Below are 57,671 nucleotides of genomic sequence, written 5' to 3'. Positions count from 1 at the left end.
ATTGTGAAATTAGAAAAATCGCTCGCATGCCGGCTCGGAATTACGTTCATACCGGTCCCTTATCCTGCTGATCCTTATGACGGCTGGGTCCCGCGTGGCACCAAACCGTGACGATCGGGTCATCCTCACTTGAAAGCAGATGATGATCTTCACCAGGCTCGATAATCACAACATCACCGACCCTTACCCGATGAAATACCCCATCCACCTCCATAGTTCCCGATCCCTGCAAAATAAGAAACGCTTCACAATCCCCATGGATGTGGTAGTCCCTGCCATCCGGTCCGTCATTCGTGTGGCTGCGTTCCCCCTGCTTAGCAAAGGCAAGGCCGCCTGAGGACAAATTCGCCCCCGGCAGTACGTCCTGCAAGATATGACCGCTTTGGATATCCTGCAGATCGCATAATCGCAACATTTTCATCCGCCATTCCTCCCTTATTTGTTAATTAAAGCTTGATCGGCCACATTTGTTGATAACAAAATCGGAGCTAGATCTTCTGATACTTCCCTGGCGTCATGCCTTCGAATTTCTTGAAAATTCGCAAGAACGTGCTCACATCCGCATACCCGACGCGCCTGGCAATTTCGTTAACCGTCAAGTTTTGCTCGGATAGAAGCTTTTTTGCCGCTTTCAGTCGCGTTTGATTGATTAGATCGAGCAGCGTTTCACCTGTATGCTCTTTGAATATTTTGGATATGTAGGATGGCGTTAGCGAGAAGGATTCCCCGATCATCGAAATACTCAAATTGACATCCCGGTAATGCGACTGAATATAGTTGCGTATATCATTAATCAGATAGGTGTGATGATTTTTCTTGTCGGTTTGAATCCATTCGCAGACCTCCTCGAGTACCCGGTTCATATGCGTCATCATGTCCTGAACCGTATCACAGTTCAACAACCGTTCCACATCTTCGGCGTGCGCTTCGAAATTTCGTTTGCTGATCGTGCTCACCTCATCGAGCGTTTTCAGCATCGTGCTTGCCAGATTAAACAACAAGCATTTGGCTAGTGGAACCGACACCGGGTGGACCTTGAAATTCGCCTCATAAATTTCTCCTAACAATGCCTGCGATTTGAGCAGGTTCCCCGTTTTCACATAATAAACGAGCTGTTGTTCAATGCTCAAAGGATAATAATAGTTTCTGCCGGGTCGAGCAGTCTCCATGCTGATCTCCTTATACCGAATCAACTGTCCGCTGCCAAGCACGATGCGATGCTCAAGAGCTTCCAAGGCCTCTTGATACGATTGTGAAATCCCGTATACGTCCCTGTGAACGCCGCTCACAGCAATCGTCATCTCCGCATGAATGTGTTCCTTGATGAACGCTTGCGTCTGGACGGCCATTCGAATTAATGCCTCGTCTTCCTCTTCCTTGGATAAACATGAATTCAAATTCATGATGCAGGCTGTCAGCTCGTTCACTTCGGTGGTGTAAACCGTCGCGTCTTCGCCGGCGAGTTCCCCGATCACATTGCTTAGAATAAAGTGGAGCAACTGCGTGCTCGGCCCGAATGAATCCTCGGCTTCTTCGGATTGCAGTTTACCGTAAGCGTCAATGCTGAAGAGCAGCACCGCGAACCGGTCCGAATGAAAGTGGACGTTGTGGGCAACGAACGATTCCCGAAGCGGAAGCTTCCTCTCCAACTGCCCCTTCAATAATCGCGTCAAAAAATGCGCTCTGATCGTATGATTATGCAGCTTTAGCAGTTTGCTGATTTCATCTTTCTCAACAAATGTACGGTGAAGGGCATTTTGCAAAAATGAATATTCGTTAGACTTCCCATCAAAACGAAATCCGAACTTTTGCGTCATGTTCTGCAGCAGCACTTGAATCGGCATGTAATTTTTTCTCAAGAAAATGATCGTGACGATGAGGCCAATCAACAATCCCATAGCCATGCTCAGCCTTGTAATGGTTTTCAAATATTCCATCTTTTCATTGAAGATATCTGCTGGGAGAACGGACACATATTTCCACCCCGTTAGCTCGGATGCAATGTAAGAGACAGCCGCTTTATCCTGATTCATTTCTGCATAAACCAGCCCCTTCTTCCCGTGCAGACGCTCTGAAGGCAAGTAATCCAGAAGCTTTTGTTTATCTTTGGACGCTGCAATGAAGCGATTATCTTTGTCCAGAATCAGTACCGATGAATCCGTGTATTGCGGAATGCTTTCCAGCAGCTTATTCTCGTTAATCAGGAAGATCAGTATGGGATACGGCTGTGTCGGATTATTCAAGACAAGCGAGCGGGCCAGCATCACCGCAGGCAACGGCGTTCCCTCTTTCCAATACTGCATAGGCGAATATTGATATATATATTTACCGTCAAAAAGCTTTCTCCAATCCTCAAAGGAAGTCTCCTGCTGCTGTCTCATAAGAGCATGCAGACCTCGGGAATCGGTGTGGTTAAACGTGGAGACAACGGTATCGCTACTTGCGTACATCACGTATATTTGCTCAATGTAATCATTAGCTTTTTGATAGGTTCTTAAATTCTCGGCGATGTTAAACAGTTGATAATAATGATCGTCAGATAATGGCTGTTCGACATTGGTGAAAGAGGCTACATTCTTGTTTAGAGCAACCTCCAAGCTTAATTGATCCAAGCCCTTTAATTTACTGTCAATAGACATTTCTATTTGCGTGAGAAGCAGCTCGTTCGCCCTATTGATTTCTTTCTCCACCAAACTACGGGTTGCAGAATACAGAATCATACTGCTGACAATAGGAACCAACAAGACGGACAAATAAGAGAATAACCATGTAGCAATTACACTTCTATTGTATCTCCACAACTTCTGCAGCATGAATGACCTCCTGGCAATAGGGATCATAGTTAAATATTCAAAATACCCTGTACATGATTGGCTATAATTTTATTTCCTTCCGCGTTCGGGTGAAGCTGATCTGGTAATTTATCGATAAAGGCTTCTCCGAGAATATCCAAGCCGTCTACATAAGTAAGATTGGAATCCCCGTATGAAGTTAGCACATTCACCGCTTCCTGAATTTCTTTCCTCATTGTAACCAAGGTCATCCCTACTCCATTCTCGATGGTTTCCCTGTAAGGACAATAAATAGGAGAAAATAGGAATAGAGGCGTGCTGCGATGCTTTTCCCGAATGATCGATACCATGCCAATAATGGCGGAACGAAATGTTCGGATATTTAAACTATTACTCCCCATCACATTAATGCCGAGGCACATCGAAATGACGTCCGCAGGAAGATCACGGATGACGCGAGCAACCATCGGTTCCAAATGACATTGTCCGCCGAATCCCATACACATGAAGTCCCAACCTTTGTTGCGCGCTACGATTGCCGGCCAAGTAAGTGCCGGACTTTCAGCCGTGCTGCATTGGGTAATGGAGCTGCCGTACGCAACCCACCGCGGTTGATGGTTTGGCAAGGGTGTGACCCAAGACCCTATATCAACCTTTAGTGCTTTTACAATGACGACAGCATGGGGCGGAAAATAAATGTCAATCCTCTTCATGCCGCTAGGCAAGCTCGTAAATAAACAAATTTCTTCTCCTGCAATAAGCGTCTTGGTACCGACTAATTCATCTTCAATCACAATATCAAATTGTACATCTTTATCCGTAATCGCCACATGCAGCTCCACCGAAGTGGAATTGCTTAAGAAAGCAATTCTAACACCCGCTGTTTCCCCTGCCTTCTCCACTAATTTGGATGCAAATAAGCGGAGCTGATCCTGCGGCAATCGCCATGGCCGGAGCCCGGTCTCATTCGATTCTATTGAAACGGCCCCTCGAAACCACTCTTTATTTAATTCAATCGTTTGCATGCTTCATCTCTCCTTTCATCTCATCATCCATTAAATAAAAGAGCCGCGATATACGCGACTCTTTATGAGCTTAGGTCTTCCCCCTCCACCCTTGATGGGCTAACTCATCTGCGAGGTAACAGGAATGACCGGCCTATCCTGCAAAATATCACCGCTAGCTTGCATCCACGAGGTTAAGCCTGAGGCAAGCCGTTCGATGTCCCCAGCACTGGCCGGATCCGCCGACAAATCGTGCGTTTCCCAAGGATCGCTCCGCAGGTCGAAGAGCTGGATCCGCTCTGTTCCTGTGTTCGTTACCGGCGAGTGATAATACCGGATCAGCTTCCACCTGCCATCCGTTACCATCCGCTGGACGTCTCGATAGACCGAACACACGATACCGCGCATGCCATCGCTTTCTCCTGCAAGGACAGGACAGAGATTGATGCCTTCCGTTTCCTCCGGAAGTTCAACGCCGCATAACCCAGCAACGGTAGGGAAAATATCGATATTGCTGGCCAGTGCAGGCACTTGCTGGCCCGCCGGAACGCCCGGCCCCCGGAATATAAGCGGTATGCGTACGCTGTGCTCGTAAAGGTTCTGTTTACCCATCAGTCCGTGCTGCCCGACCGCCAAGCCATGATCCGCCGTATACACGATGAGCGTATCGTCATAAATGCCCTTTGCCTTCAACGCCTCGACGACTCTGCCGATTTGTGCGTCCAAATGGCTTATCATCGCATAGTAATCGGCCATATGCTCACGGATTTCGTCCTCGCCCCTCGGCCATCGTGCAAGCTTCTCATCCCGGCCCATCATATCGCCGGTATCGAACGGATGCTCCTTCATAAAGTTCGGAGGCAGCGGAATACTGGCTTTGTCGTACATGCTTGCATACGGCTCCGGCGCGGTTCGAGGATCATGCGGCGCTGTATACGCCACATACAGGAAGAACGGCCGCTCCTCCCGGTAATCCTTAATAAATTGGACGGCGGCGTTCGTAAACAATTCCGTCGAGAATGTCCGTTCGATATATTCCTGCTCTTTCGGATAAGCCCCCGTCTGGTCATAATCATACACTGGAACCTTCGTATGCTCGCTCATGCCGTGAAAAGTCAGCTTATCCCCTCCTTCAAAACTTCGGGCGAAGCTTGCCTTGTCATTATGCCATTTGCCGATTGCATGCGTGCAATACCCGGCACTCTGCATCGTTTGCGGCATGAGCCGTACATCCGGACGAATGACGCTTGAATGCTCCCGGACCGTCATATCCTTGCCGATCGTCGCTCGAAAGATGGGAATACCCGTATGGACGCACGCTCTGCTCGGTGCACAAACCGCCCCGGTCAAGCCACCGAAGATATGAACGTTACGACACGATGTTCCGCTGGCAGCCAAGGCATCCAACGCCGGCGTCTGCACGGTTTCATCGCCGAATGCTCGAATGGCGTCGCCACGATGATCGTCCGCTATTAGAAAGACGACATTAGGTCTTCCGTCAGAATGCTTCTTAGAATTCTTTTCTTCCATCTTGTACCTCACTCTCACGAGACGGGAATGCTTCCCGATGCAGCTACTTTTTCGATTTAAACTGGGTATAGGCTTCTTGATAAATTTCCAGATAGCGTTTCAGGTTCATTTTGTCCAAAGTGCTCAAGTAGTTGTTCCATTCCTTGTCAATGTCCAGTGAGCCTGTAACCGTTTTCGCAAAAAATTCTGCTCGATAGTCCGTAAGCGTCTTCTCCAGCGTAGATAGCTCCTCAGCTTGTTCATTGGTGAAGAACAATGGCGGCACAATTTTACTCGCATTGATTGCGTAAGGCTCGTATTTTTTCGTTTCTTTATACAAAACAAGCTCCAGCGAATTTTTGGGATCCGCAACCACGCTTAACCGCAAGTCATTTGTTCGCAGCGACGGCCCCGCCTGCGCCCAGTGAACATTTTGCAGCTTGCCAAATGTGGCGATCGGTTTCCATTTGGCCGGCTTCCCGTTAATGCCAAGCTCCCCTTCTGCAGGACGCACCCACTCCTGATCAGGTCGGCCTTGCGTGCTGCGAAGCGTCGCTTCCTCCGATAGCAGCAAGTCAGCCAGACGGAATGCGGCAGCGGGATTTTTCGCCTTATTGGTAATGACATATTGACCTGCAGATACTGCGTAAGGATTATATGCCGTGGAACGTATACCTGACGGTCCTTTGAGCGGAGGAACGGCTACGTAATCTTTGAATCTCGCGTTATCGACTTCGACGAATACCGTTTGGTTTTGTGAAGCAACAGCACCGACAATCGGGATTTCCGGGTTCATCCCCATTTGTTTCAGCTGGTTTCTGTCTTGTGTGAACGTTTGCGGAGAGATTAAACCTTCGGCAAACAGTTTATGCATATAGGTCAAAGCATCCTTCCACTCCGGCTGATTGTAGGCAACTTGAACCTTACCATCCTTCACGAAGCGCAGATTGAAGTCCTTCTCGACATAAGCGCTGGTTAGAAAAAGGTCCAAGGTAGACGAGGGGCCATTCGTTGCGCCGACTAGCGGAATCTCATCGGCCTTCCCGTTTCCGTTCGGATCTTTTTCTTTGAAGGCTTTCAGCACTTGATAAAACTCGTCAGTGGTCTCCGGCATTTTTAATCCGAGCTTATCGAGCCAGGGTTGATAGATCCACATTTTTTGACCCAGTGAGCAGTGGTAGCAATCGTTCACCTGAGGGACCGAATAAATTTGGCCGTCAGGCATAGTGATCAAATCTTTGACATAGGAAACTTGCTCGAACATCTTCTTCATTTCCACGCCATATTTGTCAATATACGAGTTGAGCGGAATAAATACGCCATCCTTACCGTAAATCGACTGCTGAATCGGCGATACGCTCATATTAAGCAGCACGTCCGGATAATCTCCGCTTGCGAGTGAAACGTTAAGCTTCTCTGCAAATGTTTTTTCCGGAGCGACTTCCCAATCGATATGAATGTTCGTTTTCTCCTCCAGCCACTTGGTGAACTCGTTCGTTGCGAAATTTTCGACAATGCTGGAGCCTTTGACCATAACCCTGAGCGTTGTCTTTTCTTTCGTTATCGGAAATTCACCCGCTGCTGTGACTTGATCGTCCTTGCTTGCTTCCGTCTTTTGGGCTGCTTCCTGTTGGCCGCTGTCCGCACATGCGCTTAGAAGAGCTACGGACGTCGTAATCGCGATTAAAGCGGTTAGAGCTTTTTTCATGTCAAAACCTCCCTTTAGCCTTTTAATGAGCCAATCATCATGCCTTTGACAAAATGTCTTTGTATGAATGGATAGATGATAAGCACGGGCAGCGTAGACACGACGATAAGAGAGAATTTCAAAAGCTCTCTAAGTCCATCCCTTGCCGCTTGGTCGGCAACGTCCGTTATCATCGACGCGTCGACCTCGTTCTGCACCAATATATCCCTTAAAACCAATTGAAGCGGATACAGCTCCTGATGTTTTAAATAAAGCAGCGCGTTAAAATATTGATTCCAATGTCCGACTGCGTAGAATAACGAGATTACAGCAATGATTGGACCTGACAAAGGAAGCACGATTTTCCGCACGAACGTAAAATCACTGCATCCATCCATTTGTGCGGCTTCAAGCAATTCATCCGGAATGGTTGTTTGAAAATACGTTCGGGCAATGATCATATTCATAACAGAAAGCGCTCCTGGAATAATTAAAGACCATCTGGTGTCGATCATCCCCAGCTCTTTCACAACCAGGTAAGATGGGATCAATCCGCCTGAAAACATCATGGTGAACACGAACAAAGCCATAACGCTATTCCGTGGCATAAAATCTTTTCTTGATAGCGGATATGCCGCTATGAGTGTAAAAAGCACATTGATTATCGTTCCCACTACGGTATAAAAGACCGAATTCAAAAAGCTCGACATAATTAAACGATGTTTAAATACCGCCTCATAACCCGCCAGCGTCGGCTCTACCGGATACAACCAGACTCTGCCGGAAACAACCGCCGTGGATGAACTGAAGGAAGCGCTAACAATATAAACCAGAGGATATAAGATTGTAATTGTAAAAATGAATAGGATGATGTAATTCAAAACGGTAAAAAGCCTGTCATCCGCACTTTCTTTCATGCTTCCCGTCATAGACGTACCCCCTTATTACCACAGACTGGTTTGCCCCAACTTACGGGCTATCCGATTGACGAGAACCAGCAGGATCAGATTAATGATGGATTTAAACAATCCAATGGCTGACGAATAGGAATAATTGATAGCTGTTGAGGCCAAGCCGACTTTGTACACGAAGGTATCGATCACCTCAGAAGCGCTCATATTCAGCGGATTCTGCATCAGCAATACCTTCTCGAAGCCAATGTCCAGCACATGGCCGGTGTTCATGATCAGCAAGATCACGGCAACCGGCATGATGCCCGGCAAGTCGACATGCCACATCCGCCGTATTTTATTGGCTCCGTCCATCACAGCTGCCTCGTGCAGCGAAGGATCGACTGCTGCAAGCGCCGCCAGGTAGATGATGCAGGAGAAACCAACGTTCTGCCAAATGCCGGACCAGACAAAAACGTGTGAAAACCATTCAGGGATGCCCATGAAATTGATGGCGGGCAATCCGAAATATTTCATAATCGTTTGCACCAGGCCAACCCGTGGGTCCATCATTTGCAAGATAATGCCAACCATCACGACTACCGAAATAAAATGCGGTGCGTAAGTGATCAGCTGTACGGATTTCTTAAAAAAACGAGAGTTGACGTAATTCAAGGAAAGCGCAAGTATGATTGGGAACGGAAACCCCGCGAACAAACTATACAGGCTGAGCAGAATCGTATTTTTCATAATTCGAACAAACTCATACGAATGGAAAAACCGATCGAAATGCTTCAAACCTACCCAGTCGCTGCCCCATACCCCTTTCGTCGGAACATAATTCTTGAACGCAATTAAAGCTCCATACATCGGCACGTACTTGAAGATGAGCAAATAAATAATCGGCAGCAGTATCAGCAGATAGAGCTGCCAATGGCTGGATGCGTTCTTCCTCAGCCGGGAGAAGTAATTTTCCTTTTTACCGGCCCATGCTGACAGACGGTTGCTCTTGCTAGCCGTGACTTCCATAAATCCCTCCCTCTTTCGATAACCATGACTCATATGTTAGGTTTGATGTCTTTCCTTAGATTGAGGATACAAAAAAACGAATCGCCTAGCATTGTGCTGTTTTACACCGGTATGACTTTTTTTGCGCTGGAGGACGGCATGCGAATCGTTACTTTCGTGCCCGCTCCCAGCTCGCTTTGCACGGAAAGCCCGTATTGCGGTCCGAATACCATCTGAATCCGGTTATGCACATTAAGCAGGCCGATGCTCCCCCCGAAGGTTGGTTGTGGATCCATCAGCCTCTCTTCCTGACTGCTCATGAGTCGTTCATTTAATTGCAGAAGAGCTTCCGCTTCAATCCCGCAGCCATTGTCTTCAACGGTGACATAGAAATTCGCTTCATCCTTCCAAGCGTCGATAATAATCGTATGAGAAACCTCAATGCCATAGGGAAACGCATGCTTGAAAACATTCTCGACCAAAGGCTGCAGCGTCAAGCGAACCATGCTGTCCAACAAATATGCCGTACTGATGCGAACGTCAATTTCAAATTCGCGCTGGTTGCGATATTTCATGATCGACATAAAATACAGGATATGTTTAAGCTCGTTCGCAACCGTAATTTCCTCCAAATCGGTGCGAATGGAATAGCGCAACATATAGGACAAAGAACGGACAATGTCTTTGATTTCGCTTGATTTCTGAATAACGGCGTAACAAATAATAATCTCCAACGTGTTGTACAAGAAGTGCGGATTAATCTGCAATTGCAGCGATTGGAATTCCGCGAGCTGCCGTTTCATTAAATTGTCCTGACTGCGCAGCTCGGTCTCGTAGATCCGCTCGACAAGCTCTTCCAGCCGCGTCACCATCGTATTGTAGCTTGTAATAAGTTGATCCATCTCATCACGGCTTCCGGTTAGAGGTACGCGGGTCCACTGACCTTTGGCCGTATGACGCATGCCGTTTTCCAGGAGTCGGACTGGCCGAACGATCGATTGACCGAACCGATATGCTAGAAATAAGGCCAATATCAAGGTAACGATTCCGATGATTAGCGTTGTCTGCCGCAGGTCCGAAATCGGCTTGCTCTGCTCGGCAACCGACATGCTTGCGACCAGCGTCCATCCGGAATAATCGGATTTCCGGCTAAAGAATACGCGACCCGGTTCTCCAGGCAATTCAAAGATTTGGTCTTTATTGGCTTCTACCGTATTGAAATGCATGCCATCGAGCTGTTTACCGATTCGGCTCGGATCCGGATGGTATAAGATTTTCCCGCGATCGTTGACGATGAAGAAATAGCCGGATTGTCCCAGCTTTATCCCCTTCCAGAGTGTGTTTAACTCCCCTATCTTTAGTTCGAAGCCCATAATGCCTTTGAATGATTTAGCTGAGGTGCGGTCTGCCAATTTGCGAATCAAGGTGAGATGTCCGTCCAGAAATCTGGAATCCTGGATCGTCAGCTTCCCGTTGATGGCATCGTCTTCTTTCATCTGCTCCACATATTCTTCAAAGCCTTTGTAATTAAAAGGAACAATGTGAACATTGAAATCCGTTGCCTGGAACCCGTTATACCCTATAATGTACGTCATGGATATTTCCGGATTGTTGATGAGAACGGGTTGAAAGACACTTTTCATGGCTATTTCGGAGGCATAAAAGCTAGCCGTTGCTTGGCGTGGAAGATCCAACGCTTCTTTCACTACAGGAGAGATCATAATGGAAAGCGTCGCCCTCTCGTAGCTCTTCAGAAATAAATCGGTTTCGTGCAGCACATTATCAACGATTTGAGTCAACAGCCCTTCATACTGATTCTCCAATTCATTGGATGACCGCCAATAGCCGGTGACCCCCACTGTCACCAACGTTAGCGTGATAATGATGACGAAGTACATATAAACCTTGCGAACCAGGCTGTTCTTCATTATTTGATTCCAAGCAGCCCGCGATATTCCGTAGGGGAATATCCCGTCACCTTCTTAAATACTCTGGAAAAGTGGGGGTAGCTTTCATAACCGACCTCGGCTACAATGTCGATAATTTTGTAGTGCGGCACGGCTAGCAGCTGTTTGGCCCGATCGATTCGTTTGCGCATCCGGTATTGCACGAAGGTCTCATTCGTATTTTTCTTAAAATAATGGCTGAAATAGGTCGGCGTTACGCCTAACTTCCCTGCCACCATATCCAGTGAAAGCTCCTCCTCGCAAAGATGCTCCTCAATGTACTGGATAGCCGCTTCCAATACATCGATTCTTTCATGATTGCGGTACTTGCTCAGCTGCTGGATCCATCTTCCGATTTCGGCCTGAAACCATTCGTACGTATTCATGATGAACGTGTTCACTTCTAAAAGCGGCTTTGCTTCAAGCTTGTAGGTCCCTCTGGCATTCAGCTTCTTGAGAAGCAGCGTGACGGCGTCGGATACCCGCTGGTGCTGCTGGATGTCCGTTTCAACGGCGAACAACGCCCTCTTCCCCTCCTCCAACAGTTCATCGGCTCGAGCCTTGTCCATCATCCAAACCGCTTCCTCCAATTGATCGATCCACTGTTCAAAATGGGAGAAGGACATCAGCGCCGGTTCACGCATGGCGAGTATTTTATCCAGCACCGGAAAAAGCTCGATTTCTGTAATGGGCTTCAGCAAATATTCCTGCACGCCGTACGACATACATTTTTGCGCATATGCAAAATCCCCGTATCCCGAAAGCACAGCGACTTTGGTGAATAGCTTTAGCTGCTGGATATTCCGGCATAGCTCCAAACCGTCCATACGAGGCATCCGAATATCCGTCAACACAACGTCAGGGGGATTCGCCCTGATGTTCGACAACGCTGACGCGCCGTCCGTAAATGTTTCGATTTCACTAAACCGTTGATACTCCCCGATTAGCGTTTTGAGACCAATCCCGATGATAGGTTCATCGTCAACAATAAAGATTCTGGCCATTCGCATGCCCCCCGCAATAAAATCATCCAATACCGACGATTCTCCATACCTGTATTATGAGACGATTCCCTTTAGCCTGAATACCCATTAAAACTTGAACATCATCATCAAAATCGAAACTTCCCTATCGTTCATCATCCAAACGGGTGTGTAAATACGGGTCTCTTACGCATGATCCCTAAATATTTTGCATATAACGTACGACAGTGGACGGTCGCACGACGAACGCGACAGACTGTTATTTCATTGCAGATGGATTATTTTAGAGGGGCGATTTTATGACCAAACCTTGGTTCTATCGGCTTCTATTCTCTTACTTGCCTGTATTTTTCATGATCACTTCCGTACTCATTGTGCTTATCATTCTTTCGATCAGCCAATTGTCCAAAAAAGAAGCTGTCAATGCAAATAAAACATATGCTTTACATATCATGCAGTCGGTTGACTACACCTTGAAGACGATCGATGAATATGTGATCAAGGAGCTGCAGACAAATCCGCGGATCGACCAGTTTTTCGACAACAAACTAGAGGGAAATCCCTATTACTCCGCTTATGAAATCACGGAATTAATTCGGGGAATGATGAATTACAACAACTTTATTGATTCGGTATATTTTTACCGGGATTCCGATCGAATGGTCATCAGTCCGAACACGATGATAACGGCAGACCGTTTCGGCGATAAAGCATTTATAGAAGAGATGATACAAAGCCCTTCCAAATACCAGCTGACCAATCAGCGGGTTTTCAAGGAATTTGCTGAGATGGATGGGCGTAAAGTCGTTATTTCTTTAGTACGGAAGTTTCCTCTGTTATCCGGGCAAAAAGGGATCATTGTTGTCAATATCAGCATGGATTCTATTGTAGGAATGGTCGGCGGCATGTCCAATTCTAAGATCAGCTTCATCCACGTATACGATTCCGAAGGCAACCGGCTGATGGCTTCCGGCAATGCAGATGGAGCCGATAAAGGCTCTGAGCTGACCCGTATCCGCTCCACTTATACGAACTGGGAATACCGCAGCGGTCTCAACGATGAGTATTTATATACCTTCACCTCTGTCTTCTCTTATGTATGGATCGGATTGGGACTGGTAATGGTCGTTCTTGGCGGGATCTGGATGACCTATGTGACCTATCGGAATTATCAGCCGATTAAGCTGATTATGTCCCGTATCCATGCCTATTCCGAATTGAAGCCGTTGGGTTTCGAGGGCAAGAGAAAAGACGAATTCCAGTATATCGACCGAGCCATCAGCAATCTCATGGAGTTATCCCTCCGCTATGAGAAGCAGCATGAAGAAGATATCGTATTCAGACAGCGGCACTTCTTCAAAGAATGGCTGGAAGGCAGCCGCGCGATAGATTATGAAGAATGGAAAGTCGAGATGAAACGGCTGCAATTGCCTACGGACTTCGGTCAGCTGGCTGCGGCCGTCATCGAGATGGATAAGTATATGGAAGTATGCCGCATGTTCTCTCAGAGGGATCAAGAATTGCTGAAATTTGTATTAAGCCGGGTCGTGTATGAAACGGCTGAATCGCTTAGCCTGACGGTATGGGCGGAATGGACGGCTACGCACAGGCTTAGTGTTGTGATATTTGCCGATGAGAATGTGAAAAACAGTGAGAAGCTCGCAGCCAATCTGTGCGAAAATATACGTTCGTGGGTCGAGCAGCATTTGCATTTCCGCATTACACTGGGTGTCGGGCATGTGGTCGGACAAGTACAGGAGCTGGTTCATTCCTATGAGGCTGCCACCCATGTTCTACGCTTTAAATCGACCTTAGGGACGAATCGGGTTCTCTATCATTGGGAGTCCGAAGCATCCGAGGAGAAGGAAATGTATAAGCACCTGCCTCTGATCAAATCACTGGCTCAGTCGTTTCGCTTGGGTGACAAGGGTTGGAAGCCGGCCTTGGAGCAAATTTTCACTGAATTAAAGGTCGGTTTGTTCTCATACGACGAGATTCGGAATCTGATGAATTATTTCGTTTATTACTTACACCGGGAGATGACGGAGCTCTCAGCCGAGCTGCAGGAAGTCATGCAAGCGGCACTGCCCCAGCTGAATGACGCCATTGAACGGTTCGATACGATCGAAGAATTGTATGCAGAGTGGTTCCACCAATTAGAAGAGGTGTCGCGGCGGATGGCACGGATTCGCGAAGACCGAAGCACACATGCCGTCATGAACCAAATTCGCACTTACGTGGAGACTCATTATGCAGATCCCGAGTTATCGCTTTCCTCGCTAAGCGAGCAATTTCAGCTTCATCCCTCGCATGTCAGCCGGGCATTCAAAGAAGAATTTGGCGAGAAGTTCGTTGATTATCTCGTTAAGATCCGGATGGAACAGGCGCAGAAGCTGCTCCACAGCAGTCGATATTCCGTCCAGGACATCGGGGTTAAGGTTGGCTACACGCATGCGATATCGTTTATTCGCGCCTTCAAGAAATATACGGGCGTCACACCTGGGGACTACCGGAAATAATCGGAATGATCCCATTTTTGCAAGGAATGTTTATCGTTAATTCTTGTTTATCCACCTCTGCGGCCGATCCGCACAAGCCTTTGTACAGCAAGGATTGCATAAGCGTATATTCGCTAATTCATGTATATTGAGCGCAACTGCACCTCTGGGGTACATTGATTCCATCGACGGCAAGGGAGCAAAAGATGGTTCAATTTCAACGCTTAAGGAGGTGACACGATGCCGCATACACCGTTAGACAACGTTCAAACAGCCCCCATGATGACTACCCGAAGATTTGACCGCAATACGGCCAAGTCGCTGCCCCGTCGTCGGTTCAAGCAAAACATGCCGCTGCTGGTTATGTTTGTACCCGTCATTGCTTACTTTATTCTTTTTCGATACTTCCCCATATTAGGAAATGTGATTGCCTTCAAGAACTATAACTTGATGGAAGGCATATGGGGAAGCCCCTGGGTTGGCCTCCAGCATTTCAAGGCACTATTTACCCAACCCCAGACGGTAACCATCATCCGTAACACCATCACATTGAGCTTATTAAGCATTGTCGCTGGTTTCCCTTTTCCCATCATCATCGCCATTTTACTGAATGAAGTTCGCGCCATGCGGTTCAAAAAGATCGTGCAGACGCTGATCTACATCCCTCACTTCTTTTCATGGGTCATCGTCGGAGGCATTGTCGTTACGATATTCGCCCAGCAATCCGGTATTGTGAACAAATTGCTCGAGCTATGGACGGGTCACACCACGGCCTTCTTGTATCAAGAACATAGCTGGATAGCTATCTTCCTTGGTTCTGGGATTTGGAAGGAAGCGGGCTGGGGAGCGATCATCTATCTGGCTGCTCTTACCTCGATCGATACGCATCTGTACGAAGCTGCCAGCATCGACGGTGCATCCAAATGGAAGCAGATCTGGCATGTCACGCTGCCCGGCATTCGCAGCACGATTATTCTCATGCTGGTTCTGAGTATGGGGAATGTCATGGAAGTCGGGTTTGATCATGTGTACACACTCCAAAATGCAGCCGTTTCGGATGTCTCGAATGTCATCAGCACCTATATCTTTATCGTAGGTGTCCAGGGAGGACAGTTCAGTTTAACGACAGCGGTCGGGTTATTTGAATCTCTGGTCGGCTTCTTCTTCGTCGTCCTTGCGAATCAACTTGCCCGTAAATTCGATCAAGGACTGTGGTAAGAAAGGAGCCTCCCCTTCATGAAACCAACTTGTGATGAGAAAATCTTTTATACGATCAATTATATGTTCCTTGGCCTTGCAGCTCTAAGCTGTGTGCTACCCTTGATGCATATTATCTCTTTGTCGTTAAGCAGCTATCAGGCGATTGTATCGGGGCATGTCACGCTGTGGCCGCAGGGCTGGACGATAGAAGCGTACAAAGCCTTATACAGCGGCACCAATCTGGTCAAAGCCTTTTGGAATAGTATCGTAATTACGATCGTAGGCGTTGGGCTAAGCATGTGGTTTACAATCATGGCCGCTTATCCGTTAGCCAAGTCATATTTCTATGCGCGCCGCTTCTTTACACTTGCTATCGTATTTACGATGCTGTTCGGAACGCCTTTAATTCCTCTATTTCTCATCGTGAAAAGTCTCGGCTTACTGGATACTTACGGCGCCATTTGGATGCCGGGACTGATCAGCGCGTTTAATATGCTCGTCCTTCGGACCTTCTTCATGAATGTGCCTGAAGAGCTTGAAGAAGCGGCTAGGATGGATGGCTGCGGGGAATGGAGACTTCTCACCCGGATTATCCTCCCTCTCTCCCTGCCCGTCTTGGCTACGTTGACTTTATTCTATGGCGTCGGATATTGGAATTCATTCTTACACGTGCTTATGTTCATCAATGACAGCACACGCATGAATTTGGCGGTGATGATTCAACAAATGGTCGCCAGTCAATCGATTCTTCAAGAGCTTAATTCCGTAAGACCCGATGATTTGCAGCAAATGACACCAGAGTCTATCAAAGCGGCCGGCGTAATCGTACTCATTGTGCCTATGCTGATCGTCTACCCTTTCTTGCAGAAGTATTTTGTCAAAGGGGTTATGATCGGCGCGATTAAAGGATAAGACGAAAGAAAACAGGACCTGATTTCAGATGTATGGGGAAACGAATGATCTAAGGGGGGATTTCCATGTTTATGTTAAGTAAGCGTCATCGGAAAGCTCTACTGTCTACGCTAGTCTGTGCTGCCGTACTGGCAGGCTGCTCCACACCTAAAACTGGCGATCCAGCGACACCGTCAAATCCGAATGCGACCTCTGGAACCGAACCTGCTGCCCGAGGCGCGATTACGGTCTCCGTCTATGACCGGGGCAATATTCCGCCGGAGGAAGGCAACTGGGATAAAAACCGTTGGGTGGACTGGATCAACAAGAACGGTCCGGTCGATGTGAAGTATACACCCGTTCCCCGCTGGGAATCGTTCCCGAAGTTTAATGCCCTGCTCGCCTCTGGAAGCGCACCGGATTTAATACTCGAGTATGATGCGAACTACAGGAACAGCTGGTATTCGCAGAAGCTGCTGATGCCGATTGATGAAATGGTTGATAAATATAGCACGAACTACAAACAAATTCTGGAGAAGTACCCGCTGCTCCGCAAGATTGGAACGAAGGAAGACGGCAAATTGTACGAAATCGGGCGTCTGAATGTCGTGGCCCCCCATCATCGTCTCTTGATCCGTGAGGATTGGCTCCAGAAGCTGAACCTCCAGGCCCCTACTACGACGGAAGAATTGTATAACGTCGCCAGTGCATTCGTGAACCAGGATCCAGACGGCAACGGTAAAAAGGATACGTTCGGTATCAACCTGAGCGGCGTCGGCTTCTCCGTAATCAGCCATATCTTCGGACGTTCGATCGACTGGGCCGAACAAAACGGTCATTTCGTCCATGATTGGGAACGTCTCCAAGCATCCGTCGAGTTCCAGAAGCGGTTGTTCGACGACGGTCTGGTCGATAAGGATTTTCTCACGGATAAAAACGGACAAAAAGGCATCCAAGATTTCATGAATGGAAAACTAGGGATTTTTGCGATCGACAGCGCCTGGTTTACCATCTCGAACTATGAAACGTTGAAGAAGAACAACCCTACGGCCAAGGTCATTCCAATAGCTTTGCCGAAAAGCCAATTCGGCCAATTCAGCCCGATTATCAGCACCCCCGTGCAAATGGTCGGTGTCGTCAATGCCAGAGCGAAAGATCCGAAAGCGGTTATGCAATATATTGACTGGATGGTGGATCCTGCAAATGCAAGCCTGCTGAAAAATGGCATTGAGGGTACACATTCGCAAAAAGGCTCGAATGGCTGTTTGCAGCCTATCGATACCGAGAAAAATAAGAAAGAGCTTTATACCGACGATCTGAACATGATGAGATCCGATTTGCTGCTGGGCAAATGCGCGGAAGTGTATCTGGTCAACCTTCGCCCTGAAGTGCCTGCACAAAAAGAACTGCTCGACATCAACCTCAAATCCAAAGAAATCTATATTAACAAAGATCGCCCGATCCCTTCGCTCGGTTATGACTTCTTGCCGGTACTGCCTGATAATCTGCAAGCGATTGTCAAAAGCACAAGCAAATCCAACAACATCGACAAAGGTGATATTTGGTTGAAAGCTCTGGTAGGCGGGACCAGCTATACGGCACAGCAGGCTGTGAAGGATGCCAAGGATATTTGGGAGAAAGCAGGCGGCAAGCAAGTCGATGATTATTATGCCAACTGGTATGAGAACAACAAAACCAAAGCATTCAGTATTGATGATCTGTACAAATTCGCTGAAGAATCGCAGAAAGAATTGAAATAAAACGAAGGAGGAGCGGCGCTCCCGAGGATGATCGGCCGGAGCGCCGTTTACACATGACGTAGACCCCGGATAGGACTAGGGAATCCTATTGATCATCTCATTCACCTGGAGGTAATTATGAGATCCCTACACAAGTCAAAACTCCTTGTTTCAATCCTTCTGTCGGCCATCATCGTCTCCCTGCTCCCGCTATTTCCCGCCGAACGTGCATCGGCTGCGGGAACAGGCATTACCCAAGACTATTGGAACAATATTCCTGGCGGGAAAGTCGAACAGATCCCATTAAAGGCGCCACCGACGGGCTCGAGGGTGCTCACCAGCTTCGAGACGCCGAACAATACGGGAGATCTCTACGGCTCTCGCCTATATGGCTTCCTAATTCCGCCTGTCAGCGGAGGCTACACGTTCTGGATTGCAGCGGATGACAGCTCCGAGCTATGGCTGAGCCCGGATGGCGATCCCGCACACAAAGAGAAGATCGCCTGGAATACGGTCTTCGCTAAGCCCAGAGAGTGGGGAAAATCGCCTACTCAGAAATCGGTGGTCATTCCGCTAACTGGCGGGAATCGGTACTATATCGAGGCGCTGCATAAAGAAAACACCTCGAGTGACAATTTGGCTGTCGCCTGGCAAGGTCCTGGGATCACCCAGCAGGTGATACCTGGGGCTTATTTGACCCCTTATGTGCTGCCCGAAGCGCCGGCAAATCCTGTGCAGGACGACACCGCGAATACATTCGGGTGGACGCCTGTTCCTGGTTATCCGGATGTGGCTTCCTATGAATACAGCACAGACCGCGGTTACACGTGGCAACCCGTAGCAACGAACCCGCTTCAATTGGACAATATCAATTACACGGCGGGCCAAATCCAGGTTCGGTTGAAAGAAACGGCCGCGCAGCCTGTCGGGAAAACCCTCTTTTCAACCGCCTTTTATACGCAAACGAAAGCGGAACAGCCTGCGCAGGTTTCTTCGTTGCTATGGCAAATAGGGCTTGATAATCAGCTGTCAACGGAATTCAGCGATTATCAATCAACCCCTGTCGAGTCGTTCAGCCTTCCTTCCGACTGGGCTACCCGCACGGATTGGAGCTCGATATCGAAAGGCTTAAAGCTTAGCCGCAACGGCTCTATGGTGATTACTTACAACTTAGCTGCGATCCCGGAGCATGGCGTCCAGTTCAGCTTCCGGAGTTTGGATGCGTATGTTTCCGTTCCGCAGGTAGCGGTATTTTCCAATCAAACGATGGCCGGTTTAATCCAGATTGTCGGTTTGAACGGCGGGAATACGACGCGGAAATTCAAAGAAACTTATGAGCTTTATATTCCTAAGGAAATGCTGAAGGTTGGATCTAATGAACTGATGCTGTCATTGGATCGGGGCTTATATGCAGGAACGGAAGGTGATGAATATCATTGGTTTGAGTGGGATTATGCCAAACTCGAGGCCTTGGGGTCTCCGGCCGCAGAGCCCATTCACGGGCGGTATATCCATCTGGGAACAGCGCTTGTCTCTCATGTGTTGAAAGACCGCGATTTGCAAACGATGGAAGTTACCAAATGGCTGGGACTCGCTTACAGCGGGAACGTCATTCGCTCCAGTCAATTCTCGCGGGAATGGCTAACCGCCTTGCGCGATTTGAATTTGGCACCGGTGCTCCTGCCCTTCGGAACGTACATCAAGGATCCGGAACTCTCGTCGGGCGTTATCCCAGAGAAACTGAAAGAGTATTACACGAATCTAATTGCAGAGAATGGAGATTTGTTCGAATATCTGGAGCTTGATAACGAACCCGGCGTGTTCAACAATGCCTTTGCCGCCGATTTGGCTCTTGCCAAGTATGTGAGTGAGCAAAAGCCTTTGCTAAACCCTTGGTTGAAAGCGGTTTCCCCCGGTTGGGCTTATTGGCCTTCCAAAGGGATTCCGGATGGCTGGGAGCGGGATCCCGCCTACCGCAGGCAGATCGAGGATTATACCGATATGACGAACGGTCACAGCTACACCATGAGCGGGATTACAAGCGGTGAAGGCGGCGCCCTCGTCGAGACACTCAAGACCTATCCTGAGTATCAGGGAGACGGATTGGCTAAACCGATGATGATGAGTGAAACGGGAGCGAATGATTTTCATACCGATAACAACCGTTATGATACGTTCACACATCGCTTCTCCTCCCTCTTCGACCGGGAAATGCGCAGTACCATCGGCTATCTCGATTACATTATGCAGCATGCGGCTTACTTCCGAGAGTACAGCTTGCTCCAAGAGGATATCGTGATGAAATCCGCCGACGATGCGCTATCATGGATCAATACAAGCGATCCCGATGAAACGCGATTAAAGGTTTTCCGCCGCTTAGCGCTTGCCTACAGTACGCATGGCAAACCGCTCCCTTATGTGTATACGAACCAGAATGAGCTGGCTGGGAAAAAGGCTTATTTCCGCGCGGTGGATACGTCAAGTCTTGGTGTGAGCGCTACCGGTGCGAAATCGAATAAAATTTTGCTCAACTTTGTTAACTTTGAAACGACCCCGGTTACGATGAACGTAAACGTTACACTGCCTTTGAACGCCCAGTACGCGGCCGAACGCTTTGGCGCCGGCAACTCGTATGCTGCTGCACGCAGTTTGACCACCGTTGACGCAGCTTCGGGCGCGCAGTTATCGGAAACGATCCAACCCGGTGAAGCCGTTCAGTACATTCTGACTCCACTCGAGCATGCCAAACCGAGCACCCCTGTGCTGCAAGCACGGGCCGTTTCTTACAAACAAATCAAACTGACATGGCAGCCTTCAACAGATAATGCGGAAGTAGCCGGATATAAGCTGTACGATAACGGTGTACTGCTAGCTAAGCTTCCTAGAGCCGTTACACGCTATTCACACCAAGATGTCAGCCCGGAAAGCGCACACACGTATACACTGGTCGCTTATGATGACTCAGGCAACGAATCCGAGCCGAGCGCCCCTATAGCCATATCTTCCTTAACTTTGCCGCAATCTCCGTTCACCACGACATCTACGGGAGCTTTGCATGTTGAAGCGGAACAAACGGAGCTCGAAGGCGTGACGCATCACGGCACATTCGTCGGCATGTATTATACGCAAGGGCGAATGAACCTGCTGAAACCGCCGGTCAAAGCCAACACCAATTATATTCTGAAGCTCAAATATAGTTCGGCTGCGAACAAAAAGGTCAATCTCGTCATCGACAACCAGTTGGTTCGCACCCTCGATTTGCCTGGAACGGAGCCTAACGTCTATACGACCGTCGAATATAACGTCATGATGCCTGCGGACATAAGCAACCTTGTGCTGTCCATCGTCAAGAGCAGCGATAATGTGTTCGCCTACTTCGATTGGTTCGAGCTCAAAGAAGGCATTTTGGATGAGACGCCTCACCCCCTCTGGACGAATGTCGTTCATTCCAGTTCCAATATGTATTATTCCGCATCTACCTTCGCTCTTGGCGCCAATGGAGCCGATCTCCATGAAACGTCAACGCCTGGCGACTATGCGGCTATGGGCTTTAAGGGCACAGGAGTTCGTTGGTATTCCGATATTGAGTCTACTTTAGGCGTGGCCGATGTTTATATAGATGATATCCTGCAAGCAACGGTGGATTTGAAAACGGCGAACACACAAGGCGCGAAGAAGCTCGTTTTCGAAAAAACAGACCTTCCTATGGCCAACCATATCATCAAAATTGTCGCCAAAAACGGCCGCATCATCCATCAATCGTTCGAGTTTCTCAGCTTGGAACGTCAGCCCTTAACACCTGGCCCCGATCTTATCGTCACCGATCTTGGAACGGATCCAGCAGATCCGTATGCCGGGCAGACGGGAGTTCGGTTCTATGTCACGGTGAAAAATGTCGGGATACTCCCAACCCCAGCCGGTATCATAACGGGAGCCGTGTTCGGCTTAAACGGCGGTTCGTTTGGTTATACGGATACGTATAATCAATCCATCCCTGTAGGCGGCAGTGTAACGCTATACCCGAATGCAGGTGGTGAAAATGGCTATTGGGAAGTGCCGAATGGCGAAGCCGCCTACCAATTGAGCGTCAATATCAATGATATCGGCCGATTCACGGAGATGGATCGCACGAACAATACCAAGGAGATGACGTTCCAGGTTACGAAGCGTGAGGTCTCCCCTCCTGTGACAACAGCGGCAGCGGACGGAGTAACGGGAGCAGGCACATTCAACAAGCAAGATGTGCATGTGACGTTTACGGCCCAGCATCCGACTGCCGGGGTTGGAATTAAACGGACGGAGTACCGTATTCAGGGGGGAACAGGAACGTGGCAGCCCGTCACCGTTCAGCCGGTCCCTTTCACCGATGAAGGTGTACACCAAATCCAATACCGCTCGATTGATGTCATAAATAACGAAGAAGAGCCTAAAGACTTGATTATTGGCATCGATAAAACGGCTCCGACAACGACCCACACCTCATTAGAGGGGTGGCTGCGAACACCGCAAACCGTCACATTCGCAGCTTATGATGCTTTGAGCGGTGTCCAAGAGACCTTCTACTCGCTTAATGGGGGAACTCCAACGGCAGGAAACTCCGTTACAGTAAACACTTACGGTCTGAACACGATACTCTATTACAGCTTGGATGCTGCAGGCAATCAAGAGGCTAATCATGTCGCGGAAGTACGCTTCGATCCGCAACCTCCGGAAATCAGCTTCACCGGTCCTCTAACCGTGTTTTGGACGGATCCGATTGTATGGCATGTTGGTATCACCGATGCTTTAAGCGGCGTTGCCTCCTCTGTGGTTAAACTGGATGGTACCGTTGTCAGCCCTAACATTAATCTTCAACCGCTGAGCTTGTGGTTAGGTCAGCATACGATATTCGTAATGGCCACAGATAACGCGGGCAATACGGCCGAACGTTCCTTCACAGTGAAGGTGATCATGGATCTCGATCACCTAGACGATTTGCTCCGTTTATTATGGAATTTGGGCTATTTCCAAAACCAAAACACCTATAACAACTTGCAGAATAAGGTTACTCTGCTTCAGAAGCTGCTAAACCAAAGTCAGCTAAAAGACCCGAATATCTTTGATGTTATCCTCAAAGACGGCAAGTATTTGGATCATACAACCGCCAAGCAGCTTCAGGATGCCATTGAATATGTGCAGCAGAAATTGAGGAAGTGAATCGCAAAGAAGGGGCCTATCGTCCAAAGTCACTTTTGGATGATAGGCCCTTTTTACGAAGATTTGATGTGTGCTGCCACCGGATCACTCCGTTGTTGATGCCATATAGACGTCACTCAAACAGCCAACTTGATAATAAGGATACTCCAGCTTTCTCTGTATCTGAAGGGCTATGTCCGAATTCGTCAGCCATTCCGCCACGTACAAACCTAGATCGATGGCTGCTGTTACACCGCCTCCAGTTACGACATTGCCATCCCTCACTACGCGCGCCTTCACAACTTCCATACAATAAGGAGCCAACAATTCGTAAGCAGACGAGTTGGTTGTCGCTTTTTTGCCTTCCAGATAACCAGCCGCCCCCAAAAGCAAAGCTCCTGTACAAACGGACACCTTATAGGGAACAGCCTCCGCAGTCCGGATCCATCCCATAAAAACCTCATCGAATCGAAGCTTCCTTGTCGCCATGCCGCCTGGGATAAAAACCAGATCATATCGACCTAAATGGGGAAGCACCTCGTCTACCCTCATTTGTAGACCTCTATCGTCTGTTACTTCGTCTTTATCGGCGCAAAAAGTCCAGGATACATTCTCTTTTGCCCTTAGGATGGCTAACCAGGTTATCGCTTCATAAAACCCGATAAAATCCATGCTTGTCATGCCGTCGAATAACACAAACGCCATTCTCATTGCATCACACGTCCTTTATTTTATCTCTTTATTCCTTCATCACTTTGTTATCTCTTTTCAAACTTCCCGATAATATCAGCCACAGCGTCCATGCTGACCGGCTTACTTATATAAGCATCCATACCCGCAGCTAGATATTTTTCATCATCGCCCTTCATGGCATGAGCGGTCACAGCCACAATACACGGACATTTGCCGGCGCCGGCCGCCGTTTCTTTGATTACCTTCGCAGCGGTTAATCCATCCATACAAGGCATCTGAATATCCATAAAAATGAGATCATATAGATAACGTTTAGCTGCTTCAACGGCTTCATTTCCATTTTGCACAATAGTCGTGTTGTGACCTAGTTTTTCTATCATTTTCGCTAACACAAGTTGGTTGACCTCATTGTCTTCTGCGATTAAAATTCTCAAGGATTGTTCAGTTGAACTCTCGATAGGATCATCCTGTTGGTGCCATTTATCCGTATACGAAGATTCCGGTTGGTTGCGGACCCTAAAGTTCGCTGTGAAGAAGAACGTGGATCCTGTTTGATCCCCGGAAGCCGCCTCATACCAGATTTGGCCCCCCATGAGCTCAACTAGCTTCTTACAGATCGCTAATCCAAGGCCTGTTCCCTCTGTCTTCCGAGTCATAAAGTGATCAACCTGATAAAAGGGATCAAATAAATGACCTACTTTATCTTCAGGCACACCTATTCCGGTATCCTTCACTGCGAATTGAAGCCGCACCTCATTCATTTCATCACTGACATGATCAACCGTAATCGAAACCGCTCCGCTAGGCGTGAATTTGATGGCATTGCTGAGTAAATTCATCAGAATTTGTCTTAACTTCGTCATATCTCCATAAATGAAGTCAGGAACCTTTGGACTGACGGAAGTTATAATCTCCAGGTTCTTCTCAAGCGCCTTCGACATGACGATGTCAAGCGTTTCATACAGAATAGACCGCACATTCATAGGTTCTTCCACTAATTCTGTCTTGCCGGACTCAATTTTCGAGAAGTCTAGAATATCGTTAATGATCTTGAGCAGTGTAACGCCGCTTTTTTTAATAATATGTACATACTCGGTCTGCTCTTCATCCAATTCCGTCTCTAAGAGTACATCGGTCATACCGATGACCCCGTTCATAGGCGTGCGGATTTCATGGCTCATCATGGCTAGAAACTCGCTCTTCGCTTTATTCGTTTTCTCAGCCGCCTCTTTTTCAATCAACAGCTTCTTTTGTTCCGTCATGTCTTTGGCTATGATGTAAAAGCCCATCATCTGGTTCTGGATAATAATCGGTGCTAGCGTGACTAGCACTTCAACGGTATGACCCGCTTTGTGTTGAATGTGCGTGATGTCTTTTTCAATTTGTTCGATAGCTGCATGATCGTTTAAAGCAATAAGCAACTTGGTCACATTTCTTGCGCCGATTAATTTGGAGATCCCTCTCCCGATTAACTCTTCAATGAGATATCCGGTCATTTGCTGCGCCCTGTTATTGCCATTGATGATCATGCCGTCCAAACCAAAAGAAATAATCGCATCGTGGTTATATTTCTTTAACGAGGTATACCGCTCGATACTTTCCTGCAGTTTCAGTTCAGCTTGCTTGCTCTTGGTTACATCGATAAATTGGCTGATCAAATATAAAGGCTTTCCGTCATTTTCGTCATGAACCATTGAGACATGTACAGATGTGCAAACGATGTGGCCATTTTTATGATAATATCGATTCTCTAATTCAAAAGAAGGAATAACGCCATCCAATAACTCCCGTAGTAAACGACTGGTCTGGTCACGATCATCCGGATGTCGAATATCATCAAACGTCATATTCATGAGTTCATCTTCGGAATAGCCGAAAATCCTGCATACCGCAGGGTTCACATTTAACCATTTTCCGTCTAAGGATATCAAAGCGATCCCAATCGGCGCACTTACATATAAATGTCTGAATAACGCCTGGGGGTCAAATATTTTCAAGTTCTGCATCCGCACATTCCTCCTCTTATGAAATGAATGTCTCAAGTGAATAAGGCGGCCTTGGCTCACTTCTCCCCTTTCCTTTTCGTCGTTTGGCCCATGTCTGCTCCTGCAACCTCTGCCCCAGCTTATCTTGGACGAACCATGCATACACGGCAAACCCAGCCAACAGCGCTCCCGACGTTAGCAAGAATGGAAGGGAATAATGGTTCCCCGCCAAAATATACCCCGCCCAGTAAGAAGCAATCGTATTACCGATACTGCGCGAAACGGTCCGCAGCCCGGCGAAAATATTGCGGTCTTCTTCGGCAACGGCGGACATGCATTCGCTGTCCATCAAGTTGTTCAGCATCGTAAACCCAGTCCCGCGAATCAGAAGCAGTACGGCGAAGACAGACCCCGGCATGCTAATCGCCATCAACCCTACCACAATACTATTATAGAGAAAAAGGAGCACGAAGGCTTTGCGGCTGCCCATTTTCTCCAACATGTAGGGCACAAGCAGCGAACCGATAAAAAAGAACACGCCTGAGAGCGCCAAAAGGCCGGAGATGCTGCTGTCCTCCATCCCGAATCGGAATTTCAGGATCACATTGAGGAATGGGCTCAGCAGACCGAAGGTGAAGCCGGAATTAAAGATCAGCAGCGCCAGCAGGATCATGAATGAATAGGCGTGCGTCTTCTTCTGCCGCTCCTTAGAAGGAACAGCAGCAGCCCCCTTGTTCCCGGCTGATTCCGCTTGTTCGTTGAAAGACGGGAGCAGCCAGCCTCTTAGAATACCGGAGAGCCCCAAACAGCCGCCGGCCACGAAAAAGGCGTATTGGTACAGCGTACTGTCCCCTGGCAACCACAACGGGAGATAACCTCCCAGCCATGTGCCTATGCCTGTGAATAGAGTAAAGATAGCAAACAAGAGTGAATAGGCGCTGGTCTCTTCTTTTTTCGTACGGCAATATTGGAAAATCAATTGAATTTCCGAATTCACGATGGCCGTAATGCTTAATGACCAGATGAGCTGTGCGGCGGTAACCATCCCGACACTGCTGCCGAAGCCGAAGATGACCAGCGCCAGACATGCCAGGAGCATGCCGATGACAAGCATCGTCTTGCGGCCTAAGTATTTGACGACGAAACCTGCCGGCAGACTGGTAAGTCCCACGGTGAGCGCGCCCAGCGAGGTGATGCGCCCGATGTCCTCTTTGGAGAAGCCGAGGTCCAGCAGATGCAAGTTCAAGATCAAGTTGAAAATGCCGGCGCCGATGCCAAATAGGCTCTCGGTTGCGATAAATCGTTTGACGCCGGGAGATAAATCACGGAATAAATCGACCGTATATGACCACATAGCTGTTCCTTTCCATTTGCTGTATGTTCTTATCTTACATGGTGGCGTCACATGGTTCAACACTTACAGAGTCAAGAATAAGGCGAAAAGAGCCGAAATCCCCGATAGATGCGTGGATCCGGCTCTTTTAAACGTTATTGTTTGTTTTTTACATATGTATTTAGAAAATGTATGAGTGCCTCGTAAAAGTCGCGTTCATTTTCAAGCTTATAATACCCGTGCCCCTCATTGGACTTCAGCATGTAAGGCACATCCACTTCCAGCTTGCGTAGCGCAGCAACCATTTGGTCCGACTCCGCTTGTTTCACGCGGGGGTCGTTCACGCCTTGAACAATCATAAGCGGCGACTTGATCTTGTCCGCATGGAGCAGCGGTGAAGCAGCTTCGAGCAGCTTGCGATCTTTCAGCGGATCCCCAACTTGTAGATACATTTGCGCACGCCCCAATTCCCAGTACGGCGGCATTGTGCTCAGAAATGTCAACAAATTCGAGGGACCAACTACATCTACGCCTGCAGCATATAAATCAGGAGTGAATGTCATGCCAGCCAGCGTTGCATAGCCGCCGTAGGACGCTCCGTAAATCCCGATTCGTTCCGGATCGGCAATCCCACGCTGAACCAGCCAGTTCACGCCGTCGGTGATATCGTTTTGCATCGCGGCACCCCATTGTTTATCTCCAGCGTGCAGGAACACTTTGCCGTAACCATCTGATCCGCGGTAATTTAATTGAAGCACCGCATAACCTTGGTTCGCAAGCAGTTGAACATCCATGTTATAGCCCCATGAATCGCGCGTCCATGGACCGCCATGCGGATGTACGATCACCGGCAATTTATTCGCGGCAACACCTTTTGGCAAGGTCAAATAGCCATGGATCGTGAGGCCGTCTCTGCTTTTGAATGAGATTGGCTTCATATCGGATAACTTGTCGGCATTCAACTTCGGTGCAACGTCGGTTATTTTTTCAAGTTTGCCTGTACGTTGATCGAATAAATAGTAACTGCCATAGGATTTATCACTATAAGTATGGACAAGTACCAAATCCTTATCTATCGGTCCGGCGAAATCCCAGCGAGTGGTTTGTAACTGATCCTCAATAGAGCGCGCGGTCGATTTGAACTCTTCGTCCAAGTAGACCCTATGCTTCTCATCCGTTTCATAGCTTACCGCTACGATTGCTTTCTTTTTGAAGGAGAATTTGACACTATTAATATCCACCTCGTCATTGACATAGAGGACATTGGTTTCCTTTTTCGCAGCAGGATCATACTGAACTAGAGCTTCCGTATTACGTGCAACCGATGACGCAGCATACAACTGGTTATTGTCATACGTGAACATGACCGGGATGAACGTATCGTTGCGATCGAATGTCGCTATCTTTTCAAATTCCTTCTCATCGTCCTCACGATAAAGCAGGCTTGTCTTCTCGCCATCCCTAGCCAACGCAGCGCGAACTTGCCCCCAATTATCAGCGACCCAATATTCTACATTGCCGGGGTTCTGCACATACATGTTGAGTTCGCCTGTCATCAAATTGATTCGCACGACGTCCATCACTTTCGTATCGCGGCGGTTCATCGTAATGAGCAGCTCATAATCCTTTTCATTTTTGGCCGGCCATATGTCCAGCAAATCCGATTTTACGTTCTTAAAAGGCGTTAAGTCCCTATCGTTCGATCCATCCACTTGGACTGCATGAATATGCGTGTTCTCGGAGCCGCCGCTATCTACGGAGTACACAAGTATTTGATTTGTCACCCAAAAAATATTTTGAATATTTTCATCCTTGGAGCTAGTAAGGCGTACGCTTTCGGACTGTCCGAGCTTTTGCACGTACAGATTCATACGATTTTCCCACGGATGCAGGTAGGCAATCGATTGGCTGTCAGGCGACAGTCGCAGCTGAATTTTATCCGGCAGTTGCAGAAAATCGTCCAAAGTAACTGCACCCTGCGTGAATTCTTCTTGCTGACTAAGCGTACGGTACAAAAAGAGAACAAGCTGAGCTCGCGTGACCTGGTCTTTTGGCTGGAAAGTCAACTGCTCCGTGATCCAATGCTGCTTCAGCTTCACAACATCATCACGATGAGCCATACCAATCGCATTCTCGTCTTTCAGCCAAGTCTGTATCCCATTGTTATTAAGCTTAAAAGCACGAACGAGCAGGCTGGCCATTTGCTCCCGCGTCAGCGGCGATTCCGGCTCATACTTCCCCCCGTCTCCCTGGACGATGTTCAGCTCCTTCAAGCTGTTCACCGCTTCTGCGTATGGACTCGTTGCCGGCACATCCGTAAAGCCGTTCAAAGCCTTAGGCTTCGCCGCATGAAGCGCATTGCGCAGCCAAATCGCTGCATCACCTCGCGTGACCGCATCGTCCGGATGAAAGCCACCGTCCATCTTCGCATCGTCGACGATGCCCTTTTGCTCAGGATGCCGATTGCCCCGCTGGCATAGTGCTCCAGCGGAACGTCCGGGTATGCATCTGCCTCGCTGCTTGCCTGCGCATACGCCGGCAGAGCGGCGAGTATGATCATAGCTGCAGCTAGGATCGATGCTGCTTTCTTGCGTAATGCCATTTTCATGGAAAGCCCCCTGTAATTTTCATATTACAAACAAGTTAAGGGTTACATTATATACCATTTTAGGATAAAAACATAGATTGATAGAAAAGATTTGTAGCCGGCTCTCCACATGCCCCTGCGGACTTTTTCTCGAAACCCCTCACAAGTCGAAGAGCTTGTCTAAACTAATTTACGGCGAACGAGCTGCCGTATTCGTGGTACCTGGCTAATGGCACGGATACCGTGGGGGGAACTATTATATGAAGACATGCGGGGGTTGGTACTGCACCTTGCCGGGCAGCTTCAGAAGCTGGCACCATTAAAAGAAACAAGGCTATCTTACTGCCGAGGAATTCCATATCGTTTCTTCAAGGATTCTAATTCAAATAAAAAATCCCCAAGCTTCGGGGATCTGTTAGCGGGTTTTCTATTCTCTGACACGCGACAGAGGCATGATTGGGGGACGAATTAAGATTTCTTGATGGTGTAGAATCCATATTGTTCAATTTCATCAAGCGCCCTGCGTCCAAAAGATTCGATCAGCTCATCAGCCCGGATTTTGGTTCCCCCTAGTGTAAGCCCGTCCCAGCGGACAATTCTACCGTCCTTAACCAAGAAATAATCATCCATACTACAACCTCCCAAATGAATATTTTGGAAATCTGTGCGCTATACGCAGAGTATGAATCTGCCTATCCCTATATTAGCATATTCCTCCAGCGTGAACAAAAGTTATACGGATTTTTATTCTCCCCTCACATAAGGAATTGTTAATGGTCCTAAAGGCAGAACGGCTACGCTCATCTCGCTGCCATATTTCTTCAGCAATTGCTGCAAAGTGGCTTCGATGTTATGGGTTGGGTGCAGCATCGCCTTCTCGACATCTTCATCCGTCAGCGAAGAATACAGATGTACATCGGCCCAAACCTGGATGACGGCTTGTTTCTGAACTTGCCATTGATCAAATTTCTGAAAGCTGCCGTCATTGATCATATCGAGAATCTCTTGCGGCGTTTTTCTTAATTGTAAGATTTCCGCATAATTACCGTGGTTCGGAATCCCATCCGAGCATTCGGAGGCACAGATAATGGTTCCGCCCTCTTTCACGATTTGATGAGCCGCACTCATCCCTTTGACCGCCTGATATAGATTCTGGTCCAATGGGTACCCTGAATTGGACGTAATGACAACATCGAACCGGCTTTCAACGGGAATCATCGCATGCTGTTTGGTGAAAGCGCATCCTCGATCATGGGCTTCAAACAGCTCCCCGGCAAAAACTTGCGTAATGGCCTTCGATTTATTCAGTGTCACATTAAGCATAAAATGAGGCTTGCACAATCGGTTCACTTCCCGAGTCATGTTCTGCAGAGGATTGTTCACCATGTTCCCCCATGTTGACAAGGGATCGCCGATCATTCGGGCGTTATGAAAGGTTAAAATGGTTTCAATACCGGCAATGCCTGGCATAATCCCTTTCGGTCCTCCGGAGAAACCGGCAAAAAAATGCGGCTCAATGAACCCTGTCACGATTCTGAAATCCGCCTCTACATACTCTTTGTTTAAATAGACGTCACATCCGAATTCACTTCGGCCCACATTCACCAGTTCATCTTGGTTATGGCAATGGTGATTGATGACCCGAATCCTGTCAACGACCGGCGCACCTAACATCTGCACAAATTCCTCTGCCGTTTGATCGCGATGAGTTCCCGTGCCGTTAATGATCACGAAGTTTGCTTCGGGCACATGAGCTAGTTCCTCCATGATCCATGGCACCAGCTTCTCATTAGGCGTTGGCCGCGTAATATCGCTGATCACAATCGCGACTTTGTCTGTAGATTTGACCATGTCCGCCAAGGGCGGCAGACCGATCGGGTTTCGCAGCGCCTGTTGAACGGCTTGTTTCTCTTCTGGCAAACCATCCAAATGATTCGGTTCGATGATCGTCGAACGGTCCGGCACTTCTATCGATAATGTTCCTTTTCCGTACAGCAAGGTCGTTTTCATAACATCGCTCCATTTTGTGGGATTAGTTCGATTATACCATAATATGGAACCCCTATCGTGTAATGCGACTGCGATTCTTTATACAAACTAGTATTTAGATAAAAATTAATTTATACTCAATAGCAGATCTGAGGTTTCAACTCTAACCAGTGAGGTAAACGATGAACAATAGGACGAAGATCCTGATTGCCAAACCCGCTAAAGAAATATTCGAAGCTATCGTCGATCCCACGCAAATAGGAAATTTCTGGTTTTCTTCCAGCTCCGAGCGTTGGTCAGTCGGCAAGACAATCAAGCTGCGTTATGAGGAGTACAATGCGGAAGGCGAGATTACGGTCAAAGAAATCGTCAATGACAAGAGAATTGCCTTCGAATGGGATTACGGAACGATCCACCTCGTTACCTTTACATTTACCGAAGTGGACGAATTCAAAACGATCGTAGAAGTTGTCGAGGACGGTTTTGCGGATGACAAGGAAGCGATCCCCATGCTTGTAGGCAACAAGGAAGGCTGGGTTTATATGTTGACTTGTCTCAAAGGCTATTTGGAACACGGAATCACTTCCTTACGAGCAGCATTGGTACATGAGTAGCCGTATAACGGAATGTCCGAGACGATCATGTAAAGTAAGCACGCGGGAACGAAATTGCTCCCCGCGTGTTTTTTTTCTCGCTATTCGGTTCACCTTACACTCTCTCAAATTAAGCTTATGTAAATTTATCCATATCCTATTGTCCCGCTCAAATCCGCTTCTATATAATGAGTATGTCATCGTTTCCGATAGATGAATTTTGGGAGAGTAGGTGTTGACGTGAAGGTAAGAAAGCTCGTATCCGCAAGTGCTGTTGCCGGTCTGCTGTTAGCCTCCGTACCACTCGCTGTGGCTTCAGCCGCAACGACGGAAGGAAATGGACAAACTCCACCGGCAGATGGAAATCACCGGCAAGCAGCGAAGCCTCATAAGCAAGCCAAGCACGTTCAGAATCACACTGTCGGAGAGCTTACGTTTATTGGCGAACAACGGCTTGCGAACGATCTGAAGTTCGAAGAGACGACGGTCGGCGGACTTTCCGGCATTGATTACAATCCTGCAACACATCAATGGATTCTGATCAGTGATGACCGCTCGGACAATGCTCCTGCCCGTTTCTACAACGCGAAGCTGAAGTATGATACCAAGAGCTTCTACAAGGTCGAGTTGACTGGTATGACGACGTTCAAACAGGAGGACGGCACGACGTATCCGAACAAGACAGCTTACGCTGCGAATAAGCAAGGCGTCGTCCCCGATCTGGAATCGGTCCGTTTCGATCCGAAAGGCCATACGATCTGGTACACAAGCGAAGGTGACCGCAGCCTTGCTATGAATCCTTTCATCCGCCAGGCAACGTTAAAAGGCAAATACGTATCCTCGCTGCAGATTCCATCTGCTTTCACGATGTCTCCCAGCGGCGATAACACGGTACAGACCGGTTTCCGCAACAATCTTGCCTTGGAAGGAAGCAGCTTCTCCCCTGACGGAAACTACTATTTCACTTCGATGGAAGGCTCGCTCTATCAAGACGGCGATATTTCGACCGTTGATGCCGGATCGTTCTCCCGCATAACGAAATACAACCGAAGCGGCGACATCATCGCTCAGTACGCGTATCCGATAGACGCTATTCCGGCCAAACCAGGTCCAGGCAAAAGCGCAGATAACGGCGTTTCGGACATGCTGGCGATTAATGACCATCAGTTTCTCATCCTGGAGCGCTCCGGCGTGCAGGCTGCCGACGGCAATTATTCCAATTATATTCGCATCTATCTTGCGGATGCTTCTCAAGCAACAAATGTGAACAATGATGGTACTTTACCAACCGGCCAATTTACACCTATGAGCAAGAAGCTGGTGTTGGATCTTAATACGTTAGGCTTACCGAAGCTAGATAACGTAGAAGGTATAGCTTGGGGACCGAAGCTTCAGAATGGGCATGACAGTCTTGTCCTCGTCTCGGACAACAACTTCAACGCGTCGCAGGTGACGCAGCTGCTTGCCTTCGACGTTACGCCAGAGACGAAATAAAGCGCATTCTAAAAAAAGCAAAAGACAGCCGTGGCTGTCTTTTTGTTATTCGAATATTCGGTTGATCGAATTATACGGCGGGGGCATCTGCCGCACGCTTAGTCTCTGTTCTGCCGAGGGCGAAACCAAATAAAGAAGCCAGAATTTGCTGGAATAGCATACCGGATATGACCGGAAGAACGACAGGCGGCGGAAAGAACGTGATGGCCAGTACTGCACCGGCGCTCAAATTACGCATTCCGGAGTTGAATGTCAAGGCGACGGTGTCACCGTGATTCCATTTCAACAGCCATGTCGCAGCCCAACCGAGCGCATAGCCGAACGATACGGCCACGAATGAGGCTGCGACTAGCGCAATTAAACTGCTTCCCGCACTTTTGATGTAGGGTGCGACAACAGAAGCGTTAATCGCTACGACAACAAACAGCCCCAGCTTGGAAAACGGCGAAAGCTTCGGCCCCCAAACTGTCTTCACCCGCCCTTTGGTAGCTTGATTGAGCGTCATTCCCAGAATGGAAGGAATGACAACCATCCATAGGAGTCCTTTCATCATGCCCCAGGTATCCAGGCTTACTTGCGCTCCGACGAAGAGCGATACGGTATACGGCACGACGAACGGTGATATGATCGTATCGAGCAAAATCAATGCTAATGTCAGCGCCACGTTCCCTTTATAAATGGTAACCCATACGAGGCTGACGACACCGGTCGGGATGGCAAACAACAAAATGAAGCCCGTTTCGGTTAGTAAATCGCCTGGAAATACAAGCTTCGCCGTGAGCCACCCGACCAGCGGCATGATCAAATGCAGAATGATCAAATTGATAATAATCGGCTGAGGATGCTGGGCGATTTTCTTAAGATCGGCGAAGTTCGCGCCGAGACTTCCGGCGAACGTCATGCCTGCGAAAATCCAAGTGACCAGAAACCGCAAATCATGCAGCCACACGGAAAACACTAATCCGGTTACGACAGCGGCAGGCGTTAAGACCGGCATCAGTTTTTCTAACGATTTGTTCAAGCGGGTCAGCATCACAGGATCCCCCAATCGATCGGTAAAGCGCATTTTTTTGCACACGTTAACATTATCTATGCAATTATTATTATACAACGGATGATGCCGATTTGTAACCGTTTACCGTCGTGTTTTTTTCACTGCAATTTCCCCATTGCTTTTACTTTACTACGGTATAACAAAAAAAGCTGCATACAGCAGCCTTAGTTTGTTCCCGTACCCCTATGACTTGTACAGCCTGTCATCCCTTCACTGCGCCTGCCGTCATCCCCGCAACGATACGCTTATTGAAGAACAAGAACAAAACGAGCGGCGGAAGCGAGATTAAGACCACATCGGCGAACAGCAAGTTCCACTGCGTCATATACATGCTCATAAAATTGTAAAGCGTCAGCTGGACTGTGGCGTTCTCGGCGCCAGGGAGAAAATACAACGGATTAACGAAATCGTTGAAAATACTAACCGACTGAATAATGATGATCGTGGAGGAAACCGGTTTAAGCAGCGGGAAAATAATCTGCGTAAAAAGCTTAAAGCCGCCGCACCCGTCGATAAAGGCGCTCTCGTCGATGTCTCGCGGGATGGTTGCCGTAAACGCCTTATACAATATAGCGCAGAAAGGAAAATGAAGCGCAATTTCCACCAATGTCAGCCCTGGCAGCGTTTTGAACAACCCTACCGAATTCAACACCCAGATTGTCGGGACGACGGCTGGCGGAATCATAAGACCAGCGAGTACCAGGAAATTAAGCCCGGCGGCTCCGCGGGTATTCTCCCGGCGCTGCAGCACGAAGCCTGCCAGCGAGCTAACGAATACCAGACCTGCCAGCGACAATACCGTAAGCAAGGTACTGTTGTAGAAAGCTCTGATTAGCATCGAATCTGAGGCGAGAAGCACAGCGGAATAATTATCGATCATGTGAAACGTATCCGGCCAGGACATCGTCATATCGGCCGCTTTGCTGCTGGATTTGAAGGAATTAACGATAACGAAATAGAATGGTATCCAGAAAATAACGGTCGAAAGGCCGAGCAGCAGCAAAGTCACCAGCGATTTGCCAACGAACGTTCGGCTATTGGCTTTACGTTCAATCGAAGCGACAGCGGATTTGCGGGCGACACTGTTCATAGCTCCACCTCCCGTCGGTTTAAGAACATATACAGCGGGAAGGCGATCACGGATATGCCGATAAATAAAATAACGTTGCCTGCCGTTGCCAGTCCATAGAAGCCCGCTTGATACTGCTTGTAGATAATCGAGGCGATCAAATCCGTAGAGAAGCCCGGACCACCGCGTGTGGTCGCCCATATCAAATCGAATGTGCGCAAGCCGCCGATAAATGCCAATATAATAATCGAGTTCATTGCCGGTCTGCTGAGCGGAAGCGTAATATGCCAGAAGCTCCGGAACGCATTGCCCCCGTCAATCTTCAGAGCTTCATAATATTGCTGCGGGATCGACATAATGCCAGCGATATAAATGACGGTTGCGATCCCTACGCCCTTCCATACGTCAATGAAGGCGACCGAGAACAGTGCAAGCTTCGTATTCCCAAGCCAGTCCGGACCTTCGATACCAAGCATGGCGAGTCCTGTGTTAATGACGCCTTGCGTGGGATGCATCATCGTACTGAAGGCAATCCCTACGGCGATTGTACTGAGCAGCGTAGGGAAAAATACCATGGAACGGAAGTAATCCTTGAACCAAATTCTCGAGGTTAACAAGGTTGCCAGCAAGAGTGCAAGTATCACTTTCAGTCCGCATGTAACGACGGCAAAGATCAGGGTGTTCTTAAAGCCGATTCGGAGCGAGGTTTCGTCGAAAAACATCTTGTAGTTTTCGAAGCCGATGTACGTCCATTTGGTCAAGGTCCAACGCGTCATGCTGAAGAACAGCGACATGACGGTCGGCAGCAAATAAAATGTGAAATAAATAATGCCTGCCGGCAGTAACAGCAGCAGCGAATACATCTTCTTCTGCGATAAAGTCATCTACGTCCTCCTTGAAGCCCGGTCCCGCCGCAGCTTGGCAGGACCGGAAGAATGGCGAATCGGCTTGTTACCAACCAGGCAGATTCAATTGCTGCGCTTGCTTCTTCACATCCTTGTCATAATCGGCGGCCCCATCCGCTGCCGATTTCTGACCGGTTCCAACCTCGATCAGAAGGCTCTCCAGATTCGGTCCTTTCACCGGGGAGACGAACTCCAAGGCAGGCGCCGTTTTGCCGGAGTCAAAGTAGCTCTGCATTTCTTTAATTGCATCGTAAGCATCGTCAGGAACGTTGATGCCTTTGACCACATAAGGGCCATTCGCTTTGCTTTTGCTCATATAAGCCTTCATGCCTTCCTCCGAGATGAGGAAGTCCAGGAATTTCTTGGCGGCATCCACATTTTTGCTCTTTTTGTTCACGTAGAGCCCGTTCGGCATCCACACCGTTAAGCCGTTAATAGAGGCATTGTCGCTAGGGACCGGGAACACCCCGATATCTTTAATTTTATCCGGGTAATTCAGCGCCACCGTGTCTACCGCGCTGGATAGCATCGGATACTGTACGCCAGTCCCGTCAGCCAGCATTTTGAGCGCAGTGTCATAGGTGGTGGCCAAGAAATCTTTATTCATATAGCCTTTCGCGAAGGTTTCCGCCGTCATTTCGAAGCCGCGTAATGCAGCCGGCGTGGTCGCATATTTGGCTTTGTTGGCCGTATAATCTTGAACGAAGTTCGGCGCTTGAGCCTGAACATTATAATGGTTGCCCAGAACGTACAGCTGAGAAGTCCATGTTGTTTTGTAAGAGCCGATGATCGCTGTCTTTCCTGAGGCCTTGATCTTATCGCTGTTCGCGATAAATTCCGCCCAAGTCTTCGGAACCGTGAGTCCCAGCTCCTTATAGACCCGCTTGTTATATAAAATGCCCCCGACATTGGAGGAACCGCCGGGTACGCCGTACACTTTGCCATTCGCGCTAACCACTTGTTTGAAGGAAACCAAGAGCTTATCCATGAAAGGCTCCTTCGTCAAATCCACGAAGTTCTCTTCCGGATTCAACGCTTGGAATAAGGAACCGGAGTTGTAGAATAAAATATCGGACATCTCGCCGGTCGCAAGCCTCGTTTTTACGAGATTATCCCCTTCCGTCCCGTCCGGTTTGATATCGAACTTAATCTTGATATTCAGCTTCTTCTCGGCTTCGGCGGCTACGGCCTGCAGCGCCGGATAAGCCGTCCCCGTTGTTCCTGTAAGCAAGGTAACCGTTTTGAGCTCGGGGGCTTTGTTCTCCGTTTGTGACGGCTGACTGCCGTTGGTGGTCGGAGCGGCTCCCCCCGTCGATTGACCTTGGGAGCAACCCGCTAAAACGACTGACACTAATGCGGCACAAGAGATTAATACATGAAACCTGTTTCGAATCATTCATCTTTCCTCCCTTTTAGATCTGGATCCATATTCGGCGGGTTGTGATGATGACGCTTTCACCGAACTGTCTTCTTATTGTAAGAAATCCTGCCGAATTGGAATACATACGAATTCAACCGATTCAGGGGGGAGATTTTTCCTATTTTGAATCTGCCTCATTTTTATTTTTGTACAGCATCCTCTTCGCATACATCATTGGGGATTCTCCGACCTGCTTCTTGAACAACGCGCTGAAATGTTTCGGATCCTCATAACCCACCAGCCGGCTAACCTCATGCAGACGGTCAATCCCTCTGTTTAGCAGCTCCTGCGCTTTGCGAATCCGGTATTCCGTCACATATTCGGAGAAGGTTAGCCCGGTCTGCGCCTTGAACATGCGGGACAAGTACCCTAAGCTAACATGATGGTCCGAAGCGAACTGCTGCAGCGAGATCGAATTCTGATACTGATGATGAATAAGCTTCAGCAGCACGGCAATCAGCTCCTTCGGATTCGTCTCCCTCGAGCCTTCCCCTCCGTACAGGTTGACGATCTTGTCATGCAGGCAAGCGAGCAGTTCATCATAGCTGCTCATATGCACCAGCATGCTTGGTTCCTCATACAGATCGTGAACGCCGACGTTCCCGCTGCGGGGACCGAACTTATTGAATTTCAGAGAGAAGAGCATATCCCCTACGAATAAAGAGAGCTGCCGTTGGGTGACTTCCTGATGCCGCATCTCCTGCAGCATAGCCAGCAGTGCGGCCTTCCCCTTGGCGAGTTCCCCCTTCTTGTAATGAGTCTCGAGCACTCTGACACGATCCCAAGCCCAGGTGAGATCTGCGTCTGCTTTCTTCTCCTTCGCCAAGATCAGGCTTCCCGATCCGAACAGGCGCTCTTCCTTCAGACGTTGGCGGAGGGCGTTGAACGTTGCGAATAACGTTTGATTCGCCGGCTTTTTGGCAAGACCGATATGGACATGCCGCCCCACGGATTGTAATTGATCGCTCAAGTCCGCGATGTGCTTATTGACGAATTCCTCCCACTCCCGGTTATCGGGGATCAGAAGTACGCGCTGCTGGCCGTTCAGCTCCAAACCGTGAATGTGAGCGGCAGTAGGACCCGTGAATAGCTTAACGAGCCGTCCGATATCCAGCTGCGTTTCCTTCCAATGCATGCAGGCCGTTCCTTCATCCAGATGCAGCAGCAGCATATGGAAAGCTTCCGAATAGAACTGCCGCAGCGTCGGATGCTTATCATGATCGGGTGTCAGAAGCATCTGGACCAGGGAGCCGTTCAGCCATTCCGCTGTACGCTTATGTTCTTGAATCAGCTGTTCCAGCTGCAGGTCGACAGCTTTGTAGAGCAATTCCTTTTTGACCGGCTTTACCAGGAAATCTGCGACACCGAATTTCATCCCTTGTCGTGCATACTCGAACTGGTCATGAACACTCACAATTATTTTCTTGATCGACGCATCTTTCCGATTCAGTCTCTCAGCGAGTCCCAGTCCATCTAGCCCGGGCATGTTGATATCGGTCACGACCAGATGCGGATGAACTGTTTCCGCTGCTGCTAGAGCGTCTTCCCCATTATCGAATGCATACACCTTATGCTGCGGCTCGTAGATCCGGAATAGCTCAACCAGCTCAGCCAAAGCCCAATATTCGTCCTCCACTACAAAAATATTCATGATATGCCAACAGCCTCCTCTTGTTTGACAAGTCGTAAAGGCATTATGATTCGTACACTCGTGCCGCCCTCTGGCGGGCAGCTTATGGTCAAGCCCGACTCTCCGCCGTAGAACAGGTGAAGCCGCTGATGGATATTAAGCAGGCCGATTCCATCCGCAGCGTCTTGCAAGCCCTGAAGCGCACTGGTTGAATGAAAAGCAGCTTGAAGCTCTTGCCGTTTATGCGGCTCAATCCCTGCTCCATTGTCCGAGACGCTTATGAAGAGTGTGCCGTCGCTTGCCGTCGCCTCAACACGTATACAACCGCCCGCTTTCATCCGCCGTATGCCGTGGTCCACAGCATTCTCGATGAGCGGTTGAATCGTCAGCTTAAGCACCTGCGCGCCCAGGAGGTACTCCGGGATCTCGACATCCAGCCGCATCCGGCTGCCGAACCGGTGCTGCTGAATGTTAAAGTAATGCCGAATATGTTCCAATTCCCGCTCCAGCGTGACGGGGTGATGCAAGTTTTTCATACTATATTGAAATAAGCTGGCCAGCGACTCGGAGATTTCCGCAACCTCTTCGATGCCCCGAAGCCGGCTGATTGATTTCATAATGTTTAACGTATTATAGAGGAAATGTGGATTGATTTGAGCATGCAGCGCAGAAAGCTGCGCATTCTTCTCGGCCAACTTGGATTCATAGACCTCATGAATAAGCCGCGATATACTGTCCAGCATCAAGTTGTACATCCGGCTTAATTTCCCAAGCTCGTTCTTCCCCTTATAATCCATTCGCTCATTGAAGTTTCCAAGCTCTACGCTGGACATCTTGACCATGATCTTCCGCAGCGGCACCGTAATTTGATGGGACAAAATATAGGAAACAAAAGCAATTAATGACATCGTCAATACGCCAACCGTCAAAACAATCTCTTGTATACGTTTCTGCTTGAGTAAAACGACATCTTTAGGAATGAGAACTACCGTTCTCCAGCTTGTGTAATCGGATGATTCATAGGAGTAGAAATATCTTTTATTCTTCCACTGCAGCTCTCCCTCCGAGTGCCCGGGCTGCAGCAAATTCACATCAAACGTTTGGAGGGCGGAATCGTTCAACCTGTTTTTATTTTCATAAATGATGACGCCCTGATCGTCTACCAGCAGCATACTCATGCTATTCTTCAGTTCGTTCGCAGGATCGTTAGCCGTTTCCAGCGCCTTGAAGGCATTAACGTTAATATTGATGTTGACGAAGCCGATCGTCTGCTGGGTCGGAATCCGGTTAATGCGCCGAATGAAAGAAACTACGCGACTTGCAGGTGCTTCCGCCCCTTCTTTGCTTAAGGAAGGACGAAGAATGAATTTTTTGGATTCAAGTGCTTGGTTGAATTTCAAAAGTTCAGAAGCGGTATAGGGTACAGCGGGCTTCTCTTCCACAAGCTTTGTATAGTCGTACATGTAAGCGTCTGGGGTGTGAATGGATATTCCTTGAACGTAGGGTTTGGGATAGGAGAAATCGAACAGAAATGGACTAAGTTTATACCCGATAATCTCCTTCTCCAGTGAATTCGAAGCTCTTCTATAATCGAGCAGACCGTTCTGCACCGCTGGGGATATGGAGACGGCCAAGGAGAGTTCTTCGATATTTTGCATATACAAATCGACCATTTCGGAAAATTGTCTGGAAATGACGGAGGACAACGAGGAGGTTTGATCTTGAATATCGTTGGCGTACTTGACATAGAACATACCGCAGGTTATTGCGACAATGAATAAGGATACGATTGAGAAAGAGAGAAACATCTTCGTCTTCAGCATCGGCTCGCCTACTTCCTTGAGACGCGGTATTCTTGATTGACGTTAGGTATTCTCCATTTTCTTATTATACTCCTACTACTTCATCTTAATGGACGAGGGAGCGCCTTTCATTGTCATTTGCGCCATCTTTGATGGGGATTCAGCCATGCTTGGTTAAGTAAAACGGGAGGTTAAGTGAGCGGTATTAGCAAAATCAATCAAACGAAATCCATCGGCAGAACGGCTAATGACAGTAATTGAGCACTCTGAAACCAAATGGCTTTGTTCATTTATAAAATTCGGGTGCTTTTGATTCAGCTCCTCAGGAGAAAATTCATTAACCAAAAAGTCGGTAATCAATCCGCCATGGGTAACAATAATCAGCTGTTCTTCAGGATATCTGGCTGTCCATTCGGTTAGGCATGAGGATAAGCGCTCGCCGGCCCCTCTTGCAGAGTCTCCAACGGGAGGCGAAAAGTCTCTTTCATTCGTGCAACGATCCCACATTTCAACGAACTCCTCAAAGGTCTGTTCTGGCAAATCCCCCCAATTCGCTCGTTCTCGTAAGCGTGCATCTGTTGAAATCCATCTATTGGCCCCTCTTCCAATGATATCAGCCGTTTGTCTGGCTCTGTTCAGGGGACTGCTGAATATTCGAGAGATGGGCAAATCCCGGAAATGGCTTGCTGTCGCATAGGCTTGCCTCAGACCCTCACTAGAGATGGAGACATCGCCGATAGCTTTTTCTTTCAGAGCATGTCTAACAAGGTAAAAGACCGTGGTCATACCATCCACTCGCTTTCCAATGATTTGACGAACATCTAATTAGCCATCCATCTAATCAGATGATACACGACTTTCCTTTTCTTGCAAAGATACGAACAAAAAAAGGAACCGCTTAATTGCAGTTCCTGAACTATTGTGCTCCATTCGCACAGCGGTTCATATTTAGCGAAACACGCTGCTATTATTGGTTAACAGACGATTTCTCCGTTTCATCCAATGTACGAATTTTATTCGCACTTCTAAGGATCGTAGTGCCGTCAGCTAATTTAATGGAATTCTGATTATATTCGATCACGGTTGAGATCGGTCTAATTCTTACATTGCCTTGATACACCACGACATACTCTTTACTCTTAATTACAGCCTCAAAATCTTTATCCGATATTAATACTTGTCCATCTGGAAAACTCACAGTAACTCAACCTCCTAATTTATCTATAGAGTATAAAAATATAACCTATTTGCCTCATTAAATCAAATGAAAGTTATTACGAATCATTCAATCCTTTTCCACTGAGGATGTGCTGCACATACTTCTCAACCCGTGAGGCTCGAGTTTTGGCTTGCTTAGGCTGGGAGAAATGCAGCAGATAGGCTCTTTGCCGTCCCGGCGTCAAAGCTTCAAATGCCTCCTTCAAAGCAGGGTTTTCATCGAGTTTGTTTTGAAACTCTTCCGCCATTGTGAATTCTGTACTCTTCTTGAAATTGACCTCCAAGCCGGATTTCTCAATTTCAATGGCCTCATGAATATAGTCTTTCAAAATGGGCTCCATCGCGATTATTTCTTGAACATCTGTGAACCGAATCTGTCGTGCGGCCTGTACATTCTCCGTTTGTTGAATCAGCATGCCGCGGGCGTCCTGCAGCAAGGCTCCTTTGTGAAACAATAGCGCGCAATATTCTTTGAATCCATGAATCAGAACGATATTCTTATCTTGGTACGTGTAGCAGGGATGCATCCACTTATATTCTTCGGTCAGCTCGCAGTCAAGAACGATACTTCTTAGCTTCACATATTCTTCCTTCCACTTCGTAGCCTTGTTTAGAAATTCATCGACCTTCGGATTCAAACTGCTTTGGGTCACCAAGCAACACCCCTGTTCAATTAATCGTCATGGTTAGGTTTCGTTCTACAATTTCCTCAATAGTCATTTTAACCAAGTTCCCTAGTCTTGTCTAACACCGGATGCAAATATTGATGCAAATGTATTCAAGCCTTCATGCATATACATCTAAGATAAGACAGTCGACGGGAGGTGGTAGATGTCATGTCGATCAGGAAAGCACTATTCTCAATTTCGATTGGTTTACTTTTAACGATTTTCATCTTAGGTCTTATGCCTTTCTTAGTTGTTTTTAGCTGGACAGAGACTCTCGAAGCTTCCGAATTCTACACATCGCCGATTTTCTTCTTGAGATATATTTACAAGAGGAAGCCTTCGAGGGCGCACATGCAAAATCAAGAAGAGGAACACTGAATGCCGCTCTCCTCTTCAAGCATACTCATTTAACGAAGGCTGCCAGCGTACATGCTGGCAGCCTGTTGAGCATTCGTATAGTATAGTAGATTGATTTCAGCTCAAATACTTGCCTGTGATCGACCGTTCCGCATGGATAATCTGCGCCGGTGTGCCTTCGAACACGACCTGGCCGCCTTTGCTGCCGCCGTCAGGTCCCATATCGATAATCCAATCCGCCTGGCTGATCACCTCGATATTGTGTTCGATCACGATCACCGAATTGCCGGCATCCACGAGGCGGTTCATCATCTCCAGAAGATGACCGATATCTGACATATGCAGGCCAGTCGTCGGCTCGTCCATCACATAGATACTGCCATTCTTATGCAGCTCGCTGGCGAGCTTGATGCGCTGGCATTCTCCGCCCGAGAGCGTGCTGAGCGGCTGGCCGAGCGTAATATAGTTCAGCCCTACATCGCTCATCGCCTGAAGCTTGCGCACAACTTCTTTCAGCTGGAAGAAATCCAAGGCCTGCTCCACGGTCATCTCCAGCACCTCAGCAATGGACTTGCCGTTCAATTTGTACGCGAGAACTTCCTCTTTGAATCGTCTGCCTCCGCATACTTCGCAAGGCAGCTTCACGCTGTCGAGGAATGCAAGGTCCGTATAGACGACTCCCAGTCCTTGGCAGTTCTCGCAAGCCCCCTTGGAATTAAAGCTGAACAAGCCTTGATTCACCTTGTTCGCGGATGCAAACGCCTTGCGGACATCATCCATAATGCCCGTATACGTCGCGGGATTCGAGCGTGTTGACACGCCTACCGCCGATTGGTCGATGACGATCGCATCCGGATGCTGGCTGAGGAATACTTCATGAATCAGCGTACTCTTCCCCGAACCGGCGACACCGGTAACCACGGTCAGCACGCCGGTTGGAAGATCAACGTTCACGTTCTTCAGGTTGTGCAGATTGGCATTCGTGACGGACAGCTTGCCGGATGGCTGTCTGCACGCTTGCTTCAGCTGGAGCGGCCGCTTCATGTGGGTGCCTGTCAGTGTTCCTGCCTCCAGCAGCCCCTGGAAGCCTCCTTCATAGACGATGGTACCGCCGCGTCTGCCGGCGTAAGGTCCGACGTCCACGATATGATCCGCCACCTTGATCACATCCGGATCATGCTCGACGACAATCACGGTATTGCCTTTGTCGCGCAGCTTCTGCAGCAGTCCGTTTAACCGGTGTACATCACGGGGATGCAAGCCGACGCTGGGCTCATCGAAGATATAGGTGACATCCACCAGACTGCCGCTCAGGTGCTTCACCATCTTGACGCGCTGCGACTCCCCGCCGGATAAAGTATCCGTCTCGCGGTCCAGCGTCAAGTAATCCAATCCGATATCCACCAGATGCTGTAGCCGCTCCGTAAGTGACTGGACGACGGGCGCCGCGATCGGGTCGTTAATCTCCCGGATGACACGGATGAGCTGACCGACTTCCATCGAGGACAACTCCGCAATGTTGTGTCCGTTAATTCTGCAGCTGAGTGCAGCCTGACTGATTCTCGCGCCGCGACAGCTGGTGCAGGGGCCCTCGGAGATATACGGAGCGACAGCGCGTTGTGTGCGCTCGGACATCGTCTTCACATCCCGCTTGATGTACTTGTTCGTGAACTTCTCGATGACGCCCTCCACCGTGATGTTCATCGCCTTCCCGGCGAACTGCACTTCCACCTTCCTCGCTTTGCCATGCAGCAGCTGCTCCAGCTCCTCATCCGTATACTGGCTTAGCTGCTTATCGGGATCGAAGGAGCCTGACTGCACTAGCATGGTCCAGTCCCAGCTGTTCACCGTATAATCCGGAAGCATGATCGCCCCTTCATTCAACGACTTGGACTTGTCCAGCACCTTGCTCATATCGACGCCAAGCCTGCGGCCGATCCCGTTGCACTCCGGACACATGCCTTGCGGATCGTTAAAGGAGAACATGTGCGCTTGTCCCACATAGGGGTGGCCCACACGGGAGAAGAGGAGACGGAGTATGGGAGAAATATCGGTGATCGTGCCCATCGTCGAATGGGAGCCCCCGCCAAGCCGCTTCTGATCAACAATCACTGCCATGCTCAGGTTCTCGATCGCATCCGTATCCGGCTGCGGATAGCGCGGCAGGAAATTGCGCACGAACAAGCTGAAATTCTCATTCAGCAATCGCGTAGATTCTGCGGCGATCGTATCGAAGACGATCGATGACTTGCCGGATCCGGATACTCCGGTGAAGATCGTGATCTTCCGCTTCGGAATGCGTAGAGATACGTTCTTGAGATTGTTTTCTCTCGCACCCGAGATGACGATATACTCCCGATTAGCTTCGCTCATGATTAACATCCTTCCATGTTCGTTTTGACTTCTATCCATATTGTACCACGAACTTGATTCCATCAAATAAATCACCGCGAATCACGCGGCAGTTATTTCGGCATAATCTCTTATTTACAAGGCATTCACAGGTCCAGATCGGACATGGCACTGGCATGTTCGCATGCTTTTCCAATTTTTGAATACATTTAAGTATTCGATAAACAGGAGGACACAAGTCATGTCACAACACGGGCAATCGTTCATGAGAGGTACGCTGGTCTTGTCCATCGCCGCTTTCATTAACCGTATTCTCGGGTTTATCAGCGGTATGTATATCGCTCGCGTACTGGGCGCGGAGGGAATCGGCATCTTAATGATGGCGCATCCCCTCGTTCCGCTCGTCATTACGATTACGGAGCTTGGATTGCCGGTGGCTATTTCCAAGTTGGTCGCAGAGGCTCAAGCTCGCGGCGAACGCTTGAAAGTGAGACGCATTCTGCATGTCTCGCTCGCTGTCACCAGCGTCTTGAGCATAACGCTCACGACCATCACGTTAGTTGGATCCGAATGGATCGCCTCCATTCTGCTTAGCGACCAGCGCGCTTATTACGCTATGTTGGCGATTACGCCGATAGCGCCAATCGTCGCTATATCCGCCGTTTTGAAGGGATACTTCCGCGGTATGCAGCAGATGAAGACTATCGCCGCTTCCGATGTGCTGGAGCATACGGTACAAATCGCGTGTGTACTGGCGTTGGTACACCTGTTGCTGCCTTACGGCGTCGCTTATGCAGCCGCAGGAGCAATGGCGGCCTCTGTCGTGAGCGAAGCGTTCAGCCTTCTCTTCCTGTCGATAAGCTACAAGCTGTACGCCGAATCGAGGATGCCGGGTGAGACATGGGCAAGCCATCTCAGGCAAGGAAGAAGCACGCTCGGCGAGCTGCTGCAGATCGGACTGCCGACGACCGGTCACGGCGTGGTTCATTCGTTATACAGCACCTTCCAGCCGCTGCTGATTACAACCAGCCTGGGGCTGGCCGGCATCGGTACGGCATTAGCCACGAAGCAATTCGGCATGCTGGCCGGCTTTGCGTTCCCGCTGCTGTTCATGCCCAGCTTTATTACGCAATCCTTGTCCACCGCGCTCATCCCTGCAATTGGCGAGGCAGCGGCGAACAAGGACAGCCTGCTCATTCATGAGCGCATGAACCAAGCGATGATGTTGGGACTTCTGATCGGCGCGCCGGCGACGGTAATCCTGTACGAGTGGGCAACTCCGCTAACAACGCTTGTCTACCACGCGCCGGAAGCGGGATTGCTGCTGAAAATACTGGCACCGATGTTTTTCATGCATTATTTCGACGCTCCGCTGCATGCGATCCTGCTCGGTCTCGGCCGCGCGAAAGCTACCTTATGGAATTACATCGTAGCCACCGCATTCAAGGCTGTCGCAATCTTCGTGTTTGGCAGCCAGTACGGGATTATTGGCATTGCGTACGGCATCGGTATCGGGATTGTGATGCAAACGCTGCTGAACTTCTATTCCATCTCCAACTCGATCGGATTCTACTGGAGCGTCCGTCCTTATGTCAAAGTTACGATCTGCATGCTCTTAATGGCGATATGCGGACACTGGACCTATGAGTATACGGTCAGCCAGGGGATGTCCCAAGTATGGAGCGTAACCATTTCCATTCTATTATCTTTACTGCTCTATTTCGTCGCTCTCGTCCTGACAGGGACGTTGAATGGGAAAAGTACGCGCCACAGATTTTCAATTCCCTGGTAAGTCACCGCTGTTCGTATGAAAAGAAAAGGCAGTCAGGACGAGAATTTTGTCCTGTACTGCCGATTATGTATTCTCCCTGCGCTACACGGATGGTTTGGCAGCCTCTCCACCGTATTATCCAATCGGGTCAGGCTTTAAGATAGACTTCCAATTGATGTGTAAGCTCCTCGATCCAGCGATGCTCCGGATCTGCAAGAAGCGTTTGCCACCCTAACAGGTGCGCCGGTTCCAAATTTCTGGCTTGATCGTCTACAAATAAGATCCATGACGAATTCACGAATTTGCTCTGGACTTCCTTATATATATTCGGATCAGGCTTGCACAGTCCGACTTCGCTAGAGATAGTCAAGCTCTTAATGAAGGGATAGACCGGTATTAATAATTCCGATAACCATTCGATTCTATGATTGCTCAGCAGATGGATATCTGCGATGGCACTCCACTGCGCAAGTCTGCCGAAAGCAGGCAAATAAGTTAGATCCTGGCGAATGAACTCACGTACTCTTCTCGCATCTACGGTCGGATAAGATTTCACAAGCCATACCCAGAATTCCTCTTCAGTCACTTGACCTGTCCATAAAGCTTCGCGTACCTCAGAACGAAATCTGGTTCTAAACTCCTCTGGTGAGGTCTGTGCCAAAGCAGCAAGATCACTCCAATAGCGAGGAGAGAAATTCGTAATGATTACTCCTGCTAAATCTAGCACCAGCTGCGGTTTATCCATGATCACACGCCCCTTCTATTGGCTCCACCGAATTCAGTTCGAACCGCGATCCCTGATGACGTACCCTTGCCCAGGCTCAATCTCTGTGAACCCAGCCATCTGGCGGGCTTGGAACCCGATGGGTCGATTCCTGCCAACTAGAATCATATTTTGGATGTCGGAAGTACCTCCTGAAGGTAAAGCAAATGCCTTGAGATACGCAAACTCTTCGCCTAACGTCGTATATATAGCATTCATGAGCTGATCATGCTCACCTTTTCCGAACAGGTTCATCATCAACATGCCCGAGGAGTCAAGCTTTTCTCGGCACATCGCGAAAAAGGGTTGGGAGATCAAATGATGAGGCGTTCCTTTATCCGTGAAGGCATCCAAAACAATACAATCGTAAGCATGCTGCTCTTCGTTCCCCAGAATTTCCCGTCCATCGCCGATGCTTACATTATGTTGGGTGTAACCGAAGAATGTTTTACTTAATTCCACAACGGTAGGATCAAGCTCCGCTACCTTAACCCGTCTCTCTGCGTAATGCCCCGCAAGTGTCCCGATACCGTGCCCGATGACGAACATACGATCGAAGGATGGCATGTTACTCTCAATTAAATGGATCATCGCACGCGGATATTCAAAGAGGATGCGTGCCGGCTCATCCAAATCCATCGCACCTTGGATCGCTTGATTGGAAAATTCCAACACGCGGAACCGTCCTTTTTCGCCGTACAATTCGGATATGTCATAAACGGTTATTTCATGATTGGGGCTGGCTGTTTTGAATAACAAATCCAATCTATCAATCCCTTTCTGCAACAGGAACATCTGACTTGTCTAAGCTGATATCCGAACTAAAGCCTTCCATCCGCAAAATCCATGAAGCATGCCCAGTCATAACGAGTAATGTCATGTTTTCCGGCCCGGAGGTGAAAGCCCAGCTTCTCGCTTATCACCGGAGTATTGACAGGCGGCATCTGATCCGTGTCCAAACCGCTATATCCGTGAATCGAATAAGCCGGTTGCGCGAGAAGCAAGCCTAGAAATTCGGATTCGGGATCCGCCCATTTGTCCTCGGAGGCGCTGGCTACGTAGAGAAGCCGTGGCGCTATGAGAGCAAGCAAGAAATGCTGGTCAAAGGGCAGTTCATCCTCCCGGTCATTAAACGTCTTATAATTATCATTAAACCAATGGGGGTTGCCCCGGTTAATATTGGCCAGCCGCTCGCCTGTCTTGCCTCGTGCAATTGCGGCCCCTGAGCAGCCTGAGTTATTGCTGATGACGAGCGCAAATCGTTCGTCTAAAGCTCCCGCCCATAAGCAGGCTTTGCCGCTTCTTGAGAATCCGACAATCGCAACCCGCTCCGAATCGATCTGCGGATCACATGCCAAATAGTCCATGACACGGCTCGCGCCCCACGCCCAAGCGGCCATAGCCCCCCAGGCATCTGCCGAGCGAGGCTGGTCTGCTGCATCGAATAGGCCATGAACGCCATTCCGGTAGTCTTCATCGAAGGCATCCGGATCCAGATCCTCTACATGATACACAACCGCCGCATAGCCTCTCGCTACCATATCCTCCGCCGGCCAGTACGCCGCGCAGGCTTCCAGCTCTACATCAAATACACGTTGGCCTTTGATTGCCGCGTAGATAAAGGCAGGTACTCTGGCAGCCCCAATAGGCGTATAGACAAGTACACGAACGCACCCTTCACCGCCCTGTCCTGTATAAACGATGTCTACTTGCTTGCGTAACGCTTTCCCCTGCATCGCTATTTCCTCACTTACGACATGGAATCGCAGGGAATCGGGACGGCCGATCGGTTCTCTGCCATAAACATACTCCCGGTACAACTCTATAATTTCCGGACGTCTGCTGTTCTTCCAGTCCTCGACAGCCATCCTATCACGGCTGCCGCCGCTTGCGAATAGCTCCGGTAGTAAGCCTCGTGTACGTTCCATTTCCATCTTGTCATACTCCCCCATTTGGTGAACTGAAAAAGGAGCAAACAAGGATCCCCTGCTCACTCCTTTGACAATACAGTGATTCATATCATAAAGAAACACCCAAGTAGCCTCGCGTTAATTGGAAATCAACGTTCCCTCTCTCGTAGAGCCGCGGTGTATACGTATGCTCAATTATTTGCTTGCAGCGCTCTAGAATCTGATGGGTCCAAGCATTCGGATCTCCCATGAGCGGCAAATCCAAATCATGGCCGTAATTGTGCAGCATGAGCGGCTCCGAAGCGATTTGCAGCATAGGTACGAAAGGATGGGTTTGCATCGGACGATGACCGACCAGCGCGATAAGGAGTTCTACGCCCGTCGCGGCCAAGCCTGTAACCGTCTCCACCCAATGCCCGGTTGGCGCTTCCATGATATGAAAGCCGCTATGGCGCACATGCTCGCCATAGGCAATGGACGGCTGAACATTCGCCGAGGTGAATACATGCGGGCCATAAGAATCCGCGGATAGCAGGCCGCTGTTCTCCGGAACGACCACCAAGCCGCCTGCGCCAACGACCCGTTTCGTCAATTTCGCCAATTGCTCGCCGGCGTGATCGGAGATGGCGCCATCGCTAACGATTCCGATTCGCAGACCTTCCGGACCGACCGCCGCCTTCTCCATGGTTCCGGCTGCCGCCAGCTGACCGGCAAACCATGCTTCCACCTTCTGCATCACCTTCGTAATACCGCCGTCCAGCTGAATGCTGGCGTAACCGAGACGGCTTGCATCAACGCCCATCTCCTCCATCTGGTGACGCATATAGTCGTTATGCGTTTTCTCGCAGCCGTGCTCCAGCAGCAGACAATGTTTCACCATCGGATGAGTGATATAGCCGATCATCGTGCGGGCATACAATTGCTCGGCTTGCCCGCCTGAATTGCCGCAGCCTTCCGTGTGAGCCAAGGCTACATAACGCGACAGCTCGGACTGCCCGGCTCCCTGCTTGTTCAACCGCTGCACAATCATATGGGCTACCTGTCCGGCGCATAAGCTGGTCGGCAGGATCAAGCCGATGTTGTCGCTGGCTTGGCGGCCTTGCTGCCGGAAGATGTTGAACTGAATTGGAGGAGCAGCCGCTTCCGTATCCGGTTGAATATCTATAGGCACTCCCGCCGGTACCGGAGGATGGAGCAATTCCTCCAGCCGGCTTGCATCATGCTGCCGCCAGTTTCGCCAGATCTGTACTTGAGCGTGTCCTGCTTTCTCCCCCACGCTGCGCTCGCCGGAGGCAATTCGGATCGTCAGCTCGAACACCTCTTCGCCGAGTTCATCCATCGGCGTGCCTTCCAAATACGTCCCCGCATTGACATCCATATCTTCGGATAGCAATTGAAAGCGCTGCGTCGTGGTAACAACCTTGACTGTCGGCACATAAGGGAAATTGGTGATAGAGCCGTTACCGGTTGTGAAGAAAATCAGATTGCAGCCGGCGGCGATCTGTCCGGCAATGCTCTCCAGGTCGTTGCCCGGGCTATCCATGAAGTAGTATCCGCCATCCTTCATCAGCTCTCCATACTCGGTGGCATAGTCGAGGCGAGTAACCGGATCTTTCTTGCGGGCTGCTCCTATGGATTTGAGATAAATATTATAAAGTCCGCGATATTTGTTGCCGCCGGAAGGATTGCCTTCCGCACTGGCTCCGTGCCAAGACGTCCGCTCCTTGAAGCGGTCCACAAGCTCCAAAAATTTGCGTGCGGTTTCTACGCTGCTTACCTTGGACAAGACATAAGGCTCCGCTCCAATCAATTCATCGGTTTCCGCCAGACTGGCGGAGCCCCCGTACCGCACCAATTCTTCCGAAATCCAGCCCAGCAGCGGATTCGCAGAAATGCCGGAGAATGCGTCCGACCCGCCGCACTGCAGTCCGATCTTCAGATGGCTTATCGATTCAGGCGTCCTGTGCATCGCATGGACCGCAGGCAGCCATTCGCGTACAATGGCTTCGCCTCCGGCCAGACTCTCTTCAAAGCCGCCTTGAAGTGAAATGAACTTATGCAGCACTTCATCGATCGGGTAGCTGTGGTCGCGCAAATACGTTCGGACCATCTCGTTGGTTACCGGTTCTATTCCATAGTCAACGACCAAGACAGCGCCCACGTTAGGATTGACAATGAATCCGGCGAGCGTCCGCACCAGCAAATCAAGGTTATTCGGATTGGCAGCTCCGCCTTCCGTATGTGCGACGGGAACAATTCCATCGATATTGGCATAGTCCTTCGCTTCGCCTTGCAGACGAGCGGCAAGCTGCTTCACGTAGCTGCCCGTCCGCGAGGTGGTGCCAAGCAATACCACATAATTGCGGGTACCTACGCCGCGCGCTTCACTGCGGCGGTACCCCATGAAGGTGCGGGTTGCCGTGTAAGCGGGCGATGCCGGAGCGGGCTGAAAGCCTGCCTCATCGAAGACATAAGGATGAACTTGATCCGTGAAATTGATGTCACCCGGTAAGGCAAAAGGAAGTTGACGCACACGAAGTTCACCCAATACCGCTTCATTAATCACATAATCCCCCGGCTGAATAGCTTGCACGGCGGTCCCATAGGGTAATTCCCAAGAAAGCAGCTGTTCGCCGGGGGCAATGGCCTTCACCGCGAATCGATGGCCTTCCATGACCGTATAATTCAAGGTTAGGATACGGTTCTCATAGTGAATGACGGTTCCGGCTTCCAGTTGGCGTGTTGCAATGGCACAGTTATCTCCGGGTAAGGGAAGTCTGGCCACGTCTTCGAATCGGTAAGCTGCGGTCATCGATTTCCGGCTCCTTTACATAGTTTCGCTGGAACAATCCCTCCATCATTGGAAGCGCATACAATAGCTGCGTATATCAGCTTACTCCAATGAGCCATAAATGACAGCCCGCAGACGCGGATGGACGTAGGGCTCAAGGCTCGGCAGCAGCTGCTGCATGTACACGACAGACAATTCTTCTTGCGGATCGATTAGCAAGTAAGACCCGGCAAGACCGGCCCAGCCGAACTCACCGATCGAGCCGTTGATGCCGCCGACTGCAGGATCGATCATCACGCGTACGCCTAAACCATAGCCGTAGCCTTTCATATGCGGCCAATTGAAATCTTTGATTTGCTGCGGACTCAAATGATTGGTCGCCATCAATTGAACCGTCTTCGGGCTAAGAAGCCGCACACCGTCCAGCTCCCCGCCTTTCGCCAGCAGCTGCGCGAACCGGCTGTAATCGCCGATCGTCGAGAGCAGGCCGCCTCCACCGCTTTCATGCCGGCTATCCGGTTGATAACGTGCGTCCATCCTTGTATTCGGCGTAAGCGTGCCGTCTTCCGCACGGTCGTACATCGTACACAGACGATCCCGCTTGTCCTCTGAGATCCGGAATGAGGTGTCAGTCATCCCTAGCGGACCGAAAATTTCCTTATGCAGAAATTGTCCGAAGGTTTGCCCGGACAGCACTTCGATCAATGCGGCCAGAACATCATGGCTTGTGCCGTATTTCCAATGCATGCCGGGTTCGAAAGCCAGCGGCACGGCAGCGAGCGATTGAGACAATGTCTGCATGTCAACGGTCGATGCGGCGTTCTCCATGATGGCCCGTGTGCGGCGTTCAGTTTCCGTGCCGTCCCCACCGTATGTAAGTCCGGAGGACATCGTGAACAAATCCTTGATCCGAATCGGACCAGCCGCAGGCGATAAGGCATGGACGCCGAATTCGTTGTACCGGTACACCTGCGGTTTGCTGAATGCCGGTAAGTATTCCTCAAGCGGATCGTTAAGCAGATACAGTCCTCTCTCATAAAGCATGAGTGCAGCTGCGCAGGTAATGACTTTCGTCATTGAATAAATCCGGTAGATGGTATCCGGCGTAATATCCTTCTTCTTCTCCAGATCCGCGTAGCCCAGCGTTTCTTGATAGACAACCTCACCCCGCCTTACAACCGTGCAGGCACAGCCGGCAGGTCCTTTCTCCACAACACTCTTGAGCAGCGGAGTCAATCGCTCATTCAGTCTCTTACTTGGGTTCATTGTTCAATCCCCTCCCAGAAACATTCTCAAGTTTCATTATAGCATATTCTTCCATAGGAATTAGCGTATTTCCTCCCTCCTTCTTGCCCGTAAACGGAATGAAGCTGCCCGTCGTAACCGGCAGCTTCGATCTCAACTATAAGTGTGGACTCGCTGTTCCTTCTTTCTGAAGTGCCTTGGACTCTTCGATCGCTTTGTCCATCGCGTTGTTAATCATCCGCAGCGCCGTCTGGCTATCCTTGGATTCATTCCAGATCAGCGGGAACACCATAGACGTCTTCGGATCGATGAAGGTCAAGTTCGGTTTACGCGGAGCCGGCATCGCATTGTTCAGCGCAAACAGCGATTGAAGACTTTTCCCTTTTAATTGCTGTACGCCCTGCCCGTAGGCTTCCTGCACGGCTGGGGTCATCAAAGGAGAGCTGATGCCTTGCTTAGCCCGCTCAATCTGAACCTCTTCCGATAGCAAATAGGCAAGTACTTGAAAGGCGAGCTCCTTCTTCTTGGACTGTTTCGTAATGAACGCTCCTACGGAGTACGGCTGGTATTTGAACGAGGATGCTTCCGGGAATACGGGCACCGCTGAGACATCGAAGTTCAAGTCTTTATTTTGACTCCAATCGACTATGCTCTCTTCCACATCGACCGCCATGGCAATATGGCCTTTGGGGAAATCCTTAACGGTTGTGAATTGGTTGCCGGGAATATCATAGAACCGTCTAAGGTTATCTACGATACGAACCCATTTGTCCGAGACCAGGCTTGCCTTATCTTCATTCGGGTTCAGCGCAGGCTCCGAGAGCTGGTTATAGGTCATGTAATATTCGGGATGCTGCTGGTAACCTTTATAAGTAATATCCCCTTCCTGACGCGTCAGCTTTTTGGCTAATTCATAAGCCTCATCGTAAGTCATGCCAGGCTTCGGGTAATCCACACCGAACTTGTCGAAAATATCCTTATTGTAGAATAGCAAGTAGTCGCTTCCTTCGAAGGGAAGAGAGTACAATTTACCGTCGGACGTATTCATCGATTGCTGCATCATCGCCGGATTCAATTTGGTCGTGTCGAAATTATATTTTTTGATGAGATCGGTCATGTCCCATTGCAAATCGTATTTCCGAATCGATCTGTACGTATTGCGGCGGGCATCCTCTAAAATAATATCGGGAATCGTTCCTGCGGCAACCAAATCCTGATACTGTCTGCCGGGATTATCCCATTGAACGTGCTTGATTGTAATATCAGGGAACTTCTTCTTGATATATTGGCCGATAAGCCGATCGAAATTCTCTTCCTTTAAGTATCGTTTGTTGAATAGCTGGTCTCCAGTAAAAATGAACAATTCGTTATCCGGGGATGAAGTTTCAGGGCTAGCTGTCAGATCGGGACCGAGAGAAGCCGTCTCTGATTTGCAGCCGGTCACGGTTAACAAGGCCACGGCCATCGTGATGGTTATTTGAAAAATCTTATTCATTAGCGCTTGCCTCCTGTATAAGTTCGCCATTCATCCTACTGGTACGGGTTTGTTCCGCCTTGCTTGACAAGCTCTTGAGCCTCTTTAATATTTTTGTTCATCAAATCGTTCGTCATCCGCAGCGCCGTTTGGCTGTCTTTGGATTCTTTGGCAATCAGATTCCAGACGCTGTCCGAATTCGTATCAATGAACGTTAGCCCCGGTTTGCGAAGCTGCGACTTGGCGCTGTTGAGATAAAAGATCGATTGGGTATGCTTGCCGTTCCATTCCGGCAGATTCATCGCGAAGGCTTGTTGAACAGCCGGGTCCATGAGCGGTGTGATGACACCTTGCTTCGATAATTCGATCTGGTACTCCGGTGACAACAGATAGGCAATCACTTGGAAGGCCAAGTCCTTCTTGGTCGACTGGTTCGTTATGAACATTCCATTCGTATTGGACTGAAACTTGGATTTCGGCGATTCCGGAAATACAGGCACCGACGAGATATCAAAGTTAATATTCTTGTTCTCATTGATCAGTCTTGTCGCATTCTCCAAGGAGTCCACGATCATCGCAACGTTACCTTTGGAGAATTGATTCGTTTTGACCAATTGGTTGCCGGGTATGTCATAGAAACGTCTGATGTTGTCAACGATCTTCACCCAGTTGTCCGAGTTCATCGCTGCCTTGTCTTCATTAGGATCGAGTCCAGGCTCCGACAATTGATTAAATCTCATATAATGGGCTGGATTCATTTGAAAACCTTTGTAGGTGATATCCCCTTCCTGCCGGGTCAGCTTCTTCGTCATTTCATAGGCTTCATCCCAAGTCATGCCGTCCTTCGGGTAATCTACACCGAACTTGTCAAAAATTTCTTTGTTATAGATGAGCACCCACTCGTTGTTATTAAAGGGCAGTGAATACAATTTTCCTTCGGAAGCGGAGATGGACCGCTGGATGTCGGATGGATTCAGTTTCCCGATGTCAAAATTGTATTTTTTGATCAAATCTGTCATGTCGTATTCCATTTTGAATCGGCCGACCTGTCTGTAGGAGTTGCGCCTTACTTCATCAAAGATAATGTCAGGAATCGTGCCTGCAGCTATCAAGTCCTCATACCTTCTGCCCGGATTATCCCAAGCAACATGTTTAATCACGACATCCGGGAACTTTTTCTTGAGAAATTGACCGATCTGCTTCTCGAAAATATCTTCTTTGACGTAGAATGCCGGCCAGGCCGTAT

Annotated in this window: 41 protein-coding genes (1 of these 41 running past the window's edge); 8 read left to right on the top strand and 33 right to left on the bottom strand. The window is 49.0% G+C overall.

Annotation, left to right across the window (positions count from 1 at the left end):
* Window positions 1-46 precede the first annotated feature (46 nt).
* The 9 genes from PUT07_RS15165 to PUT07_RS15125 form a co-directional block, all read right to left on the bottom strand.
* Window positions 47-421: a cupin domain-containing protein gene (locus PUT07_RS15165; protein WP_274468997.1), complete on the bottom strand. Its 375-nt coding sequence runs from the start codon at window positions 419-421 to the stop codon at window positions 47-49.
* A gap of 67 nt (window positions 422-488) precedes the next feature.
* Window positions 489-2,813 (bottom strand): helix-turn-helix domain-containing protein, encoded by a 2,325-nt coding sequence (locus tag PUT07_RS15160; protein ID WP_274468996.1) that lies wholly within the window; start codon window positions 2,811-2,813, stop codon window positions 489-491.
* 29 nt (window positions 2,814-2,842) lie between these two features.
* The gene (locus tag PUT07_RS15155) at window positions 2,843-3,817 is read right to left on the bottom strand and encodes an SGNH/GDSL hydrolase family protein (RefSeq protein WP_274468995.1); all 975 of its coding nucleotides are present in this window, start codon (window positions 3,815-3,817) and stop codon (window positions 2,843-2,845) included.
* 99 nt (window positions 3,818-3,916) lie between these two features.
* Window positions 3,917-5,326, bottom strand: a complete 1,410-nt coding sequence (locus PUT07_RS15150) for a sulfatase-like hydrolase/transferase (RefSeq protein ID WP_274468994.1) — start codon at window positions 5,324-5,326, stop codon at window positions 3,917-3,919.
* Between the two features lie 43 nt (window positions 5,327-5,369).
* The gene (locus tag PUT07_RS15145; protein ID WP_274468993.1) at window positions 5,370-7,013 is read right to left on the bottom strand and encodes an ABC transporter substrate-binding protein; all 1,644 of its coding nucleotides are present in this window, start codon (window positions 7,011-7,013) and stop codon (window positions 5,370-5,372) included.
* A gap of 14 nt (window positions 7,014-7,027) precedes the next feature.
* The gene (locus tag PUT07_RS15140) at window positions 7,028-7,921 is read right to left on the bottom strand and encodes a carbohydrate ABC transporter permease (RefSeq protein WP_274468992.1); all 894 of its coding nucleotides are present in this window, start codon (window positions 7,919-7,921) and stop codon (window positions 7,028-7,030) included.
* A 15-nt stretch (window positions 7,922-7,936) separates the two neighbouring features.
* Entirely contained in the window at window positions 7,937-8,911 is a 975-nt protein-coding gene (locus tag PUT07_RS15135; RefSeq protein WP_274468991.1) for an ABC transporter permease, read from the bottom strand.
* A gap of 101 nt (window positions 8,912-9,012) precedes the next feature.
* Entirely contained in the window at window positions 9,013-10,818 is a 1,806-nt protein-coding gene (locus PUT07_RS15130) for a sensor histidine kinase (protein ID WP_274468990.1), read from the bottom strand.
* Window positions 10,818-11,840, bottom strand: a complete 1,023-nt coding sequence (locus tag PUT07_RS15125; RefSeq protein ID WP_274468989.1) for a response regulator transcription factor — start codon at window positions 11,838-11,840, stop codon at window positions 10,818-10,820. Before PUT07_RS15125 ends, PUT07_RS15130 begins: the two co-directional genes overlap by 1 nt.
* A 278-nt stretch (window positions 11,841-12,118) precedes the next feature.
* Here PUT07_RS15125 and PUT07_RS15120 point away from each other — a divergent pair, with 278 nt between their 5' ends.
* From PUT07_RS15120 to PUT07_RS15100, 5 genes are all read left to right on the top strand, one after another.
* Entirely contained in the window at window positions 12,119-14,338 is a 2,220-nt protein-coding gene (locus PUT07_RS15120; protein ID WP_274468988.1) for an AraC family transcriptional regulator, read from the top strand.
* Window positions 14,339-14,596: 258 nt separating this feature from the next.
* Window positions 14,597-15,535 carry an ABC transporter permease gene (locus PUT07_RS15115; protein WP_274469332.1) on the top strand — a complete coding sequence of 313 codons (939 nt, stop codon included), beginning with the start codon at window positions 14,597-14,599 and terminating at the stop codon, window positions 15,533-15,535.
* Window positions 15,536-15,553: 18 nt separating this feature from the next.
* The gene (locus PUT07_RS15110; protein ID WP_274468986.1) at window positions 15,554-16,429 is read left to right on the top strand and encodes a carbohydrate ABC transporter permease; all 876 of its coding nucleotides are present in this window, start codon (window positions 15,554-15,556) and stop codon (window positions 16,427-16,429) included.
* 65 nt (window positions 16,430-16,494) lie between these two features.
* Window positions 16,495-18,168, top strand: a complete 1,674-nt coding sequence (locus tag PUT07_RS15105) for an extracellular solute-binding protein (RefSeq protein ID WP_274468985.1) — start codon at window positions 16,495-16,497, stop codon at window positions 18,166-18,168.
* Window positions 18,169-18,285: 117 nt separating this feature from the next.
* The gene (locus tag PUT07_RS15100; RefSeq protein ID WP_274468984.1) at window positions 18,286-23,343 is read left to right on the top strand and encodes an OmpL47-type beta-barrel domain-containing protein; all 5,058 of its coding nucleotides are present in this window, start codon (window positions 18,286-18,288) and stop codon (window positions 23,341-23,343) included.
* A gap of 84 nt (window positions 23,344-23,427) precedes the next feature.
* On the opposite strand, the gene PUT07_RS15095 is transcribed toward PUT07_RS15100, so the two are convergent.
* The 7 genes from PUT07_RS15095 to larA form a co-directional block, all read right to left on the bottom strand.
* Window positions 23,428-24,033, bottom strand: a complete 606-nt coding sequence (locus tag PUT07_RS15095; protein WP_274468983.1) for a DJ-1/PfpI family protein — start codon at window positions 24,031-24,033, stop codon at window positions 23,428-23,430.
* 47 nt (window positions 24,034-24,080) lie between these two features.
* Window positions 24,081-26,021: a PAS domain S-box protein gene (locus PUT07_RS15090; RefSeq protein WP_274468982.1), complete on the bottom strand. Its 1,941-nt coding sequence runs from the start codon at window positions 26,019-26,021 to the stop codon at window positions 24,081-24,083.
* 16 nt (window positions 26,022-26,037) lie between these two features.
* Window positions 26,038-27,354 (bottom strand): MFS transporter, encoded by a 1,317-nt coding sequence (locus tag PUT07_RS15085; protein ID WP_274468981.1) that lies wholly within the window; start codon window positions 27,352-27,354, stop codon window positions 26,038-26,040.
* 134 nt (window positions 27,355-27,488) lie between these two features.
* On the bottom strand, window positions 27,489-29,756 hold the full coding sequence (locus tag PUT07_RS15080) for a S9 family peptidase (protein WP_274468980.1): 2,268 nt from the start codon (window positions 29,754-29,756) through the stop codon (window positions 27,489-27,491).
* On the bottom strand, window positions 29,660-29,941 hold the full coding sequence (locus tag PUT07_RS15075) for a hypothetical protein (protein WP_274468979.1): 282 nt from the start codon (window positions 29,939-29,941) through the stop codon (window positions 29,660-29,662). Before PUT07_RS15075 ends, PUT07_RS15080 begins: the two co-directional genes overlap by 97 nt.
* A gap of 447 nt (window positions 29,942-30,388) precedes the next feature.
* On the bottom strand, window positions 30,389-30,550 hold the full coding sequence (locus PUT07_RS15070; protein WP_274468978.1) for a hypothetical protein: 162 nt from the start codon (window positions 30,548-30,550) through the stop codon (window positions 30,389-30,391).
* Window positions 30,551-30,664: 114 nt separating this feature from the next.
* Window positions 30,665-31,930: a nickel-dependent lactate racemase gene (larA, locus tag PUT07_RS15065; RefSeq protein ID WP_274468977.1), complete on the bottom strand. Its 1,266-nt coding sequence runs from the start codon at window positions 31,928-31,930 to the stop codon at window positions 30,665-30,667.
* A 161-nt stretch (window positions 31,931-32,091) separates the two neighbouring features.
* Here larA and PUT07_RS15060 point away from each other — a divergent pair, with 161 nt between their 5' ends.
* Complete coding sequence (locus PUT07_RS15060; RefSeq protein ID WP_274468976.1) at window positions 32,092-32,523, top strand: SRPBCC family protein; 432 nt, start codon at window positions 32,092-32,094, stop codon at window positions 32,521-32,523.
* 219 nt (window positions 32,524-32,742) lie between these two features.
* The gene (locus tag PUT07_RS15055; RefSeq protein WP_274468974.1) at window positions 32,743-33,996 is read left to right on the top strand and encodes an esterase-like activity of phytase family protein; all 1,254 of its coding nucleotides are present in this window, start codon (window positions 32,743-32,745) and stop codon (window positions 33,994-33,996) included.
* A gap of 70 nt (window positions 33,997-34,066) precedes the next feature.
* On the opposite strand, the gene PUT07_RS15050 is transcribed toward PUT07_RS15055, so the two are convergent.
* From PUT07_RS15050 to PUT07_RS15005, 10 genes are all read right to left on the bottom strand, one after another.
* Window positions 34,067-35,029, bottom strand: coding sequence for a bile acid:sodium symporter family protein (locus PUT07_RS15050; RefSeq protein WP_274468973.1), 963 nt, complete (start codon window positions 35,027-35,029; stop codon window positions 34,067-34,069).
* 223 nt (window positions 35,030-35,252) lie between these two features.
* The gene (locus PUT07_RS15045; protein WP_274468972.1) at window positions 35,253-36,140 is read right to left on the bottom strand and encodes a carbohydrate ABC transporter permease; all 888 of its coding nucleotides are present in this window, start codon (window positions 36,138-36,140) and stop codon (window positions 35,253-35,255) included.
* Complete coding sequence (locus tag PUT07_RS15040) at window positions 36,137-37,003, bottom strand: carbohydrate ABC transporter permease (RefSeq protein ID WP_274468971.1); 867 nt, start codon at window positions 37,001-37,003, stop codon at window positions 36,137-36,139. Before PUT07_RS15040 ends, PUT07_RS15045 begins: the two co-directional genes overlap by 4 nt.
* 67 nt (window positions 37,004-37,070) lie before the next feature.
* Complete coding sequence (locus PUT07_RS15035; RefSeq protein WP_274468969.1) at window positions 37,071-38,420, bottom strand: ABC transporter substrate-binding protein; 1,350 nt, start codon at window positions 38,418-38,420, stop codon at window positions 37,071-37,073.
* A gap of 142 nt (window positions 38,421-38,562) precedes the next feature.
* Window positions 38,563-40,095 carry a response regulator transcription factor gene (locus PUT07_RS15030; RefSeq protein ID WP_274468968.1) on the bottom strand — a complete coding sequence of 511 codons (1,533 nt, stop codon included), beginning with the start codon at window positions 40,093-40,095 and terminating at the stop codon, window positions 38,563-38,565.
* Window positions 40,092-41,897 (bottom strand): cache domain-containing sensor histidine kinase, encoded by a 1,806-nt coding sequence (locus tag PUT07_RS15025; protein WP_274468967.1) that lies wholly within the window; start codon window positions 41,895-41,897, stop codon window positions 40,092-40,094. Before PUT07_RS15025 ends, PUT07_RS15030 begins: the two co-directional genes overlap by 4 nt.
* Before the next feature lie 153 nt (window positions 41,898-42,050).
* Window positions 42,051-42,662, bottom strand: a complete 612-nt coding sequence (locus PUT07_RS15020; RefSeq protein ID WP_274468966.1) for a histidine phosphatase family protein — start codon at window positions 42,660-42,662, stop codon at window positions 42,051-42,053.
* Window positions 42,663-42,843: 181 nt separating this feature from the next.
* Window positions 42,844-43,074, bottom strand: a complete 231-nt coding sequence (locus PUT07_RS15015; RefSeq protein ID WP_274468965.1) for a hypothetical protein — start codon at window positions 43,072-43,074, stop codon at window positions 42,844-42,846.
* A 76-nt stretch (window positions 43,075-43,150) separates the two neighbouring features.
* A complete protein-coding gene (locus PUT07_RS15010) occupies window positions 43,151-43,747 on the bottom strand; it encodes a YdeI/OmpD-associated family protein (protein ID WP_274468964.1) in 597 nt (198 codons plus the stop codon).
* 489 nt (window positions 43,748-44,236) lie between these two features.
* Window positions 44,237-46,492, bottom strand: a complete 2,256-nt coding sequence (locus tag PUT07_RS15005) for an excinuclease ABC subunit UvrA (protein WP_274468962.1) — start codon at window positions 46,490-46,492, stop codon at window positions 44,237-44,239.
* A 220-nt stretch (window positions 46,493-46,712) separates the two neighbouring features.
* On the opposite strand from PUT07_RS15005, the gene spoVB reads away from it, so the two are divergent.
* Entirely contained in the window at window positions 46,713-48,263 is a 1,551-nt protein-coding gene (gene spoVB, locus PUT07_RS15000) for a stage V sporulation protein B (protein ID WP_274468961.1), read from the top strand.
* A gap of 127 nt (window positions 48,264-48,390) precedes the next feature.
* On the opposite strand, the gene PUT07_RS14995 is transcribed toward spoVB, so the two are convergent.
* From PUT07_RS14995 to PUT07_RS14965, 7 genes are all read right to left on the bottom strand, one after another.
* Window positions 48,391-48,987, bottom strand: a complete 597-nt coding sequence (locus tag PUT07_RS14995; protein WP_274468960.1) for an HAD-IA family hydrolase — start codon at window positions 48,985-48,987, stop codon at window positions 48,391-48,393.
* Between the two features lie 33 nt (window positions 48,988-49,020).
* Complete coding sequence (locus tag PUT07_RS14990; RefSeq protein WP_274468959.1) at window positions 49,021-49,770, bottom strand: spermidine synthase; 750 nt, start codon at window positions 49,768-49,770, stop codon at window positions 49,021-49,023.
* Between the two features lie 56 nt (window positions 49,771-49,826).
* Window positions 49,827-50,939, bottom strand: coding sequence for a glucuronyl esterase domain-containing protein (locus PUT07_RS14985; RefSeq protein WP_274468958.1), 1,113 nt, complete (start codon window positions 50,937-50,939; stop codon window positions 49,827-49,829).
* Between the two features lie 85 nt (window positions 50,940-51,024).
* Window positions 51,025-53,727 (bottom strand): UxaA family hydrolase, encoded by a 2,703-nt coding sequence (locus tag PUT07_RS14980; RefSeq protein WP_274468956.1) that lies wholly within the window; start codon window positions 53,725-53,727, stop codon window positions 51,025-51,027.
* 81 nt (window positions 53,728-53,808) lie between these two features.
* On the bottom strand, window positions 53,809-54,972 hold the full coding sequence (locus PUT07_RS14975) for a serine hydrolase domain-containing protein (RefSeq protein ID WP_274468955.1): 1,164 nt from the start codon (window positions 54,970-54,972) through the stop codon (window positions 53,809-53,811).
* Window positions 54,973-55,108: 136 nt separating this feature from the next.
* Window positions 55,109-56,446, bottom strand: coding sequence for an ABC transporter substrate-binding protein (locus PUT07_RS14970; RefSeq protein WP_274468954.1), 1,338 nt, complete (start codon window positions 56,444-56,446; stop codon window positions 55,109-55,111).
* Window positions 56,447-56,481: 35 nt separating this feature from the next.
* Window positions 56,482-57,671 carry the 3' portion of an ABC transporter substrate-binding protein gene (locus PUT07_RS14965; protein ID WP_274468953.1) on the bottom strand. 136 nt of this gene lie beyond the right edge of the window, so 1,190 of the gene's 1,326 nt are visible here — the last part of the coding sequence; its start codon lies beyond the right edge, outside the window; its stop codon occupies window positions 56,482-56,484.

The organism is Paenibacillus sp. MAHUQ-63 (assembly GCF_028765165.1).
In the GTDB taxonomy this organism is placed as follows: domain Bacteria; phylum Bacillota; class Bacilli; order Paenibacillales; family NBRC-103111; genus Paenibacillus_E.
The sequence above is the reverse complement of the archived record's forward strand: the minus strand, read 5'-3'. Positions and strand labels throughout refer to the sequence as shown.

What these genes read in the sequence shown, in the direction of transcription:
- PUT07_RS15165 (WP_274468997.1), bottom strand. Translation starts at nt 421, where the DNA reads ATGAAAATGTTGCGATTATGCGATCTGCAGGATATCCAAAGCGGTCAT.
- PUT07_RS15160 (WP_274468996.1), bottom strand. Translation starts at nt 2,813, where the DNA reads ATGCTGCAGAAGTTGTGGAGATACAATAGAAGTGTAATTGCTACATGG.
- PUT07_RS15155 (WP_274468995.1), bottom strand. Translation starts at nt 3,817, where the DNA reads ATGCAAACGATTGAATTAAATAAAGAGTGGTTTCGAGGGGCCGTTTCA.
- PUT07_RS15150 (WP_274468994.1), bottom strand. Translation starts at nt 5,326, where the DNA reads ATGGAAGAAAAGAATTCTAAGAAGCATTCTGACGGAAGACCTAATGTC.
- PUT07_RS15145 (WP_274468993.1), bottom strand. Translation starts at nt 7,013, where the DNA reads ATGAAAAAAGCTCTAACCGCTTTAATCGCGATTACGACGTCCGTAGCT.
- PUT07_RS15140 (WP_274468992.1), bottom strand. Translation starts at nt 7,921, where the DNA reads ATGACGGGAAGCATGAAAGAAAGTGCGGATGACAGGCTTTTTACCGTT.
- PUT07_RS15135 (WP_274468991.1), bottom strand. Translation starts at nt 8,911, where the DNA reads ATGGAAGTCACGGCTAGCAAGAGCAACCGTCTGTCAGCATGGGCCGGT.
- PUT07_RS15130 (WP_274468990.1), bottom strand. Translation starts at nt 10,818, where the DNA reads ATGAAGAACAGCCTGGTTCGCAAGGTTTATATGTACTTCGTCATCATT.
- PUT07_RS15125 (WP_274468989.1), bottom strand. Translation starts at nt 11,840, where the DNA reads ATGGCCAGAATCTTTATTGTTGACGATGAACCTATCATCGGGATTGGT.
- PUT07_RS15120 (WP_274468988.1), top strand. Translation starts at nt 12,119, where the DNA reads ATGACCAAACCTTGGTTCTATCGGCTTCTATTCTCTTACTTGCCTGTA.
- PUT07_RS15115 (WP_274469332.1), top strand. Translation starts at nt 14,597, where the DNA reads ATGATGACTACCCGAAGATTTGACCGCAATACGGCCAAGTCGCTGCCC.
- PUT07_RS15110 (WP_274468986.1), top strand. Translation starts at nt 15,554, where the DNA reads ATGAAACCAACTTGTGATGAGAAAATCTTTTATACGATCAATTATATG.
- PUT07_RS15105 (WP_274468985.1), top strand. Translation starts at nt 16,495, where the DNA reads ATGTTTATGTTAAGTAAGCGTCATCGGAAAGCTCTACTGTCTACGCTA.
- PUT07_RS15100 (WP_274468984.1), top strand. Translation starts at nt 18,286, where the DNA reads ATGAGATCCCTACACAAGTCAAAACTCCTTGTTTCAATCCTTCTGTCG.
- PUT07_RS15095 (WP_274468983.1), bottom strand. Translation starts at nt 24,033, where the DNA reads ATGAGAATGGCGTTTGTGTTATTCGACGGCATGACAAGCATGGATTTT.
- PUT07_RS15090 (WP_274468982.1), bottom strand. Translation starts at nt 26,021, where the DNA reads ATGCAGAACTTGAAAATATTTGACCCCCAGGCGTTATTCAGACATTTA.
- PUT07_RS15085 (WP_274468981.1), bottom strand. Translation starts at nt 27,354, where the DNA reads ATGTGGTCATATACGGTCGATTTATTCCGTGATTTATCTCCCGGCGTC.
- PUT07_RS15080 (WP_274468980.1), bottom strand. Translation starts at nt 29,756, where the DNA reads ATGGACGGTGGCTTTCATCCGGACGATGCGGTCACGCGAGGTGATGCA.
- PUT07_RS15075 (WP_274468979.1), bottom strand. Translation starts at nt 29,941, where the DNA reads ATGAAAATGGCATTACGCAAGAAAGCAGCATCGATCCTAGCTGCAGCT.
- PUT07_RS15070 (WP_274468978.1), bottom strand. Translation starts at nt 30,550, where the DNA reads ATGGATGATTATTTCTTGGTTAAGGACGGTAGAATTGTCCGCTGGGAC.
- larA (WP_274468977.1), bottom strand. Translation starts at nt 31,930, where the DNA reads ATGAAAACGACCTTGCTGTACGGAAAAGGAACATTATCGATAGAAGTG.
- PUT07_RS15060 (WP_274468976.1), top strand. Translation starts at nt 32,092, where the DNA reads ATGAACAATAGGACGAAGATCCTGATTGCCAAACCCGCTAAAGAAATA.
- PUT07_RS15050 (WP_274468973.1), bottom strand. Translation starts at nt 35,029, where the DNA reads ATGCTGACCCGCTTGAACAAATCGTTAGAAAAACTGATGCCGGTCTTA.
- PUT07_RS15045 (WP_274468972.1), bottom strand. Translation starts at nt 36,140, where the DNA reads ATGAACAGTGTCGCCCGCAAATCCGCTGTCGCTTCGATTGAACGTAAA.
- PUT07_RS15040 (WP_274468971.1), bottom strand. Translation starts at nt 37,003, where the DNA reads ATGACTTTATCGCAGAAGAAGATGTATTCGCTGCTGCTGTTACTGCCG.
- PUT07_RS15035 (WP_274468969.1), bottom strand. Translation starts at nt 38,420, where the DNA reads ATGATTCGAAACAGGTTTCATGTATTAATCTCTTGTGCCGCATTAGTG.
- PUT07_RS15030 (WP_274468968.1), bottom strand. Translation starts at nt 40,095, where the DNA reads ATGAATATTTTTGTAGTGGAGGACGAATATTGGGCTTTGGCTGAGCTG.
- PUT07_RS15025 (WP_274468967.1), bottom strand. Translation starts at nt 41,897, where the DNA reads ATGCTGAAGACGAAGATGTTTCTCTCTTTCTCAATCGTATCCTTATTC.
- PUT07_RS15020 (WP_274468966.1), bottom strand. Translation starts at nt 42,662, where the DNA reads ATGACCACGGTCTTTTACCTTGTTAGACATGCTCTGAAAGAAAAAGCT.
- PUT07_RS15005 (WP_274468962.1), bottom strand. Translation starts at nt 46,492, where the DNA reads ATGAGCGAAGCTAATCGGGAGTATATCGTCATCTCGGGTGCGAGAGAA.
- spoVB (WP_274468961.1), top strand. Translation starts at nt 46,713, where the DNA reads ATGTCACAACACGGGCAATCGTTCATGAGAGGTACGCTGGTCTTGTCC.
- PUT07_RS14995 (WP_274468960.1), bottom strand. Translation starts at nt 48,987, where the DNA reads ATGGATAAACCGCAGCTGGTGCTAGATTTAGCAGGAGTAATCATTACG.
- PUT07_RS14985 (WP_274468958.1), bottom strand. Translation starts at nt 50,939, where the DNA reads ATGGAAATGGAACGTACACGAGGCTTACTACCGGAGCTATTCGCAAGC.
- PUT07_RS14980 (WP_274468956.1), bottom strand. Translation starts at nt 53,727, where the DNA reads ATGACCGCAGCTTACCGATTCGAAGACGTGGCCAGACTTCCCTTACCC.
- PUT07_RS14975 (WP_274468955.1), bottom strand. Translation starts at nt 54,972, where the DNA reads ATGAACCCAAGTAAGAGACTGAATGAGCGATTGACTCCGCTGCTCAAG.
- PUT07_RS14970 (WP_274468954.1), bottom strand. Translation starts at nt 56,446, where the DNA reads ATGAATAAGATTTTTCAAATAACCATCACGATGGCCGTGGCCTTGTTA.